Origin of the sequence: Roseburia sp. CLA-AA-H209 (assembly GCF_020687575.1) — a bacterium.
Classification (GTDB): Bacteria; Bacillota; Clostridia; order Lachnospirales; family Lachnospiraceae; genus Roseburia_C; species Roseburia_C amylophila.
On the sequence record NZ_JAJEQU010000010.1, the window covers coordinates 57,672 to 115,342 of the forward strand.

The window sequence follows — 57,671 nt, forward strand, 5'->3', positions numbered from 1 at the left end:
CCCTCTACTCCCATTTCAGGAACCGGTCCGATGCCATAAATCATAATTGGGTCAAGAATAATATTTACCACTGCTCCCACAACCTGACCAATTGTTGAATAAATGGAACGCCCGGTTGCCTGTAACAGTTTCTCAAATAGTGAGAAGGAAATAATTCCAAAAGAAATCACACAGCATATTCTTAAATAGCTTGTTCCCATTGCAATGACTTCCGCATCAATGGTCTGGGATGAGAGGTATGCTTTTACCCCAAACATTCCAAACAGCAGACATACTGCATAAATAATCACTCCAAGAAATAAACTGTTTCCTGCAACTTTTGCAGCTTTTTTACTTTTTCCCTCTCCCAGTGTTCTCGCGAGAAGTGCATTGGTTCCCACACCGGTTCCGATTCCCACTGCTACCATAAGCATCTGAACCGGAAATACCAGTGTAAGTGCATTAAGTGCAGCCTCACTTCCTGATTTCATGTTTCCTACAAAGGCACTGTCTACAATGTTATAAACCGCCTGCAATGCCATAGATAAAATCATCGGTATTCCCATCTGCACCATAAGCTTATTCACCGGCATCTCTTTCATCTTGTTAGGCATTTCCTTCATCTTATTACTTTCTGCCATCTTAACTTAATCCTCCTTTTTCCATCTGCAGAAGCTGCCACTGGCAGCTTCTTACGGATATTTGGCAATATAAAAAGTGCGTACCTATCTTATAAGTTGGACTTACGCTGATAAGCTACACACTTTTTCATTGCATTATAAAATTACAAAAACGAGCAGCAAAACTGGATTTACGCAATTTTGCTACTCGTTCAGAAGTCATTATATTTTTCTTTTTGGAAAAAGTCAAATTATTTTTCTCTCGTTTTATACTCATCCCATTTTCCACCATATATGCAATTTTCAACGTAAGCCATCATACGATTGTGTAAAATGGTCATATTATACATATCATCTTCTTCATTAGAATACACAACCGTTGCCATTTCTCTGCCTCCTAACTTTATATCCATATTTCTATATCGGAATATATTATCTCCTTCCATACTAAAACTCCAAACTATCCTCATTGAGCAGAAAATATTTCATGCCCATGATCACAAAGCCTTCCTCATTTCTCCAAGGCTTTTTTGTTCCATTTACTATAACAATCTTCTTAAATGAATCCGGAATATTTCGGAGTGAATTAAGTTCCTGTGTTTGCTTTTCCTCAGAAGTCATATCATAAGCCACCTGAATGTAATATCTCTGACTGCCCTGGTTTACTACAAAATCAACCTCTAGCTGCTTATGAACTCTCTTTCCGTCACTATTCTTTGCAAATACATCCACAATACCAACATCTACATTGTAGCCACGCACAAGCAACTCATTATAAACAATGTTTTCCATAATATGAGTCGGCTCCTGCTGTCTGAAGTTTAGTCTGGCATTTCTAAGTCCTATATCCGAAAAATAGTATTTCAGATTGGCTCCTACATATTTTCTCCCCTTAATATCATACCGGTCCGCTTTAGAAATCAAAAATGCCTCTGCCAAATAATCAATATGATTGGATATAGTTTTATTGCTGTAATTGATACCTCTCTCACATTTGAAAGTATTTGATATTTTTGTTGGATTGGTAGGTGCTCCTATGGCAGAAGCAAGAATGTCCACCAAAGTTCCAATCTCATCAACATTTTGAATTTTGTTTCGCTCTACCACATCCTTGATATAAACATTGGTAAAAATATTTTTAAGATACTCAGCCTTCTGGCGTTCTACAGAAAATTGTGCCACTTGTGGTAAACCACCATATATCATATATTCTTCCCAAGCATCATCATAATCTCCATCATAAGCCGCATAGAACTCTGCAAAAGACAACGGATAAATTCTTATCTCATCTCCTCTGCCTCTAAATTCAGTTACAATGTCACTAGATAAAAATTTAGAATTACTGCCGGTTACATACACATCAATGTTACTGATACGAAGCAAACTGTTCAGCACTTCCTCAAATCGTGGCATAAACTGTACTTCGTCCAAGAGCAGATAATACTTCCGGTCATCTTCCACCCGCTCTTTAATATGCTGATAACACTTCTTTGGATCTCTCAGTTCCTCATTTTCAATGCCATCTAAAGCAATCTCAATGATGTGATCATTATCTATGCCACTCTCCAGTAAATACTTCTTAAACAACACAAATAACAGGAATGATTTGCCGCATCTCCTGATTCCTGTGATAATCTTAATCATTCCGTTATCTTTTCTTATCTTTAACTGTTCAAGGTATAAATCTCTCTTAATCTCCATAGTGTCACTCCTTATTTTTGTGCATTGCACGAATTTTGGTAATGTTATTTTACCACTAAATTATTTTCACTTCAATAGCCATTACTATTTTTTGTGCATTTGCACTTTTTTATGTAATGATTATAGATAATATGCAAAAAGGATACCTACACCATGTCCTGTAACACGATATAAGTATCCCTTTGCTTGATAACTACAACACATATAAATAGACTCTCAGAGATTAATCAATTTTTTCCCAAAATCTATAATTTGACGGGTATTCCAAACACCACAAATCTTCTCCGTATGGAATATCCAAAGTATGGTTTTCGCTTTTGGTATAATATTGTGTTGCTTCCCGATTCCCCATTCTAACAGTAAAGAAGCCATTTTCTATGCCTGCATGTTTCATAAATTCATCAATATCATCATTAGAATAAGTCAATCCTACATATACAGGATCATCGTTCATCATATACCGCCAAAAAAGAGCATATCTCTGAGCAACTGCATCATGCTCTGCTCCCCGCATATGTTCCGAGTAGGGAACCCCAACACCCTTGTCATTTGTAAATAATGCATGCTCTTTTCCGTCTGAAGAAACATATTTGAAGTAATGATTCTGTCCGAAATCAATTATATTGTTACAAGCTTTTATTTCTAATAACTTATTTGTATCTATTTTAGGAATCTGGTCTGCTGTAAATCGAACACCTGCAACTTCATATGTTTCTCCATGTTTTCGTACCTTAGAGCTGTCATTATTGATAACCAGCAACAACAAATCAGAAATATAACTATTTTTTTCTGATGCAAACGATGAATATATCTCTGAATAAGCTACAGAATTATTACCTCTCACATATAAATCAATCATCCCATTTTGCATAGTTTGTTACCGTCTTATTGGTAACCTTAAGTTCTTTGCTGACTTCAATAGGCGTGAACTCTCTTTTGTAGTTCTTCATGAGCAGCAAGAGCAATTCTTTTTCTCTACTTTTTAGATACGAAAGGCTTCTCTCCAATTTTTCGCCGTTTGAGTTCTCCGACAATTCACAAACCTTATTTGAATACAACAGTACCATGCGAAGGAAATATTACACTATTTTTTCACTATTTTACATTATTCTTTTCACTATCTTCTTCCTGCTCCTGCCCTTCCAGAAACGCCTTTATCTTCTCACCATCCTCTGGTCGGATTTCTCCGTGGGAATTTCCATCAAAGGTGATATATTCGTAGGTCTTTCCTGCCTGCTCTAATGCTTCTGTTAATTTATCTGCCTGTGCAACGGATACTTTTTCATCTCCGGTAGCATGAATGATAAGCAGCGGTGTATTAATTTCATCCGCCCAATAGGTTGCAGAACGTTTCTCATATTCCTCCGGCATCTCTTCCGGGGAACCGCCTACCAAAGAATCGAATATGGTCTGCATATCACTTCTTTCCTCATATGACATAAAGCAATCGGAAAGGCCAGATACGACAACTGCCTTATGCACCCGTTCATCCTTACTTAACACTTCATAAGTCATCATTCCGCCTCTGGAAATACCCAGCATATTTATGGCATCCTTATCAATATAGGAAAATTGCTCACACAAATCCAAAATCCGGACCACATCATCCACATCTGCTCCGCCAAACTGGTCTTCTCCTTCACTGCTTCCACATCCCCTGTAGTTTGATGCAATGCAAATGGTATGAAGCTGATAGGCATAAAAGCAGGTCTCTATATTTTCCAATGCTCCGTAATCCTGATTTCCACCATGATTATAAATAAGACAGGAAGTCTTTTGTCCATCCAGTAAATCTTTTGGTGCACTGAAATATCCTTCAATTTTCAGTCCATCGCTATCATAATAAAACCGATAAGATACATATTCCGATAAATCGATTCCTGCCTGGCTCTCATAATCTTCCAGATCTATTTTTTCATATTCTGTAATTCCAGCCTGACGAAAGTTCTCTTCTACCAGCTCGTCTGCGTCCAAAGACTCTTTATCCGCAGGTGCAGTTTCTGTTTCCGATTCTGATTCTGATTCCATCTGTGTCTCTGTTTCCGTTTTATTTTCTGTCTCAGTCTTCGTTTTATTTTTTCTCTGATTTCCTTCCACTACAACTACAATCACTGCCAGAATAATAATTCCAAGCAGTACCACAATTCCAATAACCTTTTCCTTTTTCATAATTTTTGCTAAACCTCCCACCTTGCCGCTTCGATTTTTATCTTCCCTAACTCCTTTATCCTCTATTCTATAATCTCATACTGCATCAGTTCGTATTTTAACTTGCTTCCCTCCATAATTTCTGCCGGAAGAAGTGCTCTTGCCACAAGCTTCAAATCATCTGAAGCAATGTCTGTCCTCTTTAAATTTGCATAGTCTCCATCGATGGATACGACTTCGTAATACCATGTTTCCATGTTCTATATCTCCCTTCTTGTTAAAATATTTGTAAAGGAGTGGGAAATGTGATGCCGGTTTTCTTCCGGCATTCGTGCGATGTAATATCTGGCTTATTCTCCGAACCCGGATGCTCCATAAGAACTGCAAGAGGCACTAAGAATTTCGATTTCATTTTTATTTTCTTCTGGCAACCGGTGCAAATTCACATCCATGTTCATATGCACCTCGCTGGCACTTCCATGTGCCAGCGTTGCCGGACTCCATCCGAAATTATAAGTGCCTCTAACAGTCCTTATCAGGCATCCTCACTTCGGAGAATAAGCCAGATATTTCAACATCACTGTCGGAAGAACCACTGTCTATCTCTTTCCCACTCGCCTTTCGAATCATTTTATCAAGAATTATAGCAGATTTTCGTAAAGAATGCCACTTCTACTGATACACCCACAAATCCCGGATCTGGCTCATAAGGTCGTCTATCTTCCATGTCTTATTACTGTTCTTTTTACTGTTGGAATCATTCACTGTTATTTTTCCATCGGAATCTACTCCTGTTAATACAATAAAATGTCCTGATGTGGTAAAATCTCCCGGTCCCATAATACAGATAATCGGATGTCCCTGGGATAATTCCTGCCGGATACTGTCTTCGCTGAGACTCAGCTCCTGTGCGGATAAGCCAAGCTTTGTGGCAAGTTCCGTCATCATACTCCAGGCGGAACCGCTTCCATTCACATAGAAGCCATCCTCCTGTGCCATCTGGGCAATGGTATAAGGATTCATGGAAGTATCTCCGGTCAGTCCCACATAGACCATGGACAATGCCGTGGGACCGCATCCTGTAATTGCAAGGAAATTATCTCCATAGGTTCTATAGCCCCAACGCTCGTCCCACTGAAGAAAAAGCGGTATTTTACCATCTGTTACATCCGATGAAATATCAATCGGCTGCTCGTTGTTTCCATTTTTCTTATAATCAAGCACAAACTGTCTTGCTTCTTCATTTTTCTCGTAAAGTTGTACAAGGCTTTCCGGATACCCCTCTGCCGTAAGTGTTGCCTCTGATTTTACATTCCAGTGATTTAAGAAGCCTTGCACAAATGATGTTCTGCCCGCGGCAAAAACTACCAGCAGAATTATTGCTGCCACAAATATTCTTTTGATTCTTCGCATTCTTCTTGCTTTTTTCCGGCGCATGCTCCGCTTTCTCATTTCTTTTGCATGTTGTGTATTCCGCTGTCCGGCTGCTCCTGATTGTTGTAAATTTCGTTGTCCTGCATGTTCTGACTTCATCATAAAAAACACCCCTTTTTCATTCTTTACATTTAGTAAAGCACACGAAAAAGGAGTGTTCTTAAAGATATTCTATTTCATTTCTTAGATTATTCTTAACAGAAAAATAAATTTCTAAATGATATATTAATATTTACCAGTCGCTATCCCAGTCAGAAGAATTAGAATCCCAGCTGTCATTGGAATCCCAGTCATATCCACTGTCTGAACTGCTGTCCGAGCTGTCTGAGCCATAATGCTCTTCATAATATCTGCTGTCTTCAAAATTGGTAATGCTGTTATCCCAGTCATAGCCATTCTGATAAGTCATTTCATAATCAGAACGGTTATTTAAAATATCATCCGGTACCTCATCGCTGTCTATCTTATCATAGTCATAACCATCATACTCGAACCAGTTATTGTGGCTGTGTACATAGACCGTATTTTGGTACTGGTAATAACTTGCCTTCTTGTAATTATGTATCGGAATCAGAACGATTAAAAAGCACATCAGGAAACAAACGGCACAGGTTAAGAATTTCTTTCCGGCAAATCCCTGATATATCTTTTCAAATACCGTGCTTTTTCCCCTTAGCCCACAAACAATAAGGTCTAATATCACTGCCACCGGTGCTGCGGCAATCAGTGCAATAAAAAGTGCAGTTCCAATTCCCCGGTATAATGTATCTAACACAAAGAGTACAAAGGAACCAAAGAAGAAAAGAAAGAATGCTCCAATCCCGGCAAAGGTTCTTCCTATTACCTTTCCTGTTGACATTGGCTTTCTGTTATTTCCATAACTGCTTCTTACATTTCCAGCCCGATTATGTTCCTTCTGGTTTAAGATTTCCTCTTTTAACTTAAGATACAGTTCATTTACCGCATAGGCTTCATCCGTTCCCTGATAGCGGATTGCCCGCTCGCCGTTTGCCTTGTTCTTATAGACAATAACATTCTGTCCTTCCCGGTAAATACCAAAGGCTTTGGGCTGTGTGTAATTGATTCCGATAAAGAATCTCGTCACTTCATACGGTGGCAGATTCCGTGCCTGATACCACTGCTGCAATTCTTCAATAGTCTTTGGCGTATGGTCTGCAGTACGCTTTACTGCCTGATTGGTGGCTCCACAGTAAGGACATTTCTCATCTGTTTCCTTAATGATGGAGCCACAGTATTCACATTTAATCTCCATAGCTATATAAAACCCTTCCTGTTATTCCTTTTGTAAAAGGATATTTTCCCCTACAGATTTTATTATAGCAAATGTATTTTCTGCTGCCAATCAAATTTTAACCGCATGGACTTTTATAATGTTTTTATAACCTCTACCCTTGTAATCAGGTCATCCCGCATATTATCAATGCGGAGAGCACAATCCTTATAGTAAATACATGCTCCGATGGAAATGCTTTTTTCTTTGCTTACCAACTGCCTTGCTACCACATCCCGTAACAGACAGTTGCTCTCCTCAGGAATTTTTACACCTGCAATAAGATTGGCATGACGTACCGTCTGGCTTCCCCTGCAGATAATATGATCTGATTCATCGAAATTACAAAATAAGTACTTTCGAATTGCAAATAATCCTGCAATTGCTGCAATGCCAAGTAAAGTTTCTGTTCCATTCAGATGTTCCACAATCATCTGTCTTGAGGTTGCAAAAAGTAATACTTCAATAATAGTTCCCGGTGTATGGGTACAAAGCATTTTTACAAACTCAATTCCAATCGCAAGGGTCATCGCTGATTCCAGATAATAACTTAACTCCGGTCCCTCTCCATTCAGATGAAAAAAACTTTCACCTATGAGCTTTACTATCAACACTACAATTACTATTGTAAGAAATGCAGATAATGCCAGTTCCACATATGTTGCAACGTTCTGCATTGCTTTTCTTAAGTACATCTTCATATTTAATCAATCCTTATTTGATAAAACCGACCTGTTTGCAAATTTCCTCTGTTGCTTCATCTTTTCTCTTATTGAAGGTTACCTTCTGCTGTTCAAACCAGTTATTTCCTTCTGCATCAATAGATACAATTAATGGTCCGAATTCTTTTACCCGGCAGTTCCAGAGTGTCTCCGGCATTCCAAGGTCTCTCCATTCCGCTCTTACGATTTCTTCTACTTCTGTTGCTGCAACCACAGCATTTCCAGCCGGAAATACACAATGAATTGCGCCAAATTCTTTGCAGGCACGTTCTGTATTCTCTTTCATTCCGCCTTTTCCAATAATCACACGAACGCCGGTCTCTTTTACGAATTCATACTCAAATTTTTCCATTCGCATACTGGTTGTCGGTCCTACGGATACCATTTCAAACTTGTCATTTTCCAATGGACGGATAATTGGACCGGCATGGAAAATTGCATTATTTCTGACATCAACAGGAAGCTCTCTTCCTTCTTCTACCAGACGACGGTGTGCAACGTCACGACAGGTTGTCATGCTTCCATTTAAGTATACGATATCTCCAATCTTAATTCCTTTTAAATCTTCTGCTGAAATCGGTGTTGTCAAAATTGTTTTTCCATCTTTTCTTTCTACCATTATAATTCCACCCCCGTATGTGTTGTAATTGTATAGTTCAAATCCTTGTCAAAGATAATGTGTCCTCTTCTGTGGCTCCAGCATCCTACGTTTACTGCTACTCCAATGGTGGATGGATGACGGGCAGTATTTTCAATATTGACACCCATAACAGAATATTTGCCACCCATTCCCTGTGGTCCGAGTCCGATTTTATTAATTCCATCCTCTAACAACTGTTCCATCTTAGCTGCACGCTCATTTTCATTATGAGAGCCAATCGGACGCATAAGTGCTTTCTTGGAAAGTAATGCTGCTGTCTCTACAGATGTTGCAACACCGACACCGACTAAAAGTGGTGGGCAGGCATTTAATCCATAAGTAGTCATAACATCCATAACAAATTTGGTAACACCTTCATATCCTTCGCCCGGCATCAATACCATTGCTTTTCCCGGAAGGGTGCATCCGCCACCTGCCATATAAGTATAAATCTCGCATTTATCACTATTTGGTACAATATCCCAGAATACAGTTGGTGTTCCTTTTCCAACATTTTTTCCGGTATTGTATTCATCAAATGTCTCTACACTGTTATGTCTTAATGGAGCTTCAAAAGTTGCCTTTACTACTGCCTCTTTTAATAATACTTCCAAATCATCAATCAGTGGAAATTTCGTACCGCATTTTACCCAGAACTGTAATACTCCGGTATCCTGGCAGCTTGGGCGGTTCAATTCTACTGCAAGGCGCTGATTTTCAAACATCGTATCATAAATTGTTTTTGATAACGGACTGTCTTCCTTCTCTCTTAACTCCTTTAATTTTGCAATTACATCATCCGGTAATTTTTTTGCTATATGTGCAATAAAGTTTGCCATATAGGTGGTAAGCTGTTCTACCTGTTTTTCATTTGACATATTTCTTTCCTCCTAGAATTTTATTGTGATAACTGTCCTCATCGTCCAGTTACAATTGACTTTGCTGCTCCCTTATGGGAAAAATGGATATAATATTGGAAGTAAAATCATGCTGACTACAGTTGCTACCAGAATTAACGGTATTCCTGCTTTTGCATAATCTTTAAATGTATAACCACCTGCAGTTACAACCATCGTATTTGCCGGCATACCAATTGGTGTTGCATAAGCACAGGACCCACCAATTACGCAAGCCATCAATACTGCTCTTGGGTCTGCACCCATTCCCTGTGCAATCGATACACAGATTGGAGCCATCAGTGCCGTGGTTGCTGTATTGGACATAAAGTTTGTTAAAATACAGCACAGCATAAATACCACAAAGGTCAGAACATATGGAGAAGGATTCTCTCCCAAAACTCCAATTACATTCTTAGCAATATCCTCACCTGCTCCTGTTGTCTGCAATGCAGATGCTAGTGAAAGTGTTCCACCAAAAAGGAAGATTGTTTTTAAATCAATGGACTTTAATGCATTCTTCTCACTGATGACACCTGTCAAAATAAGTGCCAATGCTCCGATACATCCTGTGATACAAAGCTTAATTCCAATCTGCTCTTCAAATATCATGCCAAGAAGTGTCAACACTAAAATAATCAAAGATAATGCCTGTTTCCATTTCGGTACATTGGAAAAATCTTTCTGTTCATCATAGCTGCTGTCTTTCTCGCCTGATTTGTCCGGTAAAAATTTGTAGCCAATAAAGGCAAAATAGATAATTCCACAAATCAATATCGGAAGACCAACCTTGGCATATTCAAAGAAGCTAAAACTCATATCCATCTCTTCCATTACGGACTGTGCAATCAGATTTCCCGGTGCACCAATCAGGGAAAGATTTCCTCCCATGGCTGCTGCAAATACTAATGGCATCAGTAATCTTGAACGTGAATAGCCGGAACGGGCTGCAATTCCGATTACAACCGGAATCAGCACTGCTGCTGTTCCTGTGTTTGAAAGTACACCACTCATTAATCCAACGATTACCATAATGGCAATGATGAGCTGGCGTTCTGTCTTGGCAAAATGTGTTACTATACCACCAATTTTATTTGCCATTCCTGTTTCAAACAGTGCCCCACCTACGATAAACATTGCTACAAATAAAATCACATTGCTGTCAATAAATCCCGCAAATGCAGTCTTGAAATCTAACACCCCTGTTACAACAAGACCCACGCAGATTATCATAGAAGTTACCCCAAGTGGGATTTTCTCCCACACGAACATTACAATGGCAAACAATAAAAATAATAATGTTATTGTTGCTGGACTCATACCTTCCTGCCCCCTTTTACTTTGGATTTGATATTTGATAATGTATCCAATTTCTAATTAAACAATATAACAAAATGCCGAAGCAGTCAACACTTTTTGACAACTTCGGCACATTCTATAATTTTATGCTTTCATTTTTGTACATTACTGATAATAGGTGAGCATATCATCCCGGCTTCGCATAATATGGCGGTACATTTCCTCTCTGGCAAGAACTCCATCTCTCGCCTCAATTGCCTGCATAATCCGTCCATGCTCCTCTATGGAAATCTTTGCATACTCCTGCTCTGTCACCATATTGCCCATTGACAGTCCATTCCATAATTCTCCTATCATATTTGCCATTTTATGATTACCGGCAGCCTCCCAGATTTCACTGTGAAATGCCCGGTTTAAGCTGGCATAATTACTGTAATCTCCCTGCTCCAATGAGATTTTAGCTTCTTCATAGATTTCTTTAATTCCACTGATATCAACAGTTTCTGCTGAGGCAAGCTCTGCACAGGCACTTTCTAAAATTGCTCTGAGTTCATAATGTTCTCTGATATATGTATCTGTAATTCCTAATACAATAGCACCTTTATTTGGACGCAGCTTAATCAATCCGTCTCTTGCTAAAATCTGAAAAGCCTCTCGCACAGGTGTAATTGACACATTTAATTGTTCTGCCACACTCTCTAAAGAAAGGCTTTCTCCCTCTTTCATCTTTCTTGACAAAATTGCCTTCCGCAGTTCTGCAGCCACCTTCTCTTTTGCAGAAGGAATTTTAATTGGTTTTAATCCATTCATGATTGAAATTCTCTTTCTCTTCTTACACTCTCTGTCAACAGTCCATAATATGCTTCCAGCTCCTGTTCCACCTTTCCGGTATCACCTTTTCCATATGCCTTCCGTACAGTCTCCAGCTTCTGTATTCTCTTCTTCCTCTTTGCAACATTTTTCCCATCTTCAGTTTCATTTACTGCATACCGTATAAAACAGTCAGCTGCTGTTTCTAATAGTTTTCGGAAAAACTCATTGGAAATACAGGTATATATAAATGTATGAAAGTCTTCCTCTTCTTCAACAGCCATTTCCCATTCCGTTTCATCCTCCGCCATATCCAGGATTGCCCGCTGCTGCACCCTGCAAATCAGTTCAAAGATTTCATCCATCACTTTCTCCGAAAAGTCTGCAACCACCACATGTCTTGTTTCCAGTCTCCGAACCAGTCCCTGATTCTCTAAAATCTGCAATGCCTCACGAATAGGAATTCTTGAAAATCCTAAAGTTTCCGCCAGTTCTTCCTGTCTTAACGGCTCCCCCGCTTCCATTCTTCCGGATAATATTTCATTCTGGATTGCTTCTGCTATATAATCACATGTCCGCTTATTCTTCATGTACTTTTTCCTCATTTTCCAAAAGCTGGCAACTCTTTCAGATAGCCGGCAGCAAAAAATTCCAAAAACTGTCTACACATAATAATGTATCCAATTTTTTGGGATTTGTAAATATCTTATTTTCGTAAATATTCTCATTACAGCAAAAATTTTATCTCTGCCAAAAATTCCCGCAGCATATTATTTGGAAGATAAACCGGTGTAGACTTTGCTGCTATTCCACAGACATTGTCCAGTCCGTATTTTCGTGCAATCTGCTTTGCCCGGAACAGATGAAAATCATTGGTGATAATTCCAACGGATGCCCCATCTTTTATCAATGCCTTGCTGTACTCCATATTCTGCTCTGTATTTAAGGACTTATCCTCTAAGAGAATCCGGGACGCATCAATCCCCTGTTCTTTTAAATACTGTGCCATTCCTTCGGCTTCGGAATATGGTTCATTTGCACCCTGTCCGCCGGATACGATACAGATTGTCTTTGGATTATCCTCTAAATATTCCACTGCCTCATCCAGCCGGTATTTTAACGCAGCACTTGGTCCGCTTTCCCTCACCTGTGCCCCCAGCACAATAATATAGTCAAGTCCCGCTTCGCCTTTTTCATGCATCTGACTTATGATGCAGCCTTCTACGATGAAAAATGCTGTAAATCCCACTGCAACGACAGTAATACAGATTCCCTTAACCAGCCGGGGAACTTTCTTCCAGAAAGATTTCCAGATAGAATACCCAAACAGGAAGAAAAGTACCGCCAGCCCAATCCACACAAGAAAAAATGATGTTCCGGAACCCGTTGCCAGTACCATCCCCGAATAAACAACACAAAGTACCGCCAGTACCGTAAATATCAGAAATGTTATTTTTTTCTTCATGCCCTCTCTCCTCGTTTTCTCACAACAACCGGTATCCAGGTAATGCAAAGGAATAAGAACAATGCTCCACCGGAAAGCAATGCTCCCAGTTTCAGATTCGGTGTTGTATATTTTAATATAATATCATGGCTGCCTTCTTTTAATGGAATGCTGATAAACGCATCGCAGAAATGCTCATAATCCACTTCTTCCCCATCCACAAAGACATGCCAGCCTTCATCATCCGGCACGGACAGCAAAAGAGTTCCGGCTTTTTTTACGTTGATGCTGCCTTCGATTCTGCTGTCACTGTAGGATTTTAACTCCATGGTCTGCTGGGATAATGTATGATATGCTGCCTGAAATGCTGCATCATTTAACCGGTAGCCCTGCACCAGTATCTGGTCCGTATCGGCAGAAGTCAGCGTAATATCTTCCCCAGCCTCACAATATCCCAAATCCAGTAAATAGACATGGTCACATTTAGAAAATGTCCGCGTGCGGTTTCCAGTGGTTGCGGTAATGGTTTTGGCATCCTTCATCGTATAATAACCATAATAATAGCCGGTTTCCGTTACCTGAATCACGGTTTTGCCATCATGTAATTCTGCATCCACCGGCTCTAAAAGATTCTCCGTTGCACCAAGGGCATAGGCGAGTTCATTCTGTGCCATTATCGGTGTTCCAAGGGTAAAATCCCACTTTTCCGTCAAATCACTATCTACCATAAAACCAAGTGGCAGTGTATAAGTATTTTCATATAAGTATATGCCATTCTGTTCTGATATCAGACTTCGATACGGACTTTCCTCTTCTGCACTGTCCGTCAGGATATATTTTACCGAAAGCAGCGAGGAAGTAAGCATCGTTGCACCATTATAGCAGTAATAATTCTTACCGCCTTCCATTCCCATCTCCCGGTAGAAATCTGCCACATCTTTATTTATAAGAGAAGAAAAAATAGATGCGGATGCATAGTTTGAAAGTGCCGACTCATTCTTCGTCATCCGGTTAAACTTATCCATACGGAAGAAACCGTCATCCTCTGCTCCTGCTGTCTCCGCCAGTGTTTTATAATCCTCTAAATGCTGGGTATACAGCGTCCGGCTGGTAGTAGAAATACTGGTCGTGTCAAGATTTACGCCTGCCTCGGCACATACCAGAATCACCGCAAATATCGATACGATAGTCCGCATCGTCTTATCCTTCCGCCGATAGAATAACAGCAGAAGTGCATAACCTAAAATCAAAAGTCCTGTTAAAAGCATCTGCTCCGGTGTCACCTGCTCTAAATCTGTAAACCGGAAACATAAAACCAATACCAGCTCCGCTAACAGGAATGCAAATAGGATTTTAAAAATGCTATTGCCTCTTTCTTCCCGCACTGCTTCATAACCTAAGGTCAGCAGTAAAAATGCAAATAAAAAGGTCTGTCTTGCCGGAAGTCCATCCGGAAAATGAAAGCCATGCCAGATAAAATCCAGTTTATTATTTGCAAAGCTCACAAAGAAAAATGCCACCAGTAAGAGTCTTGGAATCTTTGTGCCAATTCGGATCCTGCGATTTAAAAGATAAAGGAATAATAATAATAAAATTGCCGCTCCGCAGTAAAGATTCGGCATATGTCCTACCGTAGAAGACGGCTCGACACCAATGCAGAACCTTGCTGCTTCATCCAGCAGGCCAAAATACCACTCCATTTTTTCCGGAAAAGAGATTCCACCGGAACCACTTCCGCTTAATGCCACAATCTCCGGCAGAATCAGTATTGCTCCCATACCGCCTGCCAGGATAGAGCCGGTCGCAAATTTAAGAATTGCTTTTCCTATTCCGCTTTTCTGATCTAATATCAGAATCACAAAATAAAGCACCAGATAGATGCAGACCATAATGGAAATATAGTAGTTTGAAAGAATCGAAACCGCCAGTGTTACCACATAAAGCGTCATCTTCTTTCCTTCTACCAATCTTTCCAGACCCAGCAAAATAAGCGGCAATAACACTACCGTATCCAGCCACATAATATCCCAGTTATAAGCACACATAAACCCGGATAACGCATAGAATACCGCAAATAAAGCAATGCGATATCCATTATCTTTATAATGCCGGTTTAAGTAAAATGCAAAAGTAAGTCCGCTAAGTCCAATCTTAATTAGAATCAATACCGTCATAAATTCGATTACCAGATTAGACGGACATAATAATAACAGCCAGTTAAAAGGACTGGAAAGATAATATGCCATCAGGGATACAAAATCTGTACCAAGCCCCAGATTCCATGTATATAATAACCCGCTTCCGCTCTTTAACTTATTCATGAATTCTGTAAAAAACGGTGCATACTGGTGATACATATCAATATGCAGAAAACACTGATTGCCAAAAGGATAAATCTCATGGCCGATACAGACTCCCAGTGCAAGAAAAAACGGAATGCAAAAAGCCAGTATTAACGGCATCTTCTTATTGTTTTTGATTCGAAGTAATCTTTCCTTCATTTCTATTTTTCTCCATCCCAGTCAAATAAAAGATAATACTGCAGCGTCTGATAATTAAGCCATGCATCACTGCCTTCTGCTTCTGTATGCTGCGTGGAAATCAATGGCATCTCCTTCTTTTGTTCCAGTAAATAATTCTGATAATCCGACAACGGAATTCCTGCTGCTTCCATCATCTGTGCCCCCAGATAGTTGGCACTGCTCTCCTGATTTACCGCCTCATCAATATCATAATTTGCCCAGATAACATAAGGCACCTTATAACGAAGCTGATTTTCTTCTTCTGTTAAATCAGAGGATGATTTGCCTTCTAAATTCCAGATTGGCTCCACCACCGCATCTGTCGGCTGGTGGTCACCAAAGAATACGATAACCGTAGGTTCGTCCTGTGTCTCAAAATAATCAATCAGCTTTTCCAATGCAGCATCCGATAATTTTACCAGTGTCAGATATTCCGATAATTGGGCAGATACCGTTCCATCTACTGTAACATTTCCCTGAAGATTCTGATAGCCGTCGGTATATGGGCTGTGATTCTGCATGGTTACATTAAAGATAAATGCCGGCGTTCCTGCATCCTTCTTCTCATATGTCTCAATAATCTTATCCACACAGGATGAATCATCAATATAGCCCCGCTCATAGGTGGAACCAAAGAAATCCGTGGAAGAATAAAAGCTGTCAAATCCCAGCAGCGGATATATCTTATCCCGGTTCCAGCCGGACGCATAATACGGATGCATGGCATATGTCTCATAGCCCAAGCTCTTTAGATAGGATGCCATGCTTGGTGTATCCTTCGTAATATACTGCTGATACGGAATACTACCAGCCGGAAGAAATGCCATGGTATCTCCCGTTAAAAATTCAAATTCCGTATTTGCTGTATTTCCACCCTTTACGGATACATTCAAATATCCGGTCTGGGTATTCTCTGCCCCCTGTTGCAGGCTGTGAATAAACGGCATATAGTCTTCATTTACCGGAAGCGCCTCATCGGACAGAACCCCCAAATCGGAAAAGGCTTCATCCATAATGACGATAACATTCGGAAGCTGGTCTGTTGTTTCTTTCTGATTTGTGAATTCCTTTCCAACATTATTTCTCTGGTCGGATGCCGTCCAGTCAAGACCATCCTCATTTTCTAATAATTCCTTTGCCTTTTCAACGGAATATCCTTCCGGCTTCTCCACCTTAAGATACTGCATATCCATAAGAAACGTCACTGCAAAGCCATTTCGTTCATACATGACTGTAGGCGTAAAAAGAAACGGATAAAGCTGTAATTCACTTACCATTGCATCATCCTGTACCATCCAGCCAATTCCTGCCATACAGGCAATAGAAATCACAGCACTACCTGCACGGAGCAATATCTTTTTCCGTGAAATATGAATCTTTGCATAACGCTCCGTAAATGCCAGAAAGAGCATCAGAAGAATCAATGCAATCTGACGGGGCGGCAAAGTATAATCATAGCCTCCGGCAACACTGGCTGCCGTTCCAAGGGACAGTAAATCCCACGGAACCACCGGAGAACCACGGAAGGAAATGACATAATAATTCGCAATGCTCAGTGCAATTCCAAGAATTGTCTCCGTGCGAAGTGCAATCACTGCACTTCCGGTAATCGCCAGCAGCAGCCACACAAAAGCCTCAAATAAAAGGAGATTTAGAATTTGTGCTCTCCACCTGGTTCTTACAAAAGGATTATATGTCATAAATGCAGTAATATAAAAAAGCAGAACCGGATATCCGAATAATATCGCATATTTCAACCACTTTGGTGCTTCTGCATGATAAATCCTTTTTATGAAATTTTTCTCTTTTCTGCTTTCTTCCTGCATAGCCTGTTTCCTCAACTTTCCATTCTCATTGCCATAACCTGCTGATACTGCCACTGACAGTTCTTTCCTAATACCCGGCAACAGAAAAAGGAGTTTCAAAACAACTGTTTTGAAACTCCCACATATTTCGCATGAAATTATACTCTGGATAAATACTCACCAGTTCTTGTATCGATTTTAATGACATCATCCTGCTCTACGAATAATGGAACCATTACAGTTGCACCAGTCTCAACAGTTGCAGGTTTTGTTGCACCTGTTGCAGTATCACCCTTGAATCCAGGTTCTGTCTCTGTAATCTGAAGTTCAACAAACAATGGTGGTTCAACAGCAAATACGTTGCCATTGTGAGAACAGATTTTACACATTTCGTTCTCTTTTACAAATTTTAAGGTATCACCGATGGTTGTCTTATCTAAAGCAATCTGCTCATAGTTTTCAACATCCATGAAGTAATACAGATCTCCGTCAGAATATAAATACTGCATATCTTTACGGTCGATACGTGCCTGTGGGCATTTCTCTGTTGGACGGAAAGTTTTCTCAACTACACCGCCACTCTTGATATTCTTTAATTTGGTTCTGACAAATGCAGCACCCTTTCCAGGTTTAACGTGCTGGAATTCAATAATCTGATAAATATTTCCTTCTAATTCGATTGTAATTCCGTTTCTGAAATCTCCTGCTGAAATCATCGATATTCCTCCTAATTTTCGTTGCTAAGCACCATAAGACGCTGCCATTGGCAGGTTCTTACGGGTATTGGAAAAAATTCTCATTCCAAACTTATCACTCACTCGTTCTATTCTATAATAAAACAAGCCATTTTTCAACCTTTTTTTATGACTTTACCCTATCTTGATTCAATTTCGTGAATCATGGCAATACGTTTTTCATGTCTGCCACCCTGAAATTCTGCATTCAGGTATGCTTTTACAATATCTTTTGCCTTCTCGATTCCAACAATTCTTGCTCCAAATGCAATGATATTGGCATTGTTATGTTCTTTTACCAGATGCGCAGTTGTTACATCAGAACATACTGCTGCACGGACACCTTTTACCTTATTAGCAGCTAAAGAGATTCCAACCCCGGTACCACAGATTAATACGCCACAGTCTACTTCCCCGGCTGCAACTGCACGTCCTACTTTTTCACCATACTCCGGATAGTCACAGCTCTCGGTAGAATCTGTTCCGTAATTTACAACTTCATGTCCCATTTCCTCTAAATACTTTTTAATTGCGAATTTCATTTCGACTGCACTGTGGTCATTTCCAATTCCGATTTTCATGATTTTTCTTCCTTCTTTCTCTTCCTTGTATAAAAAAATAACACAATTTTCTCCAGGTATCTCTTTAAAACAATCTGTATTTCTTCTTTCGGATGTATCGGTTTTACCAGAATTGTACGGATTCCCGCACGGTTTGCCCCATACACATCAGTAAATATCTGGTCTCCCACAAATAACGTATTCTCCGTGGTGGTTCCCATCTCTTCCATTGCCTTAAGATAATTTTTCGTTGACGGTTTCCCTGCCTTGTAAATATAAGAAACATTTACCGCATCATTGAACATCTTCACCCGTGGTTCCTTGTTATTCGATAACAGCATACAATGATAACCCAGCTCTTTTAAATGAGCAAACAGCTTTTTTGCCCGCTCATCCGCCGGTGCTCCGTGTGGAACAAGAGTATTATCAATATCAAAAATAATGCCCCGGTATCCCTCTTCATAAAGTTTATCAAAGTCTATGACATAGGTAGAATCCAGATATTCATCGGGATAAAATCTTTGCAGCATATCCTGTCTCCTTTATTTAATCAGTGCAGAAATCTGTTTAAATACCGGTCCGCCTGCCTTACGTGTCAATTCAAATAAAATAGCTTCCTTAGATGTAATCAGAATGCCTTCCTGTTCTGCTCTCTTTAAACCAAGTTCCTTATCCAGTTCTTTTCTTGAAGATACACAGTCTGCTACGATAACCGGCTGATATCCTGCTGCCTTTAAATCAATGGCTGTCTGAAGTACACAGATATGTGCTTCAATCCCACAAATCAGGACATTTTTACGCTCTTTATCCATTGCTTCATATACCGCTTCTGTTTCATATGCAGAAAATGTGGTCTTGTCATATGCCACATCACTTCCAATTGCTTCACAAATCTCCGGAATATTATTTCCTAATCCCTTGGCATACTGTGTGGTCAATACCATCGGTATTTCCAATAAATTAAGTCCCTTTAATAATGCAGCAGAATTTGCCACAAGTTCCTCTCTTCCTGACATTGCCGGCAAAATCTTCTCCTGATAGTCAATTACGATACATGATGTATTTTCAGCTAAAATTCTCATTTCTAATCTCCATTTCTGTTTTTTTTCATTCTACAGTATAGCAGAAGTTTTCATTCTTGCAAATAAAAAAGAACTTCTAAAATATGTTTTTCTAATATGGTCTGAAACAACAACAGTTACATAAAAGATTCAATAACAGCATACTCATGCACCAGCCGCTGCTGCCGGAATATGGTCGTTCATATTCGCCGCCTCTGCTCTGATACCATGTTCCACCAAACTCTAACTGCTGCTGCAGCTGACGATATTCCATATTACTCGGTTCCATATTGACAGCCTGACTGGCATGCTCCTTTGCCGTTACATTATTACCGCTTCCGGCATTGGCAATTGCACTGTAATAATACCAGCGTGCCGTTCTGTCAGAAATGCCGTCTAACACATGCAATGCTTCTTTAAAACAACGATTCCGGATGTAATTTGCAGCCGCCTGCATCTCTACCGATTCACCGGAAGCACTGCTGCCATAACCGCTGTTTCCATATGCACCATTGGTTCTGCCATAGCCAAAACCACCATAACCGTAGGCGCCACCGCCGCCGTAACCGCTTCCATAGCTGTAACCCTGCTGTTTCTGTTTCATAATCTGGTCATACGCCATCTGTACTTCTTTAAATTTTTCTTCTGCCTGTGCACGGTCAGGATTATTTACATTGGCATCCGGATGATATTTGCGGCTCAGATTCCGGTATGCCCGTTTGATTTCTTCATCTGTTGCTCCCGGAGCTATGCCCAGCACCTTGTATGGGTCCATACTACTTACTCCTTCTTAATTCTTAACTTCACTTTATTGCACTTTTCCTGTCTGCCTTCTGTTTTTCTGCTTTCTGTTTTTCAAGAAGCTTCTGCTGCTTCCGCTCACGTTTCAGTCTGTTGTACTCATATTTCGTCCAGACTCCGGAATATAATACATTCCGCAGAATGTCTGCATGCATAAGAATTGGCAGACGTTCAAAGGACTTGGCACACTCTGACATCATACTGGTCAGCAACAGCTTCACAAAGGTATCCAGATTCTGCATATCCTCTTTCCGCTGTACACGGAAAACATTGTATGCATTTTTACGCTTATCTGTTTCAAAATCCTCATAGGCATCCATCAGATAAACAAACTTCCCTAAATAGAATCCAAAATATCTGAGTTCTTCTGCCCATATATCTTCCCGCCATGCAAAAATTTCGCCCAGCATGGTTCCTGTCAGTCCTGATATTTTATCAATATTGGATTCCTGTGCATCCTCTGCCTTACCCAGTTCTTCGATATAGGTTTCTACTGCCTTTACCTGTCTTGGGTATTTTGCCATGATGCGATTATAATCTTTTCCCAGCATTCTGGCAAATGCTTTTTTCGAATAAGAACGATTGTCTCTCCAGTCATCTTCAAAATTCTGGTAGGAAAGAATAATATTCATATCAGCAGCATATTCTGTTGCTTCATTGATTCTGGCTGTCCGTTTTTTCGTCGGATGCAGTGCACATACAAAATCTGTGCTTTTATCCTCCAGCTCATAAAGTCCGGTCAGAAGCACTACCAGAAATGTCATGTCATAGTTTAAAAGCATCTGGCCTTTACGGCCGGAAACCTCCTTTAGTTTCTGACAAAGTCCGCAGTAATAACCCTGGTAAATCTTTTTATTTTCATCTGATAATTCATTACGATTGATATTTACATATCCAAACATACTGCTTCCTCCAAATAGCTACAGCTCAACTTTTCTTTATGAATTCCATTCTGCATTTTGGACAGGTAATGCAGATTTTACCTTTTCCCTTTGGGACACGAACCTTCTGTTTACATCCCGGACAACGATAAAACCGGTAAATCTTACGCTGCTGCCACTGTTTCTTCCATGCATCCTTTTTTACCACCGCACGATATTTTGCATTCAAATACTTCTGATTCTGTGCATACATCTTGGAAATGTTCTTCGAAAACATACGATAATAAGTATACACCAGAAGAACAATTCCAGCTATATAAAATATACCAAGGTGGCTAAAAATTGAAACTACCAGTAATATCAGTGCAATTCCAAGATATAATCTTGATAACTGATCTACTCCATATCTTCCTGACATAAATCTCGCTAACTTCTCTTTCAAATATAAGACCTCTCTTCTTTTTATATCTACGCACCTGCCACCGGCAGTTCCTTACAGATGCTTACGCAAAAATATGGTGATATGTATGTTCACATATCACCATACCCTGATATTCATCTTAAGTCCCCTGCTTTTCTGTGTCAACAGAGTTATTGTCTTTTAAGAAACATTTTAGAATTACATTAGATTTGATAGTAAGAAACCAAGCAGGGCTGTAAGCCGGGTTATGTTGAAAATGGTCATCTATCTAGGACGGCTGTTGCCAACCGCCTCAAGCAACCTACCTTAAGCTGGCGGGCCACGTCAATGCTTAAATCTGGTCTTGCTTCGAATGGGGTTTACAGAGCCATCTCTGTTACCAGAGATGCGGTAGTCTCTTACACTGCCTTTCCACCCTTACCAGTTACCTGGCGGTACATTTCTGTTGCACTTTCCTTGGAGTTGCCTCCACCGGACGTTATCCGGCATCCTGCCCTGCGAAGCCCGGACTTTCCTCGTCTGTATGTCTTTCGACAATGCAGCCGCGACCATTCACCCTACTTGGTTCTTCATGGTTTTATTATATGGTAACGTTACCAGTTTTTCAACCCTTTTTTGATTTTACAGATTGCTTTTCCGGTCTTATACGATTTCGTTCCCAGTTTTTCAATAAATATTTTTTCTTTTCTTCTAATCCAAATCAAACAGCGTTGTTCCTAATATTTTCATAGATGTACTGCTCTGCGGTATGCTCTGAGCATTTTCACCCAGACCATAGCTGTCTCCATAATAGTCAAAGGTACTGACTGCATGGACTGCAATCCGCATATTACCATTGGTAATTGCCTCCTGTACTTTTGTATCCGTCAGGTTATGAACTGTGGCTTTATACACTTCCCCGCTCTTTAAGCCTCTCAGTCTTCCGGCAGAATCTGTCGTAACCGTATCTCCGTTTACTGCTTCTGTTGTGATATACACCTGATTTTCTGCTGCCTGTACCGGAATTGCAATACTGCTGCCATTCTTATCTACCATGGAATAATCCACACTGATTTCCTTATCCGATGTGACGAGATTCGAATCTGTTACGGTATAATAAAAACTTACTTCATTTTCCAGTGCCTTATTTCCGATGGCATTATCAGTATGTACATAAACAGCTTCCTTTTCTGCTGAAGTACGGCTTCCATTCTCTAAAAGCTTTACTACCGGATCTTTGATTCTTGTCTTGTACGCTGCAACAATGGTATTAAAGAATAACTGCTTCTCATTCACGTTACTTATTGTACTGTGTCCCACACCGGAATAGGTAATATTTCCAATGTTGTAAATATAATAATTGTTCCGCACATCATTCGGGGAACTGGTATAAATCGCCGAACCATCACCGGATGCTCCCAGACAGTACCACACTACAATATCACTGTTTTCATCTCCATCCATATCCTCATCCATATTCAGCTGATAATACTGGTAATGGGTATTAGCTATCGTAATCTGACTGCCAATCTCATATGGATAATGGGTAATCTGTCCATCATTTACCTGGGTTGCATACATGCTGGCATTGTTTTTCAGGTTTCCAAGAGAAACATCATTTCTTTGTGTTGGTAACGGAAGTGTACGCCACATCATGTACTGGTTATAAGCATACTTTGCTTCCGTTGTACACTGCCACGGAGCATTATAATAATAATGGAAATTGATTGCTCCATAAGTATAACCCTGTGTCTGTCCATAGGACTGCTTCTGATTCGTTCCCGGTACATACGCAATATCCTTATCACTTCCTAATACTGCAGAAGTCAGTGCCCCGCTGCCATCCGGATTCTCTCTTGTGGTTACGCCACCATGTGCCGTATCAATGGTTCCGGTTGTTATCTCATTGCCGGAGGCATCTGTAGTAGTACTGATGTCTAAAAGCTGACCTTCCTTTAATAGCAGGGAACGAAGCTGTGCCGCCTGCGGGTCTTTGGAAGTCCTCTTATTATAAGTAATTCCATAACGATCCATTCCAAGAACACCACGGAATTTCTGGTTTACCATATAGCCCCAGTGACGTTCTACCTGGTTAAAATCTCCTGCATTACCCTGGTTGCTAAGCCAGCCCGGGTTCCATCCATTATCGCCATCCGGATTATCCTGACAGTACATCTGCTCGGTTGCCACATTGACAAAGGAAGAGGTATCATGGGTAAACAATACACTCCGTCCGCTGACTATATAATCATCTACTGCTGCCAGCGTGTCAGCATTGGTCATATCCGAATAACTGTCCTGGAAACCAAAGATTAACATCTGATAATCCTTCAGCTGTTCAAAGGATGTATATTTGCCATCGAAATTGCGCATTGGAATTGCTGTAATTTCAAACCGGACTCCTTCCGTATTTTCAAAATTGCTGATAAAATCCTGCATGTCTCTATCTTGAGAAAGATTAAAGTAACCGCCCCATTCATTATTATTTCCCATAATCTGAAGTACCTTAACAACCTGTACACTGTCATCACCAGCTGTTCTTGATACAATCGTATAACCTGTCTTAGCCGTACGGATATAGGCATTGGTGGTCTGGGTCAGTTCCAGTTTCCAGGTCAGCATACCACGATAGTCACCTGGAATGTCTTTCTCAAGATAGTACTCCTGTCCGCTGCTTAACTGATATTCTCCTGCTGCATCCCGGTTGACTTCATTGCCGGAAGCATCAAAAATGATGCAGTCCTTCTGCCGTTCGGAATAGGTATCATTTTCGATAAATTTACCATCGGCATTCATATCAAAATAAAGTCCTGCATGATATACCGTAGCCGCACTGGCATCTACGGAACTGTCAATCCGGAAGCGGTAACGCAGCGTATAGACTCCGGAATCCTTCTTATCGGTACGGATTTCTACTATTTTATTGCCATAATTGTTATCCGTAGTACGTGCTGTTCCTGTACTTAATGCCGTATCACTCTCTTCTACTCCGGTAGACGGATTGAGCATGGCAAGTTTAACCTTTGGCATATTAATATAGTACCGGAAGCTGCTCTCATCATTTGGCTTGCCTTCGGTATCCAGGTAAAAGACATTATCCTGTGCCAGATTTTCCTTTGCGAACTGATATAAAACAGAAGAATTATCTACCACCTTTGCATTGATTTCACCTTCTGTGGTCACAAAATTCTGTGCAAAAAGAACCGGATATTTCGCTCCGAGGAATTCTTCCAGATCACGTTTCTTGCTCTCTGTTATATCATTTCCGCTGGCACGGTATACTCCTACATTTCCTACTGTAACGGTAATTTCCTGACGGTCATTTCTATTCTTTGGATTATCATACTGGAAACCACTGATGGTCTTTGTTGCGGTAACGAGCTTACCTAATCCGCTGTCCCACTCATCCCGGTCACCGTATGGGTCTCTTGAGCTGTCCGGATTGCCTCCATAGAGATAATTCGATGTATTATTATCTACATAATCGGTATCTAAAAGTCCGCCAAGAATAGCCTTTCTTAAGAATGCATCCCCGGTATGTGCATAGACCAGTCCGTTCATCAATGAATCATTATAAACCGTATTTCCTTCAGCATCACGGTTCATATAATCCCCCTGAAGCTTTGCATCAGAATTTCCATTCTCTCCGGCATAACCAAGCCCAAAGTAAACCAGGTCGTATTTCATATTCATGTCTTCGATTTTACCAATAAACTCCGCTGAAGTCATCCGGGTAATGCTGATATTTTCAATGGCAACACCTGTCCAGTCTGCCAGCTTCTTTTTGGTAAGAATCCTGTCATCAGCTGTATTTTCATCAAGATACAGTGCGCCCATTGCCGGTTCGATATCCAGCACCCGCAGCTCCTCTTTATCACTAAAGGTTCTCTCATACGGATAATTTAAAATATACTGTAAGACCATGTTCTTTGAAAGCGTGGTATCAATTGCATCCGCTGATGTACGGAGGGTATTCTCCTGCTCAATCAATGCCCGCACCGGTGCAAATCCCTCCGCCTCCTGCAGCTCCTGTGGAAAAGCTTCCAGCAGACCGGTAAATACATGCTGACGTACCCCGTCTGCATCTGTCATTTTCATGCAGTAAACATTATTTTCCGCATAATTAGTATCATTGCCGGTGTAATTGCTGTTTAAAGAAGCGGTATCACATAATTCTGCCGCATCCACAGACTGCGGGTCATCCTTTAACTCCTTCTGGATGCTCCACACCACAAGCTTTGCAATATCAGAAGTATTATAATCAGTAAGTGCACTTTCTAAGACAGTGGAATCAATAAGAACCGGTGCTTTTCCTAAAATTTTCTTATATATTTTATCCACCTGTGCAAGAAGCTCCGGAGAAGAAAGCTGATATTTCATTCCGGTATCATAACCCTGTCCGCCGATATAAATAAAATCCATACCGGATACATCTACGGAAGCAAGTCCAGACTCTGTCACTGCCGTTACTTCCACCTTTAAATCATCCTTGGACAATGCTCCTAATACATAGTCCCGGAACAGGTTATTATTATAAAGTCCACCGGTATACCAGACAGAGCCCATCTCCACCTGACAGGACTGATTTGCACTGTCCTCTTCCGCTGTTCCCGGCACAAATGCAAATGCTCCATCCCCTGATGCAGTATATGAATATGGTTTTGCAGCATCTAACTGTGCCAGATAATGTCCATGTTCGGAATCTGCTCCAACATAGTAAAAGTCTGAAATATAGTAATAATTACCACCTGTCATAGGATTTTCTACTGCTTCATAATAACCATCTGTTCCATTATCCCGGTACTCATATGGCTGGTTATATGGTGTTTCATCCTTAAGTGGTGTTCTCCGTTCAAATTCTACTGCATAATCCCCAGTTGCATTATAAGAGAAGGAAACTACATTGGGATTATAGTTTCCGTCATAATCCTGCCGGTAAGCATAATGTCCCTCAGCAGTAATTGTCTCATACTGTTCTTCCGGAAATACCAGCTTCTTGTAGTCCTTCTGCTGCTCCTCTGTCGGGAAAAAAGTCTCCTCATAAGCTTCTGCATAAAGTGGTGTCTTAGATGTATCACCGGAAGCTATCTTCCCGTCCTCCAAACGCTGCTTTAAGCTGTTGATATAATCCATTCTCTCCTGCTGCGTATTTTCGATACCATTCTCTGCAAAGTAAGCCAGCATTCCATCTGCTGCTAGGGCTACCGGCTCACTGCCCGCTGCAAGATAGCCCATTTCACTTTCTGCTCCATCCGGCATAATCTCTAAAATCCGATAGGTCTTATCTTCTGTTGCCATCTTCTGTGCAACGATGCTTTCCACCCCCGGCAGTACTCCGTTTGCTGAAGTCTCTACCGGCCGGAATGCAGCAACCGCAACTGTTATACCGGCTACTGCTGCTACCGTTGCCTGAATGATTCTCTTTCTGGAATTTTTCAAAGAATTCTTCCGTTTCATATATCCTGTCCTCTTTTACTTCTCAACAAGCTAGTCTGCCTTCAATGTATTAACCAGATCCATTACACTGCTTTTTTCCATAAAGGAGAAATCTGCATTCCCCCAGCTTCTCATATCAAGTTTCTTTGCTATGATTACGCCTCGGCTATAACCGGACTGGCAATCAAATTTAACTGTTCCTTCTGGCGCATAAATGAGTCCGTCAAAAGTTGTTGCGCTGCAGTTAAACGATATCGTATGCTCTCCTTTTACATAGATTACGGTATCTCCACTAGAACGAATCGTCATGGCATCAAAAGTAATATCACGGTCTACTATGATAATTCCTTCCATATCGATAATTTTATTACTCTGATAACGAGAAGGTCCCTCCTGTGTAAATTCATTCACACCAGACAGCGTACGCACATCCTCACCAGTCCACTGTTCTGATGATGTAAGTTTATAAGGCTCACCGGTATTTGCAATCAATCCATTGATTCCGGAAGTAAGATTGGTAAATTCCCGTATTGATTCTGCCATCAACACAGGTCCACGGAAATTCACACGGGCCCAGAAACTATTGTCACGCTCCGGAAGGTAGGTTGTTTCTACAACATACGGAAAATCCAGTGCTTCTGCCACATGAATTGTTACCGTATCATAGCCTGTCTGATATTGGTTTTCAACTTTAACCGTGACATAAATTTCTCCATCCAAAGCTGCCTCATCTATCTTAACAGTCAGTCTCTCATCATCTGACCCGGATGTCTCATAGGTATATGCATTTTTATCAATATTGCCGCCTTCTGTAAATTCATATCTACGTTTTGTTCCAAGATCTGTCCGTTTCAATACGGTAGAAAGATTTAAGGTATCTCCGGCATGTACCCAATAGTCCAGTCCGTTCGGTTTATCAAAATTCACAATTCCGGAACCACCTGATACATAAGATGCATCCACTACTTCTATCACAACAATATCTTCATAAGGCTGTCCGTCCACTATCCCACTGACTTTCACTGTATATTCACCCAGTGGTGTTGACGAACTGGTTACAAAACGTCTGGCATTCATTAAATCTAATGATGGATATCCGCCGGCAACTGTCACTGCATCGGTTGGGTTAGCAGAAAGTAAATCCTGCGGACTGCATTCCCAGGTAATAGAACCGTTTAAGGTTCCGTTGACTCTTGCGTATACATACATGGACATTCCTCTTTGCAGCCAGTATTTCCGGATCTGGCCTAAAGACAGCTTCTTGCCATGTACTACTGTTACTTCCGCCGTTCCTGACTTGGTGGTATCCTGTACCGATGTCGCTGTTACCGTTAAGGTCTTTGCCTTCTCATCCATGCTGATCCACAGCAGTCCGTCCTCTGAAATAGTGGTCAGGGAAGACGTATTTCCGGAAAGACTCCAGGTTACCTCCTGGGATGGTGAATTATTACCATAGACAATTGCCTGAAATGCCTTTCTTCCACCGGGCCGCATCATAACTGTCTGTGGCAGAACCTTAACGCTAAGTACAGATGAAATGACCGGTGCTGCATCCGGTTTATAAGGCTCCCCATTTACTACAATCTGGTTACGCAGATACACTGTAGTATCCGCTCCATAACTTTTCTCTCCACTGGCAAGTGCAACAGACACTGTTACCTGACGCAATGAAGTTACTTTCGTCAGATCAATGGAAAAATCCGTTACATGCGTTGCCAGATCCTGTTCTTCTATATTTTCAGTTACCGTTCCTGCCGCATCAATCGTCTCCTGCTTATATGTCAGCTTCTCTGTGGATTTTGTCCACAAAACGGTCTCTTTCGTATATCCGGTATCGGTGGTCTTATAAATCTCCAGCCATTTTCTGGTCAGTCCTGCTGCTCCACCCGGATAAAGGCTGTCCTTTAAGATTTCCGTGCCGCTTCCACTCTCTGATACATCTGCATAATAACGAAGCGCACTGTCTGTATCGATAATATAATTATCCATCTGGGATAGGAGAATCTGTGCATCCTCCTGTAAGTCTGCTTCATCAGTTACTTTTCCATATGTTCTTGTGGAGAAAATCAAAAATGTGCCTATCAACCCGCCGACAATTGCCACAATCGCAATTCCTACCAGCAGTTCAACCAGCGTAAATCCTTTATTATCATATATCCCGCATTTTCTGATTTCACAATACTTCTTTGAAGATTTCCTGTGGCTCACTTTGTTTTCCTCCTCCCTGCTTTTGCTTACTGTATCTCATGTCTGCCGGTGGCAGCACTTATTTTTATCTGCATATCACGGTCTGACAACTTCAAATGTATACCAGTATAATAGCTTTCCACGCTGTTTACCTTTACGGTCTTAACTGCTCCGGTACTTCTGTCATAGAGAAATTCTGCCGCACTGCTTAAATTACTCTCACTGCCCTCATTGGATAATGTAACATCAGATACTGCTGTCCCGTCTTTTCCTTTATAACTTAGCGTAATCGTCAGCGGTTCTTTTCCAAGTGAATACTTTTCCAGCACCTTGTCCTCAGTTACACGGTAAATATTTCCGTCCCGGCAGGATTCCTTTATCATTGCTGCATAATATTCTCCATTTAATTCATAGACAATAAGACCTGCAGTATCACTCTTACTCATAGACTGAACCATAGCTTTATCCAGTGCCGAATCCAGTCTTTCCGCAGCATGACGCAGTTTCCATCCATTCTGTGAGCCGGTAAGGAGAAACGCTCCCACAGAAATAATTGCAAGAATCGCCACGGTAACAATCAGCTCTACCATCGAAAATCCACTATTCTTTTTTCCGCTTATACGATTCCCTTTCTGCATCTTATCTTTACTCCTTTGACCAGTTCTGATAGGTTACAAGCTTCGTTACATCCACGGCATCCTCTCCGGTATATGCCTTTCCAATACTGCCTACATAGTACTGGCTGTTCTTCAATACCTGTGACAGAATATAGGTATCTGACCCCTTCTTATATTCGGCATTCTGAATGACTCTGGCAGCATCCTGCATATCAGATGACACTGTTGAGCTGCTGCTTCCCGGCATGCCAAAGGTCACCTGGCCACCACTTAAAATTGTGCCGGAGTAATCTGCTGTAACGTTCACATCTCCGGTTGCAATGATAAGCGGTACATTCTTTCCACCCAGAAATGAAGCATCCACCTCCAATGCTGATGCACCTTCATTATCTGTTACGTATGCCACCTGCCGGACTCCATCCCCATCGGTAAATTCAAATTCTACTGCTCCGGATGTGCCGGTAATTTTTTTCAGTCCGTCTACATCCACCAGATTTTCAAATACAGTGGCTGCTTTCTGCTCCGTTGTAAGCCTCTCATAATCCTTTGTCAGTGAAATATTATAAGAAGCATACATATCCTGCCAGCCGCTCTGCAGTCCGGCATAATAACCATCCTCGTAAATATCGTCTAATCCATTACTTATGGTTGTCGGCTCAATGGTTCGGATTCCTTTTGTATCCCAGACAAGAATGCTTCCGTTGGTAATCTTCTCCACAGTGCTGCTCTCCCGGATAGATAATTCTGCGTCATCCACATAAAGAGACAGGTACTGCTGCCTTGTGGCTGCATGGTCTGCATCATTGTAGTATGCAAGGTCAAATGCCGCTGCTTCCTTTGCATTCTCGAATTTTAAGAAATAATAAACCAGACCATCTTTATATAATGGTGTGATATCAAAAGCATGATAATTTTTTAACACTTCATAATTAATATATTTTTCCGGAGTTGCTGCAAAATCACTCTTTGCCATAAAATCTTCCGCTACCGTTGTGGGATTGGTAGTCTTTATAAGAAAACAGTCTGCCGGTGCAAGATATGCCGTCTGGCTGCTCTTTACAGCCAGGGACTCTCCCATCATGGCATTGCCGCTTCCGATATAGGCATTTCCTGCTAACATCAGTGTCTTTAATCCATTCATGCGGATACTTGCCTTGCCACTGTCTGCAATTCCATTGATAATCATGGCACTGCTGTATGCCGCCTTATTGGCATTGACTTCTTCTGTAACTACAGATGCCGCTGCCTTGGCAGTCTCCGGATTACCGTAGCCATAATACTCTCCACGCAAGGTAACATCACCGCTTCCGGTAATCGTCAAATCATCCGATACATATGTACTGCCGGATAAGGACAGGGCTGCGTTGCTGTAAACATTGAGATTATCTGCCCATATCGTAGCTTTGGTATCCGTTGTAAAAGAACCTTTATTTTCTACCGTAAGTCCGCCTCTGGTAATCAGCGTCTTGCGCAGTCCAAGCATTACACTTCCACTGTTATCAATGTGGAATCCATTCCGGTCACTGCTGCTCCCGGTATAATAATCGCCTGCGTATACATTGCCATTCATGGTAAGTGTACGGTTTCCATTGTTTACCCAGACACCTTCATCTGCTACCACACAGTAATTCAGCAAATCCGGTACTGATGTTGACTGGATAAAGTTTACCTGTGGATAGCTTAATACAAGATCTGTATCTACAACTGACTCATAAGCATCTGCATCCTTATAAGAAAGCTCCAGATTCATAATCACAAGACCGGACTGTGTTACCACAAAATCTGCATCTTTGCCATCCTGTGTTGTAAGTCTGGCTCCGGTACCGGTTGCTGCTTCATAACGGTGGGACGCACCGATATAATTCTCAAGATAGCCGATATCATAATGGGTATCATCCATGGTCTGCCCGATTTTCTTCTTTAACTCCTTCCGGTACAATTCCCGGAAAGTGCTCTGACGCACAGCATCCTGATAACTGCTGGCAGAATATTGTGACATAACAGAAAGATATGCCGTGGTTGCTGCATCTGCTACATCCTGCTGCAGACCGGTACGTATCTCATCCATTGCTGCTTCTGCATCATAGAAATTATCCGCAGACTTCTTATATACTGACTTCATCTGTATATTCATCAGAGAAAGAGACAGTACTATAACCACCAGTATGCTTACCAGTGCCACTGTTCCAATGACCATGACCAGTGACATTCCTCGATTGTCCCGTGATTTCTTCCATCTGTTCATTGTTTTCCCGCCTTACTTCATTGCCGTTCCTGTTAAGGTAATTGATTTTTCCGAATCTACCGGTTTAACGGTTACTTTTACTGTATAAAGTCTGGCTGCATCTGCCTTTGCAGCCTCGCCCATCTTCTGAAAACCAAAGGCGCTTTTAGCTGTAGCTGCTGTAATACTGCTTCCATTTCGTTCTATACTGCCGATGTCTGTCTTATCATCTACAGAAAGATTTGTATGAATCTGTGTTGCTGCCACTGTTGATGGAGCACTTTCTATAATACTGACTGCAAGTGGTGTATCCTGCGAGCCCTGACGGATAAGATATACATCAACCGGAATATCCTGTCTGTTTTCGATTACCACCTTCTCCTGCGTTCTGTACATATCACCGGCTGTTCGAAGTGCCGGAATATAGCACACATAAAGACTTCTGAGATCTGCTCCGGTCAGCACCGAATCAAATATGGTCAGGGTCTGGGGTGTTCCGATTGTATTTCCGGAAGCATCACTGTATGTTACCGTCTGGGTAACGGTATATCTGCCGTGATTTTCCTTTACTGCAAAGCGGTATTCCGTTCTGCATGCATTCAGCAGTTCTTCCGCCTTCATGCCCAGCGAATCCGCATTTTCATCTATTATGTCAAATCTTGCATTCTTGTCCTCTACATAAACAGCATCCCGGCTGTCATCCATAACAGAAATCTCCGGGATACCCTGTGCATTATATGCTTTTTCATCCGTACCATCCAGATAGGTCTCCTGCGATGGTGTCATCACTGCCTTAACATCATATACTCTGCCATCAAAGCTGTAATTGCTATACTCAGCCTCATAAACAGGAAGATCCACACCATCTATCGTAACCGTGTCTCCCGATTTCACACCATAGCCTTCAACACCTGCTGCTTTTATTTCTTCCATAATATTTTCAGCCAGCGTAGTCGCATTTAAATTCTGTCTTGCCCTGGCATTGGTCTGGGCAGATGTTACAAATGCTTTCAGCAAAGGAACTGCACACAGTACGAGAATCGCTACTGCAATCAGAATTTCCACTAATGAAAATCCCCGGTTATTTAAATTACGATTTAATTTATGTTTTAACTTTCTGCTATTATAACCGCTCATACTGTCTCTGCTCCTTTCTGCTTTTCACATATTCTTCTATACTGTCCGGCTTTTCTTACCGCCCGGTATCTGTTCCTGTGGTACCTGCTGTTCCTGTAGTACCTGCTGTTCCTGTAGTACCTGTTGTTCCTGTGGTATCTTCCGTACCTGCGGCATCCGATGGAGCTGACGGAGTAATCGTTCCCGTTCCAAAAATATCATCTGTTCCTAAGGATACCCCATCAATAGTTAACGGTTCATATGGTTTCTCACTTCCGTAAAGATAATACATATTTACCGTCATGTTTCCTTTCAGTTTCCCGGTCTCTTCATCCGGACCGAAGCTTGCTGTATCCACAGACATCTTGAAATTATTCTTCTTTAATCCACGCAGGCAGTTCTTAAGCTGTGTATAATCACAGTCACAGTCAAGATTTACCACGGTACGATATAACAATTTACCATCATCTGCCGGATTGCTTCCATCTTCATTCATTTCATAAACCATTTCGTCCGTCTGAAGACCTACGCCGGTAACATGAAAGCCATACTCTTTTTCAAGGCTTCTGGCAAACATAATCTTATCCTCCGAACGGATCTCTGATGGAATTGCATCCATTACCTCCTGCATTTCCTGTGTCATGGAATCTGTATATGCCTTATAAGTCTCTTCGTTCTGCTTCATGGTCTGCATAACCTTTACTTCTCCACGCACCTCATCTACCTGGCTCTTTAAATTTTCATTTGCCTTCTGGACATTCAGATATCCAAACTGGTAGATTAAGAAAAATAATACTATGCCGCCTAATACAAATATCAGTTTTAATTCCCTGTCGTTTACTTTCTTATTTTCCTTATTCATTGTCTGCCTCCCCACTTTCGGTACTGCCTTCCATATCCGGATAAATATACTGGTCACCATTCATATAGGTCTCGACATCTTCTTCCGGTGTGGTCTCGGTATCAATGGAATCATCTGCTGTACCATTTACATAGGTACACATCACTGAAAATGTTACCGTAATTTTACCGTTCTCATCTGTGGATTCTGTAATTCCGTTGGTCGTTACACTGCGGAAAGCATCGAAGGTTGCAAGATTCTGCAAAATCTTTGCTGCTTCTTCCTTTGTAGATACTTCAATGTCCATGGAAATTCCCTCTCCATTACTGGTAAGGCTTGTTACCTTTACACCGGATGGGAATTTTTCTTCCATTTCTTCAATGGCATCTGCCAGTGCATCACTGACTGTCTCTGTCTTGCCATTCATTTTTGTCACATCATCATACTGGCTCTTGGTATCCACATATGCATTATAAATATCCTGTATATATTCCAGTTCATCCTTCTGCTTATTCAGGTTATTCAGTTCATGGGATAATGCAATTCTCTGCACTCCGGATAATGCCAGCAATATCACAGCACATGCCACACAAAGCAGACCAATCAGCTTTGCTGCAAACAATTCGCGTTTTTTCTTCTCCTCTATAATCTTTGCAGTCTGTGCCGAACCAAACACGAAGTCTAATGGCTGTATTGCTGCTCCATAGCAGGCTTCATACATAGCATCCAATCTGCCTCCGGATGTACGGAAACCGTTTAAAACATCTTTTTCCTGCAAATGTACCGGAAGATTCAATTCCAGGGACATCAGTCTGTCCAGTCCCTTGATATAAGCTCCGTTACCAATCAGGAAACACTCTTTTACTTCTGCCCCATTATTTCTGGACTGATAATAATCTAATACCCTCCGGATATTGCCAATCATCGGACGCAGTGCTTCTACCGCTTCTGCCCGCATGGCATTCATGGCATCTTCCGGTGCCGCCTGGTTTGCATCCAGACAGTCTGTCTGCTGTAATATATCCATTGCTGCCGGATACTGTTCCTTCGGGAAAAGACCGGAATCCACTACAACCTTCTCTACTTCTTCAAAGCCATAAAATACTGTTCTTTGTAATACAACCATTCCCTGATTGATAATCGTAATCATGGTTGCATTATTGTCTAATTTTACAGAACAGCAGATATTATTTCCTACCGCTTTATGCATCATCTGGAAAATACTGTTTCCCACATAGTCAAGTGCGGTAAGTTCCAGGGAGCAGAAATCTGCCAGTTCTTCATAAGACTGCACCAGATCTCCCGGCACAGCAAATACATATAATTTTCTCTTCTTTACCTTGTCCTGCTGTACCACACCTTCATTCCGGTATACCAGCTGGTACCGGGATAAATCTACCGGGAAGAAATCTGCCGAATTTGTATTCAAGAAATCCTTGATACGGTTTTCTTTTATCATCGGAATCAGCACTTCACGGCTTGCTATCTTACCGGAATTAACTACGAATAAAGTTTTCCGTGTCTTAATCTTATTTGCATCCAGAAGCTTATGTAAGGCTGTGCGGAATTCCTCACTCTTACGCACACCAGCTTCTCCAATTACACCTACCGGAGTCTGAAAGCTAAAGCTTCGATATACTTTCGGATTCTTCACCCGGCAATCCATCTCCAATACATGGGTTACATCAACACCTATTTCTATACTTAATATCTTCATCCTTCACTCACCTTTCGTGATTATAACTGGAAAGCATACCTATGCTTCATACACTTTCCACTTATAATCACTCTTTTCTACATAAAAAGTCCCAGATACCAGTCTATCATCCCATTCCCCCACAGGGCGGCAATAAATATCCCGACCGATAAATATGGACCCAGCGCCAGCATTCTGCCGGCACCACAGACCTTCATCCGGAACAGATGCACCACAGAGCCCGCAATACATCCCATCACAAATGCAAGAATAATCAACTTCCATCCGAGAAGCAGCCCGGCAGCCGCCATCAGCTTGATGTCTCCACCACCGATCGCTGCTCCTCTGGTAAGAAGTGATAATAACAGCAAGAACAAGCTTACTGCAAAGAAACCAATCATCAAGGTTCCTCTGTCCCCTTTTCCAAATACGCACCGGATAACCCCCAGTACAAACAGGAACACATTGATTCCAAAAGGAATCTCATAGGTGCGGTAATCTATCACACTAAGTACGATTAACGCAGAAGTCATAAGGCAGTATAAAATACTGTCCCAGCTAAAATCTGTTGCATAAAATACAACTACATAAAGGATTCCATTGAGTGCTTCGACGATAGGGTACTGCTTTGACAGCTTCGAACCACAGTAACGGCATTTTCCCTTTAAAAAAAGATAACTGAACAGTGGCACTAAATCATACCATTTCAACCGGTGCCCGCAGCTCATACAGTGGGAACTCTCCCGGACGATATCTTCTTTCTGCGGTATCCGGTAGATACAGACATTTAAGAAGCTTCCGATGACAATTCCATATATGAAAATAAATACTGTGATGAGTGCAAGCATTGGTGTCATGGTATGTAGTGTCCTTTCTTAACTCAGTGGATTATTTTTTCCACTTATCTGCATCTTTACCTTCGATGGATGGAGATATCTTGGTATCGGTAGTAGCACTATATGCTGAACCATCCGAGCTTTCTGGTGCAAGATATACAGCAACCGTACCCTTGTCATCACAGCTATACATAAATTTATAGGTGGAATCTACTTTACATGTAGGTGCTGCTTTTCCCATATCTAATGCCTCTGCAACATCTTTGTCTACTATATGCTTGTTTCCATCATAAGTCATACCTGTTGGTGCATTTCCCTGAGAATCTGCGTACTGAGCTGCTACTGCATTGTAGATGTTCTCTGCCTGCTGGATATCTCCGGATACTTTGGAGCTGCTGATGTACTTAACAAACTGAGGAATTAAGATTCCTGCTAAGATTGCCATGATGGCAATAACGATGATTAACTCAACTAATGAAAAGCCTTTGTTGTTCTTTCTGTTTCTAATCTTGTTCATAATGCTATTCTCCTTCTTGTATAAATATAAATATTTTATCTTAAAATTCCGCCCCTATTACGGAATCTTAATTCGTTTTACATGTTGCCGAGCTGGTTGTACATAGAAAGCATCGGCGCATATATTGCTGCAATCAGAATGACTACGATAATTGCCATTACTACGATAATCATTGGTTCCATTGCCGCCATAACCGTCTGGGTAGTCATCTCAACCTCTTCATCATAATAATCGGCCAGCTTGTCTAACATGCCCTCAATATCACCGGTTTCCTCGCCGATAGAAAGCATGTGGATTACCATAGGCGGAAACAGTCCGCCCTTCCGCAGCGGTTCTGATAACGGAACGCCCTTTGCCACTTCCTCTCTTGCTGACTGCAATTGCAGCTGGAAATGGCGGTTCTTCATCAGCTTGGTGACTGCATCAATTCCATGAATCAATGGAATTCCTGCATACATTAAAGTACTTAATGTACGGGCAAATTGTGAAGAATATGTCTTTATGTTTAACTTGCCAAACAATGGAAGCTTCATGGCTATTTTACCAAAGAACAGCTTTCCGCTCTCTGTCTTGCGCCATTCCCGGATACCAAGTACAATCAGCAGGATTCCTCCCACGAAAAGATACCAGAATTTTGTAATCACATGGCTCATGCTCATCATTGCCCGGGTGATGCCCGGCAGCTGCATACCTGCCTGTTCAAAGGTTGCTGCATATCCCGGTATTACCTTTACTACCATCAGAATGACGATTAATACTGCCACAATCAGCAGTACCACCGGATAAGCCAGTGATTTTTTCATTAAGCCGGACAGTTTTGCCGTCTTATCAAACTGCACTGCCATACGGCTGAAGGAAAGCTCGATATTACCGGAGGTCTCTCCTGCCGCCACCATATTCACTAGCATTTCCGGGAAAATCTCTCCCTGATGTCCCATGGCTTCGGATAGTGTCTGTCCTTTCTCCACTTCGGTACGCACTTCATGAAGTGCAGCGGAAAGCCTCTTATTTTCCGTCTGTTCCTCTAACATTCCAAGGGCATCAATTACCGTAACCCCGGCTTCTATCATACTGACAAACTGCCGGCAGAACACGCTTAAATCCCTTGGTTTTACTTTCCGCCCAAAGCTTAATTTAACGTCCTTTTCTAACAATCCGACTTCCTTTATGGATATTAAAGTAAGTCCGTTTTTCTTAAGCCGGGCTGCTGCCTTGTCCTGATTTTCTGCATCAATGGTTGCCTTCTTCTCTTTTCCCATGGCATCCACTGCTATATATGAATAACTGGGCACCTTCTCATCCCCCTTACAGTATATTTATCGGTTAAATTTCAAATTTGTTAACCATTTTTCTCATTCTACGGTATCCACGGAAGCTGCTGTTAACAGTTCCCTGCAGATGCTCCGCAGTTTAGAATAGCGTTACCTTCTGCTGCATAACTGCCGGCTCCTGTGCAAAACTTACGGCATCTTCTGCTGATATCTTATTCTGCATATAAAGGTCATAAATGGCATCATCCATTGCCTGCATGCCAAGCTTCTTGCTGGTCTGTATCATAGACTGTATCTGGAAGCTCTTTCCTTCACGTATCAGGTTACGGATTGCCGGAGTGGCAAGCATGACCTCGTAAGCCGCCACACGTCCACCGCCTTCCTTTGGAAGAAGCTGCTGAGCGATAATTCCTTCAATAACACCTGACAGCTGTATCCTGGTCTGCTGCTGCTGATGCGGTGGAAACACGTCAATGACACGGTCAATGGTTGCTGCTGCACTGTTGGTATGCAGGGTTGAAAATACCAGATGTCCGGTCTCTGCCGCCGTAATCGCAATACTGATTGTTTCTAGGTCACGCATCTCCCCCACCAGAATTACATCCGGGTCTTCACGCAATGCGGCGCGAAGTGCTGACGCATAACTCTTACTGTCGTAACCGATTTCCCTCTGCAATACAATTGACTTGCTGTGAGGATGCAAATACTCAATCGGGTCTTCCAGTGTAATAATTGTCTTAGCATATGTTTCGGAAATAATATGTATCAAAGACGCCAGTGTGGTAGATTTACCACTTCCGGTCGGTCCTGTTACCAATACCAGTCCACGCTTGCGGTTGGTCAGGTCAACCACAGATGGTGGAATACCCAGCCGCTTTGCTTCCGGTATCTCAAACGAGAGTATACGGAGTGCTACCGCGTAAGTACCTCTCTGACGGAACACATTAAAACGCACCCTGTGAAAGCCTGCGATAGAATACGCAAAATCCAGTTCTCCATTTTCCTTCAGCTCTGCCTTCTGCTCTTCCGTCAACAGCGGTTCTATCATTTCTTCTATTTCAAATGGTTTTATCTTCTCATCTGATGCAGGAACCAGTTCTCCATCAATCCGGAACATCACCGGGCTTCCCGGTGCAAGATGGATATCGGATGCTCCTTTTTCATTTCCTTCCCGCAAAAACATTTCTATTCTGTTCATTGTAAAATCCCCAGTTCTCCTTAATCCTCAGCAGATACTCCCACCAGCTCTGACACAGAAGTAATTCCTTCTAAAACTTTACGTCTGGCTCCCGCTGCAAGAGTTTCCATTCCATTTTCTACTGCCAGATGTTTGATTTCGGCAGTGGAAGCATCTTTTGCTATGGCATTTTTCATTTCTGTGTTGATTTCCATCATCTCATAGACACCGATTCTGCCCTTATATCCTGTATTGGCACACATCGGGCAGCCCTTTGCTTCAAAAATCATCGTCTCATCCAAATCATCCAGATTCAGAAGCTTGCGCTCATATTCAGTCGGCTTATGCGGCTGTTTACAGTTCGGACAAAGTCTCCGCACCAGACGCTGGGCAATCACTCCGATTACGGAATCTGCAAGAAGATATCCCTCTACGCCCATATTTAACATTCGGGTAATGGTTCCTGCTGCACTGTTGGTATGCAGGGTACTTACTACCAGATGTCCGGTAATAGAAGCCTGTACCGCAATCTCTGCAGTTTCTTCGTCTCGGATTTCTCCAATCATGATAATATCCGGATCCTGTCGCAGGATTGAACGCAGTGCAGATGCAAAGGTCATATCCGCTTTGGCATTTACCTGTACCTGATTGACGCCGTCCAGATTCGCCTCTACCGGGTCTTCTACTGTGATAATATTAATATCCTCTGTATTCAGTTCAGAAAGTGCTGTGTAAAGCGTCGTTGATTTACCACTTCCGGTTGGTCCTGTTACCAAAAGGATTCCATTCGGATGCTTTAACATACGGTCAAAGCTTTCCAGCTCCCCCGGGGTAAATCCAAGTTCCCTCTTATCCTTGGTCAGTGCTTTCTTCTGTGCAAGACGAAGTACACACTTTTCTCCATAAACCGTTGGCAGGATTGATACACGGATATCGTATTCCACACGGTCTACCACAAGGGTAATTCGTCCATCCTGTGGTTTTCTTTTTTCTGATATATCCATGCCGCCAATAATCTTGATACGTGCTGTAATTGCATTCAGAAGCCGGATGTCGTAGCTCGCCTTCTCATATAACACACCATCAATCCTGTAGCGGATTCTTACACGGCTTTCCAATGCTTCTATATGTATATCACTGGCACGCTGTCTTGCTGCCTGCTCAATCATGGCATTTACCAGAAGAACAATCGGGGAATTTGCAATATCTTCATCATTCTCCTTCTCCTGTTCCCTCTGCTCTTCCTGCCGGCGCTCCAGTGCATATGCCTCAGCCACCTTCCTTGCTTCACTGCTTCCATAGAAACGGTCAAGGGTAAGCATAATATCATGGGTTGTGGCAATTACCGGTGCGACCTGCAGATTAGTAATAATAGAAAAATCATCAATTCCACGCATATCCATCGGGTCGGCCATTGCCACACGGACTTCATTCATATTATTCGGTGAAAAGCCAATTGGTACCATGACATATTTTCTCAGAACTGCCACGTCTACCAGCTTTAGCACATTTTCTTCTATCTGTATTCCACTAAGCGAGACTATTTCCAGTCCAAGCTGGCTTGACAGTGCCTTGGCAATATCCGTCTCACTGGTATAACCCAGCTCTACCAGAACCTCACCCAGCCGCTTTGTAGTTCCCTTTTTCTTCTCTAATGCATCTGAGAGCTGCTCATCTGTAATAATCTGTTCCTCAATCAGCATATCCCCCAGACGTTTCTTCTGTCTGCTTTCCATTCTCTGCCACTCTCCAAATCATTCTTCACATAGCATGATGTGACAAAAATCATCATTATTTTATTATAGCCATTCTTTACATGCTTTTCAACAAAATTTCTCTTTTTATTCGTTTTTTTTCGTTATTTTTTATCTATTTTTTGTGTTTTTAAGTAAAATTCAGGGATAGACAAATGTCTCTTTTGCACAAGAAACACGGTCTATCCCTCATATTGTTTCTATATCAGACATTAAAACAGCTTCCACCAATAAACTCACGGATAATCGAATTATTATTGATATTATCCGCCGGTACCGGAAGGAAATAATCTAAGAACTTCAGCAGCCGCTTCGCTTCAAGATACTCCGGGCAGTCCCGTTCAATTGCAAACAGCAATGGCTCTGCATACTGTTTCAGCACAGCAAGCTCATAAATTAAAGCTGAATTAAACATTACATCTGCACCTTCCTGAAATGGGAAGATATTTTTTTCTTCTCCCCGCCTTACCGAATCCCACATGGCAATGGTCTCCCTCGCTGATGTAGCCCTGGTTCTTGCATCCCTTACAATTCTCCGGATCAGTCTGCCATCTGTCGTCGGCAGGCAGTTATGTTCATCAATATCCAGCTGGGTCAGCGCACTGATATAAATACGGAATTTGCTTTCCTGCGGCAGAGAGTAGGAAAGCCTGTCATTCAGTCCATGGATGCCTTCAATAACAAGTACATCTTCCTCTCCAAGCTGCATCATTCTGCCTTTTTCTTCCCGCTTTCCGGTTTTAAAATTAAATACCGGCAGTTCCGTTGCATCTCCGTTTAAAAGACTTGTCATATCATTGTTAAAACGGTCAATATCCAATGCCTCCAGGCATTCGAAATCCAGTTTTCCATCTGCATCTTTCGGTGTCTTATCCCGGTCTACATAAAAATCATCCAGCGGAACCGGATGCGGTTTCATGCCATGGGCGGCAAGCTGTATGGACAGCCTGTGGGAAAACGTTGTCTTCCCGGAAGAGGACGGACCTGCTATCATAATGAATTTCTTATGATGTCCCTCTTTAATCTGCTCTGCCAGCTGTCCTATTTTCTGTTCCATCAGGGCTTCCTGTATCAGAATAATTTCCTGTATTCTTCCTGCAGAAACTGCATCATTCAAAGCTCCTATGGTTCCTACTCCCATGGTATGTCCCCACTCTGACGCTTCTTCCAGTGTCAGGTACAGTTTATCCGATGGAACAAAAATATCCACCTTCCTGGTATCTTTTCCCGGAAAGAGCAGCATAAAACCTTCTTTATATAATGTCAGGTCAAAATATTTCAGATAACCGGTAGACGGCACCATGTATCCATAGAAATAATCTTTGTAATGATCCAGCTCATAGATATTGACCCTTGAGCTTCTCCGGTAGCGGAACAGTCTTTCTTTATCGGTCATTCCCAGTCTCCGGAAGAGTTCTACTGCATCTGCCGTCGGCAGACTGTGCTTTTCAATCGGAAAATCGGCTTCTACCAGACGCTGCATCTCCTGCTTTAAATCCCTTAACATCTGTTCATCGACAGCTACCCATTCTGCCTGCTCTGATGCTCCGTTCTTTTCCTCATTCCGCTTCAGTTCGCAATAATATCCCTGGGCAATGGAATGCATGATGCGGACCGTAATCTTTTCTTCCCCATAAAGATTATGCACTGCCTTCTGCATCAGCAGCGCCGTACTTCTCCGGTATGCTTTCCTGCCATCCTTGTCTGCCGTTGTAATAAAGGTAAGATTTCCTGATTCTGCCTTTTCACGCAGCTCCCGCAGGCGGTTGTTCACCAGCACCAGGACAATATCATCCGGAAACTGTTTCTGATATTCCTTGGCAAGCTGCTTGTATGTGGTTTCCGGCACATACTCCCTTACGTTTCCATGAATATTAATTCTACATTTAACTTCTCCCATAGTAGTCCCCCATTTCTTTGATTACTATTTATACAATATAGGAAAACGGAGATTGTAACTTCTGGCTGTATATGTTCAGTTCCGGTAATCTCTCCTTGAAATATTCTGCCATATAGGTTACAAAAATATGCTCCAATCCATAATGTCCTGCATCTAAGATACTTAAGCCTCTGGCTGCTGCGTCGATTCCCGTATGGTGGTCAATATCTCCTGTTATCAACACCTGGGCACCCTTTGCAATCGCTTCATCCACTTCACTCTTTCCGGAGCCAGGACAAATTGCTGCACGCTGTACCATGCGGCTGGTATCACCAAATACTTTTACCGCTTCTGTCTGAAACCGGCTTTTTACAATCCTGCCGCAATCCCCTAGGCTTATCTCCTCTGGCAGCATTCCCACTTTGCCGATACCACAGGATTTTCCCTGCCACTCCCCGGTTACTTCCAATGGTTCTGTCTCCATTAGTTCCAGGTAATCTGCTGCAAGGTCCGCCATGACGCAGATATCAAAATTCGTATGCATCGCACAGTAAACCATATCCTGCTGTGCCAGTCCGTAAATTCTTCTGCCGATAAAATCACTGGTAAGAACATTTTTGATTCCACCAAAGATTAACGGATGATGCGTCAGTATCATATCAGCCTTAAGTTCTTTTGCTTCCGCAATTACTTCATCGGTTGCATCCACCGCCAGATAGATACTGTTTATCTCTTTCTCCCATCTGCAGACCTGAAATCCCGGATTATCCCATTCACAGGCCATTGCTACAGGAGCAAGTGTCTCTAATATTTCCCGTATCTGTTCACACTTCATATATTTTCTCCCATGATACGCTCTGCTTCTTCTATCATTGCAAGTTTCTCTTCCAGTTCTTTCTGCCGTTCAAAGCGTCTTGTACTGCCATCTTCTTTCTGCTGCAATTCATCCTGTTGCGTTGCAGATTGTTGCAGCAATTCTGGTTTCTGCAATACAGTTTGCTCCGGCATAAGCTTCTGGATTTCAAGTTTCTTTAAGATTTCCGAGAACTGCTGTCTCTGTTTTATTAAATATTGTTTTAATATTTCATTTTTTGTCTGTAATAAATATCCACCATAACGAAAAGCAACATCCGTCAACGGTGCTGCTTTTCCCGGTACACATCTTAACATCACGTAATATTTGCCTTCTTCTTCCACCATATCTTCTTCTTCAATGTGAAAGCCTTCCGCATAAATATAACGGCGTACCTCTTCTATTTCAGACTGTGGCTGTAACACAAGATTATTCATCTTCTTCCAGACTTCCGGATGCTCTGCAAGAATCCGTTTCGTCAACGCTCCACCCATTCCGGCGATTACCACGCCATCGGCTTCAGATGGAGCCAGTGCCGTAAGTCCATCGGACAATCTGGTTTCTATGTAATCTTCTAAATGAACTTCCCGGATATGCTCCTCTGCCCGAAGAAGCGGCCCCCGGTTCACATCCATTGCAATGGCATGCCCAATACATTCTGACTGAATCAGATAAATCGGAACATAACCGTGGTCACATCCTACATCTGCAAGGCAGGTGGTATTCCGAACCAATGCTGCAACTGCCTGCATTCTTTTTGAAAGTTTATTCATATATTACTCCAGATAGTCCTTTAATTTGCGGCTTCTGCTTGGATGACGCAGTTTACGGAGTGCCTTTGCTTCAATCTGACGGATACGCTCCCTGGTTACATTGAATTCTTTTCCAACTTCTTCCAGTGTACGGGCACGTCCATCTTCCAGACCAAAACGAAGGGTTAATACCTTCTGCTCCCGCTCGGTCAGTGTTCCAAGCACTTCCTCTAACTGCTCTTTTAACAGGGTAAATGCTGCTGCATCAGCAGGTACCGGTACATTATCATCCTGAATGAAGTCTCCCAAATGGGAATCTTCCTCTTCACCGATTGGAGTCTCTAAAGAAACCGGCTCCTGGGAAATCTTCAAGATTTCACGTACACGGTCTACCGGCATATTCATTTCTGCTGCAATCTCTTCCGGGGTCGGTTCACGTCCCAACTCCTGCAGTAACTGTCTGGAAACGCGGATCAGTTTGTTGATTGTCTCAACCATATGAACCGGGATACGGATGGTTCTTGCCTGGTCTGCAATGGCTCTTGTGATTGCCTGACGAATCCACCATGTTGCATAGGTAGAGAACTTATAGCCTTTCCGGTAATCGAATTTCTCAACGGCTTTAATCAGACCTAAGTTACCTTCCTGAATCAGGTCTAAGAATAACATACCACGTCCTACATAACGTTTTGCAATACTTACCACCAGACGAAGGTTTGCTTCTGCCAGACGTTTCTTTGCTTCCTGGTCTCCTAATTCCATTCTCTTTGCCAGCTCGATTTCTTCTTCTGCACTTAAAAGAGGTACTTTACCGATTTCCTTTAAATACATACGGACCGGATCCTCAATGGATACGCCGTCCGGTACCGATAAATCAATCTTTTCTACCTCTACCTCGTCTTCGTCATCTAAGATGATATCGTCATCGATATCGTCATCATCCATGATTCGAAGCACATCAATGTTATTGGTCTCAAGGAAGTCTAAGATTTTCTCAAACTCATCTGCATCCAGTTCCATGTCCTTGAAGAACTCGCTGATTTCCTGATACTCAAGGCTGTTCTTTTTCTTCTTTGCCAGCGCAAGGAGTTCCTGGAGTTTTTCCTGCAATTTTGCTTTTTTCTCCTCAATGCTCATCTTTTCGTCTTTTGCTGCCGGAGCACTTTTTGCAGCTTTTGTTGTCTTTTTCGTAGTCTTTTCCATCTTTTCATCCATTTTCTTGTTCATCCTCTCATGATTCGTCATATAAACGGGACTAAATAGTATTTTGTCCTCAATCTATAGAAATATGCATTTTCTCCATATTCTGCAAGGTTCTCTTATCTGCCACAAGCTGTTGCAAGCCCTGCATATCCGTAGGTTCTAAGTGCGCCGAACGATAGGAGATGCTGTTATCCTTCACCCGCAGAATCGTCTCTTTTAACGCCTTATCCCGCTCTGCAGCAGAATCCACTTCATGGATTCTCGCATGGAAGAGCTCTGCAACTTCCCGCTGTTCCTCTTCTTCTGCAAATAAACTGATAATCTGTGCCGGATTGACAGTACCCGACTTCTTCTGCTCGTAGAGAAGCTCTGCCACCTTACGGAAAATGTCTTCCGTAAAATCTTCCGGTGTAATGATATCTTTGATTTTATCGTACAGATTATCATATTCTATGAGCCAGGTCAAAAGCAATTTCTGGGACTGCTTCATGCCGTCCTCTTTCTTATGCTTCTTCTCATTCAGCCCACTCTTAAGCGGTGTCCGCTCTTTTACAAGTCCTCCCTGGGTGCCCAGCTGGTTTACCAGATTCCGGAGTGCTTCAAAGCTCATATGATATTTATCCGCCACGGCTTCCATATAATTGTTCCGCTCCAGTTCCGTGGTAAAATCAAGCAGTTTCTTTGCCACTTCTGTCTGGAATGCGGTCTTTCCTTCCGGGTCCTTCATATCATATTTCTGCTCTAAAATCCTGATTTCAAACATAAAGCTGTTTTCTGCCGCATCAATCCGCTTCTGATATTCTTCCGCTCCAAGTGCCTTGATGAATTCATCCGGGTCTTTATACGGCTTCATGTTGATGACTTTGGCTGTCAGCCCTACTTCTTTTAAAATCGGGATTGCACGAAGTGCCGCCTTAATTCCGGCACCGTCGCTGTCAAAGGTAAGATAAACCTCCTTCGTATATCGTTTCAGCAGACTGGCATGTCCACTGGTAAACGCGGTTCCTAAGGATGCCACTGCATTGTCAAAGCCTGCCTGATGCAGCGCAATTACATCCATATAGCCTTCACATAAGAGCATCTGCGGTTTCTTGGTCTGTCTTGCAAAGTTCAATGCATACAGATTCCGGCTCTTATCAAAGATTTTGGTCTCCGGCGAATTCAGATACTTCGGTTCGCCATCCCCCATGACTCGTCCACCAAATCCGATTACTTTATTATGCACATCCATAATCGGAAACATGGCACGATTCCAGAATTTATCATGTCCGCCCCGGACTTCGTCAATGGACACAAGACCGGATTCCTTTAAGATTGCATCATCATATCCAAGCTTTCTTAAATAGCGGTACAAATCATCACTGTATTTATCCGAATAGCCAAGCCCAAACTTCTGCATGGTGGCATCCGATAATTCTCTCTTTTTAAAATATTCATACGCCTGTTTTCCGTGTTCACTCCGCAGCAGCATATAATAATATTTGCCGGCTGCCTTGTTAATCTCTAACAGAATCTGGCGTTTGTCTGCTTCTTTCTTTGCCTGGGCACTCATTTCCTGCTTCGGCAGTTCGATTCCGGCACGCTCTGCCAATGCCTCCATCGCTTCCGGGAATGAAAAGTTCTCATACTGCATCAGAAAGGTAAATACATTTCCGCCTGCTCCGCATCCAAAGCAGTAATACATCTGCTTATTCGGTGATACGGAAAAAGAACCGGTCTTTTCATTATGGAAGGGGCACAGTCCAAAATACGTGCTGCCTTTTTTTGTCAACCGTACATATCCGGAAATCACATCTACAATATCATTTCTGGAACGTACTTCCTCTATTAATTCATCTGAATAATATGCCATTCCTTAATTCACCTGCCAAGCCTTCGGTACAAAATATTCTGAGAATTTGGCAATTGCATACTGGTCGGTCATTCCTGCGATATAATCACATACTACCCTTTCTTCCTCTTCGCCTTCCGCAATCATATCGGTATACTGTGCCGGCATCGTCATCGGATGTTCCATATAATATGTAAACAGTTTGCTGAGTAATCCTTCTGCCTTTGTCTCTTCTCCTTTGGCAATGGAATTGGTATATACGCTTACAAACATGAACTTCCGTAAATCCTGCATTGCCTGGAAAATTTCATCGGACATAATGATATCCGGCTTATCCATGCTGTTGGTTATAATATCATGAATCAGTGTATCCAGCCGGTCTGCCGAATTCTTTCCCAATACCTTCCGTATCTCGATTGGAATATCTTCTTCCACCATTATCTTTCCACGCACCGCATCATCGATATCATGATGAATATAGGCGATTTTATCGGAGAAACGGACGATTTTGCCTTCCAGTGTATGCGGCATCGTACTGGTCTGATGATTTAAAATGCCATCCCGCACTTCCCAGGTCAGGTTCAGTCCCTGTCCGCCTTTTTCCAATTTCTCTACGATACGTACGCTCTGTTTATTATGTTTAAAACCACCGGAGCAAAGTTCATTTAACACCCGCTCTCCGGCATGACCAAATGGCGTATGTCCCAAATCATGCCCTAATGCAATGGCTTCCACCAGATCTTCATTCAGCCGCAGTGCCTTTGCAATGGTTCTGGCATTCTGTGATACCTCTAAGGTATGCGACATACGGGTACGATAATGGTCACCCTTCGGTGTTAAGAACACCTGCGTCTTATTCTTCAGACGGCGGAATGCCTTACAGTGGAGAATACGGTCTCTGTCTCTCTGGTATACGGGACGTATATCACAAGGTGCCTCCGGATAATCCCGTCCTTTGGAATTCTCGCTTAATGCTGCATAAGGGCTTAACATCTCATGCTCCATGCGCTCCATCCGTTCCCGAATTGTCATATCCTTATCTTCTCCCTTCCTGTCACATCACCATTTCATGATGTAAATGCACTGCCATCATCTTTACCATTATGAGGACGTCATTCGACCTCTGCTATTATAATTCTGTGTCCACCTTCAAATTTCCTTTATTTTTTACAAAATTTCATAATATTTTTTTCTAATACTTTCCAATGCGCTTCGAAATCGCCCTTGCTACCTTATAAACCGGATTCTCCATCTTCTTTGCCACCTGTTTTAATTCCTGCCGGATGGCAATGGACTGCGGGCAGTGTTTCTCACATTTTCCGCACTGACGGCATTTTGAAGCGTTGGTGGGATTTGTCTTTAAAGTGGTACACATAATATATGCCTTCATACCAGAATAAAAGCTGTCGGTATAGCGTGTATTATATGCTGCAAAACAGGTCGGAATATCTACTCCATGCGGGCATGGCATACAGTAGCCGCAGCCGGTACAAGGTACCTTCATATGCTGGTTAATGGATTTCTTTACCTTTTCAAAGATTTCCAAGTCTTTCTCTGTCAATGCATCAGCTGTGGCATCCGATGCAATCCTTACATTTTCCTCTACCTGTGCAATATCATTCATTCCGGAAAGCACTACTGTCACCTCCGGATGGTTCCATATCCAGCGGAGTCCCCATTCTGCCGGGGAACGATGTGGTTCTGCAGATGCAAATATGGCTTTGGCAGCCTTTGGCAGTGCATTCACCAGCCTGCCGCCCCGCAGCGGCTCCATGATAATCACCGGAAGTCCCTTCGCTGCAGCATATTTTAAGCCTTCAGTTCCCGCCTGGGTATGTTCATCCATATAATTATACTGTATCTGGCAGAAATCCCAGTCGTAAGAATCTATGATTTTCTTAAACTGGGTGGCTCCGCCATGGAAAGAAAATCCGATATTTCCAATCTGACCGCTTTTCTTTTTCTCTGCAATCCAGTCCTGTATTCCAAGTGCGGTCAGCCGCTCCCATGCTGCAATATCATTCAGCATATGCATCAGATAATATTCCACATGGTCTGTCTGAAGGCGTTCTAACTGTTCCTTAAAATACCGCTCCATATCACCTTCTGCCTTAATATAATAATGTGGCAGCTTGGTGGCAATTTTTACCTTATCACGATAGCCTTTTGCCAGGAACTTTCCCAGGCATGCTTCACTTCCACCGTAAGTATATGCGGTATCAAAATAATTGACCCCGGCTTCCACTGCCGCTGCCATCTCCCGCTCTGCCTTTTCCTGGTCGATTGCGGTTCCTTTCTTAGAATAACGCAGGCAGCCATAGCCTAAGATGGACAGCTGGTCTTTGTTTCCCGGATTTTCTCTATATTGCATGCTTATTCTCCCTTGCACTTGTTGTTATGGTGACTGCGAAATGGAAAATGATAATGAAGATGTCTTACCGCTGCTTTGACTGGATGCGCCTTTTGTTCACCCATAGCGAATACCACTCCGGCTGCAAGGGGCTCTAAGAATTTTGAAATAATTCTTTTATATATGGCAAACGGTGCAAAGTCACATCCATGTTCCTCTGCACCTCGCTGGTACGTCCCTGTACCAGCGTTGCCAGATATTATTAAAATTCTAAGAGCCCCTAACAGCCTGCGTAAATGTATTCGCCCATAGGTGAACAGAAGGCGGCATCTTGTCAAACATTGGGCAGACAGACATTTCGTTTTTCGTTTATCCTTTTTCCATTTCGCAGTCACCGATTCTGCATAAGTTGCCGGGTGATGATATTTTCATACCACCACCCGGCACATATACTGTCATTATAAAGCTATCGGGAAAGTTTTGCAAGAATCACTCCCGCTCCTTTAACATTTTAAATCCATCGGTCATGTCATAGGATGTAATGTTATCATTAATCCAGAGGTAAAATACATTGCCACTATACATTCCACGGACATTTTCGTAATTAACTCCGTTAATGCCCGGAATTTCTGCCTGTTTCTTAAAGATTCCATTTTCATAGGAATATATCTGGTAGGTCTGCTTGGTTCTGCTGCCGCTATAATCCTCACAAACCAGACCGATTAAATTCTTATCTTTTGAAATGATGACACTCTTATAATCATATAATGCTTCGCTATAATCTACATCCTTTAATACCAGCTTTGCTTCTTCGGTTACTTCTCCCGGATTTTCTATATTAAACATGGAAAGCTTAATGTTTTCTATATTTCCGGTATTCTCATCTGATTCATAACCGATGCCCAGTAAATGTGTATCATCCCAGAAATGCAGATATTCGGAGAAGCCGGTCACCTTGAGTTCGCCGATAATTTCCGGTTTTGCCGGATCTGATAAATCCACGGTAAACAGTGGGTCGGTATTCCGGTAGGTTACAAAGTAACCAGTGTTTCCCATAAAGCGGGCGGCATAGATTTCTTCTCCCGGTGCAATGCCCGTCAACTGTCCGGTTAATTTCATGTTCTCATCCAGAATATAAAGTGCATTCACCTCATCCTCTGTGCTATAATCGGTGGTCAATACCCGAAGATATCCATCACTGGCATTGATTGCAAAGGTATCTCTGACATAACCACTTACTGCCGCTGCCGCCACGCCACTGATTCTGCCCTCATCCAGTGCAAATTTCGCAATATTGGTAATCATTGCTCCATCGTAATCTTCCTCATATAAATACAGGGCATCTTTGCTGATATAAGTCTGGGCATATCCGGAGATTACAAGCTTACTGTCCAGCACTTTATCCGGCTTATTTACATCCAGTGAAGAAACCAGTATACCACTTTCTCCTGATGACTCCGGCAGATAAATTTCACTGGCGGCAACCTTTTCTCCATTTACCTTTGGAATCACAGCTTCCGCCAGACTGCTGACACCATTTCCTTCCTTCAAGTCTTCTACACCATGCTTCTTTTCCACATAACTCGTCACATCAGATGTCATATTATACTGCGTAAAAAGATAGACTACATCTCCGATTTTCCTGGAAGTATTATAATAACCATCCTGAATTAATCTTCCTTCAAATTCCGGATTCTTACGGTCTACGATACTGTATACCTGAATCTGTGTGGTGCTTTTTCCATTCATTTTATAGCAGAATGCACTGTCTTCAGAAGCATCTGATACAGCAATTTCTTCATCTGAGCTTTCTTTATCTGAGTTTTCCTTATCAGAGCCAGCTTTGCTGCTTTCGCCCAAGGATGTCTCATAGCCCTGCACAACTAGAATCAGTTGGTCTCCATCCACATAAATTTCCATCACCCGGTCTGCCGCACCACAATCTTTTGGTAAAAATCGTGTTACTTCTTCTAATTTTCCATCCCGGATATCTGTTATAACAATATATTTATCCTCTACAGTGTAAATGTAACTGCCATCAATTTTGGCAATATCACTCTCGTCTACGCCTTCCATCTGAAGATTTGTCGTAGAATAATCTTTTCTGCCTTCCTTGCTGCCCTCCGATAAATCCATATCGGCACTCTCATCCTTTGCTGCATTGCCGGAAGCCTTATCTTCCGATGTCGCAGTGCTCGTCTCTGCGCTCATTTCCCCTTCTATCCAGTTCTGCTGATACCCCTTAAGAAGAGTCTGATATACCTCCTTATAATCCGATGCACGATGATACATTGTTCCAAGAGAAGCCACATCCACATGCTCCGCTTCCTCTGTTTCACCAGCTTCTCCCACAGTCTGCTGCGTATCCGTCATTGCTATGGAATCCGTCTGCCCTGTACCGGAATTCTTATCAACACGGGTCACTGTTATATAAATTCCGCTGCATACTACCAGTGCCAGCACTGCCACCATACTTCCAAGTCTGCGCCATGGAATTATTTTCTTCGATTTTTTCGGTTTCAAGTGCTGATTTTCCTGCTGCTGTTTTGCTTTCTGTTCCTGTAATTGTTTTTCTATCTGTTCCGGCTTCAGAGCCTCTGGTATCTCTATCTCTTCCGCCGCTTTTCTTAACTGGGTTAAAATCTCCTGTTCATTCATACCGGCACCTCCATCTCATCTGAATTTCCTGTTGTTTTCCAGACTTTTTGCATATCTTCCGTTTCTCACTTCCAATATTTCTCCACCATTTTCTTTATTCCCCGGCTCTCTTTTGAGCGGACGGTATTTTCGTTAAGGTCTAACAGTTTTCCGATTTCCTTACTGCTATACCCACAGAATAAATGCATGGCGATAATCATTCGTTCCTCGGAAGGCAGCTCAAAGAACAGGCTCCGGACTGCTGCATGCTCATCCATTCCGGATTTTCCCAGATGCTCTAAAAGCTCCGGTGTCAGCTCTTCCGGCCGGGTCGCATACTCTTTTAATTTCCGTTTGCACTTATTACTTAAAATACGGAATATCCACGCCCGGAACGCTTCTGATTTCCGAAGCTCCCCGATTTGTGCAAATGCATCCATCACGGTATCACTGACCACATCCTGTGCATCCTGCGGATGCTTCAGCACATATAACGCAAAGCGATACAAGTCCTGATAAACGCCTTCATATAATTGTGCAAATGCACCGGTATCCCCACTTTGTGCCCTGCACACCAGCTGCAGTTCCTGTTCCATATGCTCACCCTATACCTTCCTAAGTCCTTTCCTTTGACCGGTCTCATATATATAGTGTCGCTGAATTTCATTCTGTTGCATATATTTTTAAATTTTTAAAAATATATCTATAACTGGCTGATTACCAGCACATCATTTTCACGAATCACAGTATTTCCGTTCGGTATCACAACTTTCTCATTCCGCTTTAGAACGAGAACCAGCTTCTCTTCTCCCAGTTTTATTCTGGATAATGGTTTTCCAATCCACTTGCTGTCTTTTTCGATTGGGATTTCTGTCAGACAGATGCCAAGATTTTCTTCCGGAGATAAGGCACTTAAGACAATCTTGTCTCCGGCAAGCACTACCGTGTTGCCATTTGGAATGATACGCTCCTCGCCTCTTAGAATCAGCACCAGTAATAAATCCGGCAGGGAAGTAAGGTCTTTTATCCTGCGGTTCTCCCATGGATGTCCCGCCTTGATGCTGATTTTAACAAACTCCACCGGCATTTCATCGGAATAGTCACTGAAGGTCTTCATGACGTTGCCATTTTCGTCTATCATGTCAAGCTTCTTTGCCACCAGTCCAAGCAGTGTACCCTGAATACTGATAGAGAACAGGACAATGAAAATAACTATGTGGAACAAATCATTCTTCGTATATGCCGGGCTTACTGTTGCCATAATTGCAAATACTATGGATGCCGCTCCACGAAGCCCCGCCCAGGACACCAGAAGCTGCTGCTTTACCGGGCAGCGGAATGGCATCAGGATAGCAAATACAGAAACCGGTCTTGCCACAAATGTTAAAAATACCGCAATTGCCAGTGCAATCGGCAGTATCTTTGGCAGCTGGGATGGATATGCCAGCAGACCAAGCAGGAAGAAAATCAGCATCTGCATCAATCCGGTGATTCCATCAAAGAAATGCACCAGTGATTTTTTGTGATGAAGAGGAGTGTTACCAAGGATAATTCCGGCAATGTATGCTGCCAGATAACCATTTCCATTTATCATGGATGCTCCGGCGTAGGATACCAGTGCCATACTGAATACAAATATCGTATCAAATCCATCTGTTGCAAAATTCACTTTTTTCAAAATGAATGCTGCTGCCAGTGCCACAACTACCCCCACTAATATGCCAAAAATAATCTGTGAGAATATCATGACAACCAGTGAAGAACCACTTAATTCTCCGCTCATTATTGTTAATATAATTACGGTCAGCATATAAGAACATGGGTCATTACTACCGCTTTCCACCTCCAACATGGATGCAGTATTGTTCTTAAGATTCAGCCGCTTGGAACGAAGGATTGAAAAGACCGATGCCGCATCCGTAGAACTGATTACAGAGCCAATCAGCATACTTTCCCAGAAATCCATTTTCAATATAAAATGACAGAATGCTCCGGTTGTTACTGCGGTCAGTATCACACCCACTGTTGATAATAATACTGCTTTACCAGCCACCGGCTTTGCCTGTTTCCAGTTGGTTCCAAATCCACCGTAAAACATGATAAAGATTAAGGACACCGTACAAATCTGTTCGGCAATCGTAAAATTATCAAAAGGAATCTTTAAAATTCCATCTGTTCCAAACATCATGCCAAGAAGAATATATGCCAACAGCATTGGAATTCCCAGTTTGTTGGACATTTTATTCAATGACAGGCACAATAAAATCACTGCTGCTACCAGTAAAATATAACTTGTCATAAATACCTCTCTTTCCTGTTTTTATTTACCTGTTGCTCTTACGTCTTCTTCTATCCCCTTTTCTTTTATTACCTCTACCTATTCCTTCTTTTCTTCTGCCTCCATGATACTTCCTGCCTTTACCAGTCCTCTCTGCAGTGCATCCCTTGCATTCTTCCAAGGCTGCTCCTTATAACGGTAATCATTCTTACAGATGAACCATTCTAAATCATCCCGCACCCTCTCATATCCGTTAATAAAAGTCTTATTTAAAGTCATCAGAAATTCATTCAGGTATTTCTTACCCATATATTCCGGAGCACCGGAAAACAGAACTTTATAATGATTTACACAAAAGCCTTTGGATGCTGCAAACTGTTTGCGGAAGTCTTCTTCTTTTTCATATAAATAGTAAATGGTATTGATATAATTTGTAAAGCTGTGATTAATGTAATCACACACAAAGCACTTTTTCTCTTTTTCTTCCACAAAAGTAATCACCGGATGGACTGGCTGGCTCTTTTTCTTGAAAAGTACGGCTGCCTGAGGCAGTGGTGCTTTCATTGCTTTTTTTAACTCCTTAGCTGTCTTATCCATATGGGTCTTTAACATCATGGCAAGTCCTAATTTATTCGGATATTCATATAACATTCCCAAATGTTTCTGACAGAAGCCCTGTTCATCGCTCTGCTCCCGGATATCTCCCTCCATGTAACTTGCACCCGGTCCAATGGTATAATTGATAGCATTTTCTTCTAATTTCTGATACATTCTGCAGACCGGACATTCGCTTTCCTCTGCAAATGCATCCTGTATTGGTATCGTATAAATCTCTGTTTTCATTTTAATCTCCTTAAAGATACACAAAAGGGTATTCCATATGCACTCCTTCGGCCTGTGGAATACCCTTCTCTTTGCAATTGTATACCGTTTATTACATCATGTTTTTCTCTACTTCTTCTTTCATGGAAGAAACGTTAAACTTACGGATATTTTCATCCAGTTCTGCTACTACAGAAGTAATTCTGGCAGTTGCATTCTTACATTCTTCTACCAAAGCTTCAAACTCGTTCATTGCCTCAGATGTATCTCTGGCACTTGTTGTATTTGTCTCTGCTGCTGCAGCAAGCGAATCCATTTTCTCTTCAATGGCACTCTTATGTTCATTCAAGCCACCGACTTCTGAATTGATTCCCTGAATAGAAGTGCTGACACTTTCAATTTCATGATTCAAGGCAGTAAAGATTGTCTCTGTCTCACGAATCTTTGTATTCTGCTGTTCAAATGCTTCTGATACTTTTCCGGTAATCTCTACACTGACATTAGAATTATCAATCAGTTCATTAACAATTTTATTAATCTGCTCTGAAGACTCTCTGGACTGGTCTGCCAAGGTACGGATTTCTTCTGCAACTACGGCAAATCCTTTTCCCTGTTCTCCTGCCCGTGCAGCTTCAATACTTGCATTTAAAGCAAGCAGATTTGTCTGGCTTGCAATTCCTGCAATAATCTCTGTTGCAGTACGAATCTGTAAGGCAGACTGATTGGTTCTGTCTGTCTGGCTCTGCACTTCATCAATAGACTGCCTGTTCTGTCTGCTGATTTCCACCAGCTGCTGCATAATCACCTCTGCTGATTCATTGCAGTCTTTCATTTTTAATGCACTGTCTGAAAGAAGTGTAATATTGCTGGCAATTACTTCAATGGCATTGCCGATTTCTGCTACTTTCTGCTGTACATGCTGTGTTTTCTCTGCCTGTGAAACGGTATTATCTGTAATGGAAGCGACTTCACCGCTCACCTGATCCAACGCTTCATTCATAGTGTCAAAGGACTGGCTGAATGTCGTAGACAGTTCGCTTAATTCCCTGCTGGCTCTACGGATTCCGGTCACAATCTGTGCAAAACTTCTTACCATATCATTGGCAGAGCCTAATAATTTGCTGATTTCATCATTTTTTTCATTATGTTTTGGTTCTTCTAACTGAAGGCTTCCATCCGCAATCTTATCCATACTGCCAATTACAGCTTTCAGTTTTCCGGCAATTGCTACTGCAAGCCACAGGGAACCTGCCACAAATACCGCTAAAACCACAATTAAAATAATCGTTCCCACACCTGCATTTAATGCTGTATTCTGTACCAGATGCATTATGATAATTCCGGCAAGTCCAACCAGAAGAATCGGAAGTGAAATTACTGCAATTAATCCAATTGCCAGTTTCTTTCCTATATTATTTTTTTCTGAAGATTTACGTTTCTCTGCCATTACTGCTCTTCCTCCTTATAGCTCTTATCTCTTATTCTTATGCATTGTCTTTTTATCCGGTTATCTTTAAATAAGCTGCGGAAAATGCCGGCATATCGAGACCACCCTGAAATACCGCTTTTTCTCCGGTCAGCAGGTCAACTGCTTCTGCTGCTCCTGCATCAAAGGATGCATGGAAGGGATTCTCTTCCAGATTGAT

49 protein-coding genes and 1 other RNA gene (2 of these 50 cut by a window edge) are annotated in these 57,671 nt (G+C 42.0%); all 50 read right to left on the reverse strand.

Going from position 1 to position 57,671, the window contains the following annotated elements; genetic code table 11:
- Positions 1-620, reverse strand: partial view of an MATE family efflux transporter gene (locus LKD41_RS10420; protein WP_227701133.1) — the 5' portion only. Its footprint begins 769 nt before the window's first position; only the first 620 of its 1,389 coding nucleotides appear in the window; its start codon is at positions 618-620; its stop codon lies beyond the left edge, outside the window.
- 230 nt (positions 621-850) lie between these two features.
- On the reverse strand, positions 851-1,045 hold the full coding sequence (locus LKD41_RS10425) for a hypothetical protein (protein WP_227701134.1): 195 nt from the start codon (positions 1,043-1,045) through the stop codon (positions 851-853).
- A gap of 1 nt (position 1,046) precedes the next feature.
- A complete protein-coding gene (locus LKD41_RS10430; protein WP_227701135.1) occupies positions 1,047-2,300 on the reverse strand; it encodes an ATP-binding protein in 1,254 nt (417 codons plus the stop codon).
- Positions 2,301-2,523: 223 nt separating this feature from the next.
- Positions 2,524-3,171 (reverse strand): hypothetical protein, encoded by a 648-nt coding sequence (locus LKD41_RS10435; protein WP_227701136.1) that lies wholly within the window; start codon positions 3,169-3,171, stop codon positions 2,524-2,526.
- 224 nt (positions 3,172-3,395) lie between these two features.
- Entirely contained in the window at positions 3,396-4,469 is a 1,074-nt protein-coding gene (locus tag LKD41_RS10440) for an alpha/beta hydrolase family protein (RefSeq protein WP_227701137.1), read from the reverse strand.
- A 62-nt stretch (positions 4,470-4,531) separates the two neighbouring features.
- Positions 4,532-4,705 (reverse strand): hypothetical protein, encoded by a 174-nt coding sequence (locus LKD41_RS10445; protein ID WP_022244059.1) that lies wholly within the window; start codon positions 4,703-4,705, stop codon positions 4,532-4,534.
- Positions 4,706-5,120: 415 nt separating this feature from the next.
- Entirely contained in the window at positions 5,121-5,984 is an 864-nt protein-coding gene (locus LKD41_RS10450) for a C39 family peptidase (RefSeq protein ID WP_227701138.1), read from the reverse strand.
- A gap of 130 nt (positions 5,985-6,114) precedes the next feature.
- A complete protein-coding gene (locus LKD41_RS10455) occupies positions 6,115-7,155 on the reverse strand; it encodes a zinc ribbon domain-containing protein (protein WP_118087560.1) in 1,041 nt (346 codons plus the stop codon).
- A gap of 113 nt (positions 7,156-7,268) precedes the next feature.
- Positions 7,269-7,874, reverse strand: coding sequence for a hypothetical protein (locus tag LKD41_RS10460; protein WP_022244056.1), 606 nt, complete (start codon positions 7,872-7,874; stop codon positions 7,269-7,271).
- Positions 7,875-7,887: 13 nt separating this feature from the next.
- On the reverse strand, positions 7,888-8,514 hold the full coding sequence (ttdB, locus tag LKD41_RS10465; protein WP_022244055.1) for a L(+)-tartrate dehydratase subunit beta: 627 nt from the start codon (positions 8,512-8,514) through the stop codon (positions 7,888-7,890).
- The gene (gene ttdA / locus LKD41_RS10470) at positions 8,514-9,413 is read right to left on the reverse strand and encodes a L(+)-tartrate dehydratase subunit alpha (protein WP_022244054.1); all 900 of its coding nucleotides are present in this window, start codon (positions 9,411-9,413) and stop codon (positions 8,514-8,516) included. The genes ttdB and ttdA overlap by 1 nt, the downstream gene beginning before the upstream one ends.
- 72 nt (positions 9,414-9,485) lie before the next feature.
- Positions 9,486-10,751 (reverse strand): SLC13 family permease, encoded by a 1,266-nt coding sequence (locus LKD41_RS10475; protein ID WP_022244053.1) that lies wholly within the window; start codon positions 10,749-10,751, stop codon positions 9,486-9,488.
- Between the two features lie 144 nt (positions 10,752-10,895).
- Positions 10,896-11,540: a GntR family transcriptional regulator gene (locus LKD41_RS10480; protein WP_022244052.1), complete on the reverse strand. Its 645-nt coding sequence runs from the start codon at positions 11,538-11,540 to the stop codon at positions 10,896-10,898.
- Positions 11,537-12,130: a GntR family transcriptional regulator gene (locus LKD41_RS10485; protein ID WP_227701139.1), complete on the reverse strand. Its 594-nt coding sequence runs from the start codon at positions 12,128-12,130 to the stop codon at positions 11,537-11,539. Before LKD41_RS10485 ends, LKD41_RS10480 begins: the two co-directional genes overlap by 4 nt.
- Positions 12,131-12,267: 137 nt before the next feature.
- On the reverse strand, positions 12,268-13,005 hold the full coding sequence (locus LKD41_RS10490) for a YdcF family protein (RefSeq protein ID WP_227701140.1): 738 nt from the start codon (positions 13,003-13,005) through the stop codon (positions 12,268-12,270).
- A complete protein-coding gene (locus LKD41_RS10495) occupies positions 13,002-15,485 on the reverse strand; it encodes a YfhO family protein (RefSeq protein WP_227701141.1) in 2,484 nt (827 codons plus the stop codon). Before LKD41_RS10495 ends, LKD41_RS10490 begins: the two co-directional genes overlap by 4 nt.
- Before the next feature lie 2 nt (positions 15,486-15,487).
- A complete protein-coding gene (locus LKD41_RS10500; RefSeq protein WP_227701142.1) occupies positions 15,488-17,386 on the reverse strand; it encodes an LTA synthase family protein in 1,899 nt (632 codons plus the stop codon).
- 83 nt (positions 17,387-17,469) lie between these two features.
- Positions 17,470-18,027, reverse strand: a complete 558-nt coding sequence (efp, locus tag LKD41_RS10505; protein ID WP_022244047.1) for an elongation factor P — start codon at positions 18,025-18,027, stop codon at positions 17,470-17,472.
- Between the two features lie 158 nt (positions 18,028-18,185).
- Positions 18,186-18,626: a ribose 5-phosphate isomerase B gene (gene rpiB / locus LKD41_RS10510; RefSeq protein WP_022244046.1), complete on the reverse strand. Its 441-nt coding sequence runs from the start codon at positions 18,624-18,626 to the stop codon at positions 18,186-18,188.
- Positions 18,623-19,135, reverse strand: coding sequence for a YqeG family HAD IIIA-type phosphatase (locus tag LKD41_RS10515; RefSeq protein WP_227701143.1), 513 nt, complete (start codon positions 19,133-19,135; stop codon positions 18,623-18,625). Before LKD41_RS10515 ends, rpiB begins: the two co-directional genes overlap by 4 nt.
- Before the next feature lie 12 nt (positions 19,136-19,147).
- The gene (locus LKD41_RS10520) at positions 19,148-19,687 is read right to left on the reverse strand and encodes a hydrolase (protein ID WP_022244044.1); all 540 of its coding nucleotides are present in this window, start codon (positions 19,685-19,687) and stop codon (positions 19,148-19,150) included.
- Positions 19,688-19,778: 91 nt separating this feature from the next.
- On the reverse strand, positions 19,779-20,441 hold the full coding sequence (locus LKD41_RS10525; RefSeq protein ID WP_022244043.1) for a J domain-containing protein: 663 nt from the start codon (positions 20,439-20,441) through the stop codon (positions 19,779-19,781).
- A gap of 28 nt (positions 20,442-20,469) precedes the next feature.
- A complete protein-coding gene (locus LKD41_RS10530; protein ID WP_022244042.1) occupies positions 20,470-21,369 on the reverse strand; it encodes a DUF5685 family protein in 900 nt (299 codons plus the stop codon).
- A gap of 25 nt (positions 21,370-21,394) precedes the next feature.
- On the reverse strand, positions 21,395-21,790 hold the full coding sequence (locus LKD41_RS10535; protein WP_022244041.1) for a hypothetical protein: 396 nt from the start codon (positions 21,788-21,790) through the stop codon (positions 21,395-21,397).
- Positions 21,791-21,989: 199 nt separating this feature from the next.
- Positions 21,990-22,333, reverse strand: an RNA gene (gene rnpB / locus LKD41_RS10540) — RNase P RNA component class A.
- 126 nt (positions 22,334-22,459) lie between these two features.
- The gene (locus tag LKD41_RS10545; protein ID WP_227701144.1) at positions 22,460-27,205 is read right to left on the reverse strand and encodes a DUF5057 domain-containing protein; all 4,746 of its coding nucleotides are present in this window, start codon (positions 27,203-27,205) and stop codon (positions 22,460-22,462) included.
- Between the two features lie 30 nt (positions 27,206-27,235).
- Positions 27,236-29,392: a PilW family protein gene (locus tag LKD41_RS10550; RefSeq protein ID WP_227701145.1), complete on the reverse strand. Its 2,157-nt coding sequence runs from the start codon at positions 29,390-29,392 to the stop codon at positions 27,236-27,238.
- A 26-nt stretch (positions 29,393-29,418) separates the two neighbouring features.
- Positions 29,419-30,009, reverse strand: coding sequence for a pilus assembly FimT family protein (locus tag LKD41_RS10555; RefSeq protein WP_227701146.1), 591 nt, complete (start codon positions 30,007-30,009; stop codon positions 29,419-29,421).
- A gap of 7 nt (positions 30,010-30,016) precedes the next feature.
- Entirely contained in the window at positions 30,017-32,233 is a 2,217-nt protein-coding gene (locus LKD41_RS10560) for a hypothetical protein (RefSeq protein ID WP_227701147.1), read from the reverse strand.
- A 12-nt stretch (positions 32,234-32,245) separates the two neighbouring features.
- Positions 32,246-33,349 (reverse strand): prepilin-type N-terminal cleavage/methylation domain-containing protein, encoded by a 1,104-nt coding sequence (locus LKD41_RS10565; RefSeq protein WP_022244036.1) that lies wholly within the window; start codon positions 33,347-33,349, stop codon positions 32,246-32,248.
- Positions 33,350-33,404: 55 nt separating this feature from the next.
- On the reverse strand, positions 33,405-34,190 hold the full coding sequence (locus tag LKD41_RS10570; protein ID WP_227701148.1) for a hypothetical protein: 786 nt from the start codon (positions 34,188-34,190) through the stop codon (positions 33,405-33,407).
- Positions 34,183-35,886, reverse strand: coding sequence for a hypothetical protein (locus LKD41_RS10575; protein ID WP_227701149.1), 1,704 nt, complete (start codon positions 35,884-35,886; stop codon positions 34,183-34,185). The genes LKD41_RS10570 and LKD41_RS10575 overlap by 8 nt, the downstream gene beginning before the upstream one ends.
- A gap of 77 nt (positions 35,887-35,963) precedes the next feature.
- Complete coding sequence (locus tag LKD41_RS10580) at positions 35,964-36,722, reverse strand: prepilin peptidase (protein ID WP_022244033.1); 759 nt, start codon at positions 36,720-36,722, stop codon at positions 35,964-35,966.
- 31 nt (positions 36,723-36,753) lie between these two features.
- Positions 36,754-37,218, reverse strand: coding sequence for a type II secretion system protein (locus tag LKD41_RS10585; protein WP_022244032.1), 465 nt, complete (start codon positions 37,216-37,218; stop codon positions 36,754-36,756).
- Positions 37,219-37,295: 77 nt separating this feature from the next.
- A complete protein-coding gene (locus LKD41_RS10590) occupies positions 37,296-38,510 on the reverse strand; it encodes a type II secretion system F family protein (protein ID WP_022244031.1) in 1,215 nt (404 codons plus the stop codon).
- Between the two features lie 118 nt (positions 38,511-38,628).
- Positions 38,629-39,687, reverse strand: a complete 1,059-nt coding sequence (locus LKD41_RS10595) for a type IV pilus twitching motility protein PilT (protein ID WP_117841989.1) — start codon at positions 39,685-39,687, stop codon at positions 38,629-38,631.
- Between the two features lie 20 nt (positions 39,688-39,707).
- The gene (locus tag LKD41_RS10600; RefSeq protein WP_022244029.1) at positions 39,708-41,402 is read right to left on the reverse strand and encodes a GspE/PulE family protein; all 1,695 of its coding nucleotides are present in this window, start codon (positions 41,400-41,402) and stop codon (positions 39,708-39,710) included.
- A gap of 223 nt (positions 41,403-41,625) precedes the next feature.
- Positions 41,626-43,320: a nucleoside kinase gene (locus LKD41_RS10605; protein ID WP_022244028.1), complete on the reverse strand. Its 1,695-nt coding sequence runs from the start codon at positions 43,318-43,320 to the stop codon at positions 41,626-41,628.
- A 28-nt stretch (positions 43,321-43,348) separates the two neighbouring features.
- The gene (locus tag LKD41_RS10610; protein WP_022244027.1) at positions 43,349-44,134 is read right to left on the reverse strand and encodes a Nif3-like dinuclear metal center hexameric protein; all 786 of its coding nucleotides are present in this window, start codon (positions 44,132-44,134) and stop codon (positions 43,349-43,351) included.
- Positions 44,131-44,925 (reverse strand): tRNA (adenine(22)-N(1))-methyltransferase, encoded by a 795-nt coding sequence (locus tag LKD41_RS10615; protein ID WP_227701150.1) that lies wholly within the window; start codon positions 44,923-44,925, stop codon positions 44,131-44,133. The genes LKD41_RS10610 and LKD41_RS10615 overlap by 4 nt, the downstream gene beginning before the upstream one ends.
- A 3-nt stretch (positions 44,926-44,928) precedes the next feature.
- Positions 44,929-46,041, reverse strand: a complete 1,113-nt coding sequence (rpoD, locus tag LKD41_RS10620; protein ID WP_117698098.1) for an RNA polymerase sigma factor RpoD — start codon at positions 46,039-46,041, stop codon at positions 44,929-44,931.
- 136 nt (positions 46,042-46,177) lie between these two features.
- Complete coding sequence (dnaG, locus tag LKD41_RS10625; protein WP_118057218.1) at positions 46,178-47,959, reverse strand: DNA primase; 1,782 nt, start codon at positions 47,957-47,959, stop codon at positions 46,178-46,180.
- Positions 47,960-47,962: 3 nt separating this feature from the next.
- Positions 47,963-48,970 carry a deoxyguanosinetriphosphate triphosphohydrolase gene (locus LKD41_RS10630; RefSeq protein ID WP_022244023.1) on the reverse strand — a complete coding sequence of 336 codons (1,008 nt, stop codon included), beginning with the start codon at positions 48,968-48,970 and terminating at the stop codon, positions 47,963-47,965.
- A gap of 160 nt (positions 48,971-49,130) precedes the next feature.
- On the reverse strand, positions 49,131-50,309 hold the full coding sequence (locus LKD41_RS10635) for an aldo/keto reductase (protein WP_227701151.1): 1,179 nt from the start codon (positions 50,307-50,309) through the stop codon (positions 49,131-49,133).
- A gap of 468 nt (positions 50,310-50,777) precedes the next feature.
- Complete coding sequence (locus tag LKD41_RS10640; RefSeq protein ID WP_227701152.1) at positions 50,778-52,946, reverse strand: beta-propeller domain-containing protein; 2,169 nt, start codon at positions 52,944-52,946, stop codon at positions 50,778-50,780.
- 65 nt (positions 52,947-53,011) lie between these two features.
- Positions 53,012-53,521, reverse strand: coding sequence for an RNA polymerase sigma factor (locus LKD41_RS10645; protein ID WP_022244020.1), 510 nt, complete (start codon positions 53,519-53,521; stop codon positions 53,012-53,014).
- A 107-nt stretch (positions 53,522-53,628) separates the two neighbouring features.
- Positions 53,629-55,224 (reverse strand): potassium/proton antiporter, encoded by a 1,596-nt coding sequence (locus tag LKD41_RS10650; RefSeq protein WP_022244019.1) that lies wholly within the window; start codon positions 55,222-55,224, stop codon positions 53,629-53,631.
- A gap of 78 nt (positions 55,225-55,302) precedes the next feature.
- Positions 55,303-56,046 (reverse strand): DUF6062 family protein, encoded by a 744-nt coding sequence (locus LKD41_RS10655; RefSeq protein WP_022244018.1) that lies wholly within the window; start codon positions 56,044-56,046, stop codon positions 55,303-55,305.
- 91 nt (positions 56,047-56,137) lie between these two features.
- Positions 56,138-57,472: a methyl-accepting chemotaxis protein gene (locus tag LKD41_RS10660; RefSeq protein ID WP_022244017.1), complete on the reverse strand. Its 1,335-nt coding sequence runs from the start codon at positions 57,470-57,472 to the stop codon at positions 56,138-56,140.
- A 52-nt stretch (positions 57,473-57,524) separates the two neighbouring features.
- Positions 57,525-57,671: the final stretch of an alpha-amylase family glycosyl hydrolase gene (locus LKD41_RS10665; protein WP_022244016.1), read on the reverse strand. Its footprint extends 1,161 nt past the window's final position; the window shows 147 of its 1,308 coding nt (coding positions 1,162-1,308); its start codon lies beyond the right edge, outside the window; it ends in the stop codon at positions 57,525-57,527.

Coding starts and splice junctions, on each gene's coding strand:
- LKD41_RS10515 (WP_227701143.1), bottom strand. CDS start 19,135: ATGCTGCAAAGATTTTATCCCGATGAATATCTGGATTCTACCTATGTC.
- LKD41_RS10480 (WP_022244052.1), bottom strand. CDS start 11,540: ATGAATGGATTAAAACCAATTAAAATTCCTTCTGCAAAAGAGAAGGTG.
- LKD41_RS10475 (WP_022244053.1), bottom strand. CDS start 10,751: ATGAGTCCAGCAACAATAACATTATTATTTTTATTGTTTGCCATTGTA.
- LKD41_RS10560 (WP_227701147.1), bottom strand. CDS start 32,233: ATGAACAGATGGAAGAAATCACGGGACAATCGAGGAATGTCACTGGTC.
- LKD41_RS10605 (WP_022244028.1), bottom strand. CDS start 43,320: ATGGGAGAAGTTAAATGTAGAATTAATATTCATGGAAACGTAAGGGAG.
- LKD41_RS10655 (WP_022244018.1), bottom strand. CDS start 56,046: ATGAAAACAGAGATTTATACGATACCAATACAGGATGCATTTGCAGAG.
- rpiB (WP_022244046.1), bottom strand. CDS start 18,626: ATGAAAATCGGAATTGGAAATGACCACAGTGCAGTCGAAATGAAATTC.
- LKD41_RS10440 (WP_227701137.1), bottom strand. CDS start 4,469: ATGAAAAAGGAAAAGGTTATTGGAATTGTGGTACTGCTTGGAATTATT.
- LKD41_RS10455 (WP_118087560.1), bottom strand. CDS start 7,155: ATGGAGATTAAATGTGAATACTGTGGCTCCATCATTAAGGAAACAGAT.
- LKD41_RS10445 (WP_022244059.1), bottom strand. CDS start 4,705: ATGGAAACATGGTATTACGAAGTCGTATCCATCGATGGAGACTATGCA.
- LKD41_RS10450 (WP_227701138.1), bottom strand. CDS start 5,984: ATGATGAAGTCAGAACATGCAGGACAACGAAATTTACAACAATCAGGA.
- LKD41_RS10585 (WP_022244032.1), bottom strand. CDS start 37,218: ATGAACAAGATTAGAAACAGAAAGAACAACAAAGGCTTTTCATTAGTT.
- LKD41_RS10490 (WP_227701140.1), bottom strand. CDS start 13,005: ATGAAGAAAAAAATAACATTTCTGATATTTACGGTACTGGCGGTACTT.
- LKD41_RS10435 (WP_227701136.1), bottom strand. CDS start 3,171: ATGCAAAATGGGATGATTGATTTATATGTGAGAGGTAATAATTCTGTA.
- LKD41_RS10525 (WP_022244043.1), bottom strand. CDS start 20,441: ATGGACCCATACAAGGTGCTGGGCATAGCTCCGGGAGCAACAGATGAA.
- LKD41_RS10610 (WP_022244027.1), bottom strand. CDS start 44,134: ATGAAGTGTGAACAGATACGGGAAATATTAGAGACACTTGCTCCTGTA.
- LKD41_RS10530 (WP_022244042.1), bottom strand. CDS start 21,369: ATGTTTGGATATGTAAATATCAATCGTAATGAATTATCAGATGAAAAT.
- ttdA (WP_022244054.1), bottom strand. CDS start 9,413: ATGTCAAATGAAAAACAGGTAGAACAGCTTACCACCTATATGGCAAAC.
- LKD41_RS10520 (WP_022244044.1), bottom strand. CDS start 19,687: ATGAGAATTTTAGCTGAAAATACATCATGTATCGTAATTGACTATCAG.
- LKD41_RS10430 (WP_227701135.1), bottom strand. CDS start 2,300: ATGGAGATTAAGAGAGATTTATACCTTGAACAGTTAAAGATAAGAAAA.
- LKD41_RS10495 (WP_227701141.1), bottom strand. CDS start 15,485: ATGAAGGAAAGATTACTTCGAATCAAAAACAATAAGAAGATGCCGTTA.
- LKD41_RS10615 (WP_227701150.1), bottom strand. CDS start 44,925: ATGAATAAACTTTCAAAAAGAATGCAGGCAGTTGCAGCATTGGTTCGG.
- LKD41_RS10630 (WP_022244023.1), bottom strand. CDS start 48,970: ATGACAATTCGGGAACGGATGGAGCGCATGGAGCATGAGATGTTAAGC.
- efp (WP_022244047.1), bottom strand. CDS start 18,027: ATGATTTCAGCAGGAGATTTCAGAAACGGAATTACAATCGAATTAGAA.
- LKD41_RS10595 (WP_117841989.1), bottom strand. CDS start 39,687: ATGAACAGAATAGAAATGTTTTTGCGGGAAGGAAATGAAAAAGGAGCA.
- LKD41_RS10425 (WP_227701134.1), bottom strand. CDS start 1,045: ATGGAAGGAGATAATATATTCCGATATAGAAATATGGATATAAAGTTA.
- LKD41_RS10555 (WP_227701146.1), bottom strand. CDS start 30,009: ATGCAGAAAGGGAATCGTATAAGCGGAAAAAAGAATAGTGGATTTTCG.
- LKD41_RS10640 (WP_227701152.1), bottom strand. CDS start 52,946: ATGAATGAACAGGAGATTTTAACCCAGTTAAGAAAAGCGGCGGAAGAG.
- LKD41_RS10635 (WP_227701151.1), bottom strand. CDS start 50,309: ATGCAATATAGAGAAAATCCGGGAAACAAAGACCAGCTGTCCATCTTA.
- rpoD (WP_117698098.1), bottom strand. CDS start 46,041: ATGAGCATTGAGGAGAAAAAAGCAAAATTGCAGGAAAAACTCCAGGAA.
- LKD41_RS10570 (WP_227701148.1), bottom strand. CDS start 34,190: ATGAATAAGGAAAATAAGAAAGTAAACGACAGGGAATTAAAACTGATA.
- LKD41_RS10565 (WP_022244036.1), bottom strand. CDS start 33,349: ATGAGCGGTTATAATAGCAGAAAGTTAAAACATAAATTAAATCGTAAT.
- LKD41_RS10660 (WP_022244017.1), bottom strand. CDS start 57,472: ATGGCAGAGAAACGTAAATCTTCAGAAAAAAATAATATAGGAAAGAAA.
- LKD41_RS10645 (WP_022244020.1), bottom strand. CDS start 53,521: ATGGAACAGGAACTGCAGCTGGTGTGCAGGGCACAAAGTGGGGATACC.
- LKD41_RS10600 (WP_022244029.1), bottom strand. CDS start 41,402: ATGGAAAGCAGACAGAAGAAACGTCTGGGGGATATGCTGATTGAGGAA.
- LKD41_RS10460 (WP_022244056.1), bottom strand. CDS start 7,874: ATGAAGATGTACTTAAGAAAAGCAATGCAGAACGTTGCAACATATGTG.
- LKD41_RS10650 (WP_022244019.1), bottom strand. CDS start 55,224: ATGACAAGTTATATTTTACTGGTAGCAGCAGTGATTTTATTGTGCCTG.
- LKD41_RS10575 (WP_227701149.1), bottom strand. CDS start 35,886: ATGAAGATATTAAGTATAGAAATAGGTGTTGATGTAACCCATGTATTG.
- LKD41_RS10545 (WP_227701144.1), bottom strand. CDS start 27,205: ATGAAACGGAAGAATTCTTTGAAAAATTCCAGAAAGAGAATCATTCAG.
- LKD41_RS10485 (WP_227701139.1), bottom strand. CDS start 12,130: ATGAAGAATAAGCGGACATGTGATTATATAGCAGAAGCAATCCAGAAT.
- dnaG (WP_118057218.1), bottom strand. CDS start 47,959: ATGGCATATTATTCAGATGAATTAATAGAGGAAGTACGTTCCAGAAAT.
- ttdB (WP_022244055.1), bottom strand. CDS start 8,514: ATGGTAGAAAGAAAAGATGGAAAAACAATTTTGACAACACCGATTTCA.
- LKD41_RS10580 (WP_022244033.1), bottom strand. CDS start 36,722: ATGACACCAATGCTTGCACTCATCACAGTATTTATTTTCATATATGGA.